Origin of the sequence: Kitasatospora sp. NPDC101157, assembly GCF_044768255.1 — a bacterium.
Classification (GTDB): domain Bacteria; phylum Actinomycetota; class Actinomycetes; order Streptomycetales; family Streptomycetaceae; genus Kitasatospora.
Map to the genome: position 1 here is coordinate 117,265 of NZ_JBIWPL010000017.1, position 57,671 is coordinate 174,935.

Consider the following 57,671-nt stretch of genomic DNA (forward strand, 5'->3'; position numbering starts at 1 on the left):
CCGCCCGGCCGCTCGCGGGGAGCGGCCGGAGCGGGTTCCCGCCGGCGCATCGCCGGCTGACGCACGGCTGACGTCCAGGCCGCCGCGCAGGGCCGAGCAGGGCCTAGCGGTCAGGAGGTCACCGGCTCGCCGGTGACCTCCTCCACCACCGGCCCGGCCTCGAACGCCTTCGGCCGGCCCGGCAGGAGCAGGCCCACCAGGACGATGACGGCCGTCATCGCGAGCTCCCACCAGAAGGTGGTGGAGAACGCGTCCCGGACGGAGTCGCCGTGGGCGACCCCCCGCTGGACCAGCAGCGCCACCAGGGCCACGCCGAAGGAGCCGCCGACCTGGTTGAGCGAGAGCATCGTGCTCGTCGCCCCCGAGGTCTTCTCCAGCGGGACGGTCCGGTAGAGCGAGGCCAGCGTCGGCGCACCGACGCAGCCGAGCCCGAGGCCCGAGACCAGGGCGTAGAGGCCGAGCAGCACCTGGCTGGTGCCCGCCGAGGACAGCGCGTTGCCCAGGGTGCCGAGCACCACCAGCGTGGCGCCGACCGGCACCAGCAGGTTGGCGCCGATCCGGTCGCTCAGCCGCCCGGCCAGCGGCATCCCGAGGAAGGTGCCGACGCCGAAGGGCGCCAGCAGCAGCCCACTGGCCATCAGGCTCTGCCCGTGCACCTGCTGCTGGTAGAGCGGCAGCAGCACGTACAGCGAGAACACCGCCGCGCCGGTGAGCGCCATCGCGACCACCGCGGCCGTGAAGCCCTTGTTGGCCAGCAGGCGCACGTCGATCAGCGGGGTGCGGCGGGTGGTGAGCGCGTGCACCACGAACGCGGCCACCAGCGCCGCCCCGACGGCCAGCGAGACGACCACCGTCGTGGAGCCGAAACCCTCGTGGGCGGTCTGCGACAGCCCGTACACCAGGACGGCGAAGCCGGGGCTCAGCAGCACCGTGCCGAGCACGTCGAAAGTCGCGCGTTCGCCCTCGGCCGGCGCGTCGGCGGGGACGACCTTGAAGGAGAACACCAGCGCCGCCAGCACGATCGGCACGTTCACCAGGAACAGCCAGCTCCAGTGCAGGTTGTCCGCGATGACGCCGCCGAGGATCGGGCCGATCACCGGGCCGAGCGTCATCGGCAGCGCCAGCAGGCCCATCACCCGGCCCAGCCGGGCGGGGCCGGCCGCGCGGGCGGTGAGCGTCATCATGACCGGCTCGATGATGCCGGCCGCCACGCCCTGGAGAATGCGGAAGATCACCAGCGAGGCGATGTTCCAGGACAGGGCCGAGGCGACGGCGGTCAGGGTGTAGAGCACCAGCCCGAAGATCCAGACCTTCTTGCCGCCGAAGTGGTCGACCGCCCAGCCCGTCACGGGGATGGTCGCGGCCACCGCGAGCAGGTAGCCGGTGATGACCCACTCGGCCGTGGTGAGCGTCGTGTCGAAGGTGTCGGCGAGCGGGCTCAGCCCGACGCCGACGATGGTCGCATTGAGCGTCGCGGTGACCGACGCGAGCGCCATGACGACGATCAGCTTGACCAGCGGACCGTCCAGCCGATTCTCGGCCGATTGCGTCATTTCATTCCTTAGCGATAGCAGGGGAGAAGAAGCGGAGGTGGGCGGGCAGAGGGGTGGGCGTGAATTCGCGTGTCCCCGGGGCCGCGGGAAACTCGCCAGGGCCGTACGGGCGGAGCGGTGAACGATCACCGCGGTCCGCGTGCCCGCCGTGCGGGAAAGGCCGGCGTCCGGAACACCGGCGTGCTGAAAGAGCGTATAAACAAGTGAGGGTCGTCGGCCATCGTTCCTTAGACGGCGTTAAGGCCGCCGGCCCGAAATGCGGGCCGACGGCCTTCGACGGGGCGTCACCGCGCCGGCCGGGCATCGGTGACCTGCGGCTTCGCCCCGACGACCGGGGCCGGGAGGGTTCCCGGGGCCTTTAGGTCGTGCCCTTCGGATCACGCCCGGCGGGCTCCACGGTCAGGGCCCGGGCCGGGCAGAGCTGGTGGGCGAGCCGGACGTCCTGCTCCCGCCCGGCCGGCGGCTCCGGCTCCAGCAGGGTCACCAGCCCGTCGTCGTCGTGCTCGAAGACGTCCGGCGCGGTCAGCACGCACAGGCCCGCGCCGATGCAGCGGTCCCGGTTGGTGGAGATCCGCACCCCGGCCCCGCTCACCAGGCCACCGGCAGGCGCTCGACGCTCTGCATGGTGCCGGTCCGGCGCATCACCAACTCCTCGGCCGGCACCGCCAGCCGCAGCCCGGGCAGGCGCCGCACCAGCGTCTCGAAGGCGATCTCCAGCTGCAGCCGGGCCAGGTTCTGCCCCAGGCACTGGTGGATGCCGTAACCGAAGGTCAGGTGCTGGCGGCTCGCGCGGGCCAGATCGACCTCGTACGGCGCGGCGTGCACCCGCTCGTCCCGGTTGGCCATGGTCGAGGAGACCACCAGACCGTCCCCGGCCTTCAGCACCCGGCCGTCGATCTCGATGTCGGCGGTGATCCAGCGCACTCCCGCGAAGTCCGTCACCGCCGTGATCCGCAGCAGTTCCTCGATCGCGGTGGCGGCCGGGACGGTGCCGTCGCGCAGCGCTGCCAGTTGCTCCGGGTGCTCCAGCAGGGCCAGCACGCTGATCGGGATCATCGAGGAGGTGGTCTCCAGACCGGCGATCAGCAGCACCATGGCCAGCTGCACCACCTCGTCGTGGGTCAGCTTGCCCGCTTCCACGTGGGCGACGAGCCGGCCCACCAGGTTCTCGTCGGGCTTGCGTTCCTGGGCCGTCACCAGACGGTCCAGGTAGCGCACCAGCTCGGCGGCGGACGCCTCGGTGTGCGCCGGGTCCCGGCCCTGCATGACGCCGGCGGTGGCGGACTGGAAGAAGGCGTGGTCCTCGTACGGGATGCCCAGCAGCGCCGACATGACGAGGGAAGGGATCGGCGCCGCGAAGTGCTCCACCAGGTCGGCGGGAGCGCCGAGTTCCTCGATCCGGTCGATCAGGGAGCCCACGATCCGCTCGATGTCGGGGCGCAGCGCCCGGGCGTGCTTGAGGCTGAACTCAGGGTTGAGCAGCCGCCGGTGGTGACGGTGGACCGGCGGATCCTCGCCCACCAGTACGAGCTTGCGGGCGGCGGGCGCGCCCAGGTGCGGGGCCATGGTGGGGTAGGCGTCGTAGCTGCGGTCGGAGGACAGCCGCTCGTCGGCGAGCAGCCGGCGGGCCTCCTCGTAGCCGGTGATCAGCCACACCCGGCGCTCGTCCCACAGGGTGACCTGGTTGATCGGGCCCCGTGCACCGATCTCCCGGTAGACGTCCGGCGGCTGGTAGGGGCAGGTGCGGCGCACCGGGAACGAGGGTGCTTCGGAGGAACTGGCGGACAACGCGGCCTCCCGGTCGGATGGCCCGGAATGATTTCCCGGGGGAATTCCAGTTGCTGCGGCGCATGCTAGTTCGGCGGCCCGGCCGCGGGCCACGGGAGTTCCGGCGGGAAAGCGCGGGAATTCAACGGTCGTTTGTCGCGGATTCAGCGGCGAATTCGCCGGGCGGCGGGAGGGGTTCAGCGGACGTGCCGGGCCGGTTTAGCGCCGTTGCCTAGCGTGATCGGAACGCCGTGGACCGGCGTCGCCCCGTCCCCCCGCCGAACGGAGTCGCAGCATGGCATCGATCACCCTCCCCGGCCCGCTGGCCCCCGCCGCGGACGTCCTGCGCGGCTGGCTCCTGGCCAAACTGGCGGTGCCGCCGCTCGGCCCGACCGGCCCGAACCCGCCCGTCGGCGATCCCGCCAACCTGCTGTACCTGACCGACCTCGCCGAGACCCTGATCAGCTACGACTCCTCCAACTCCGACTTCAGCGGTGCCACTCCGACGCTGGAGGACGTCGCCCACGTCCGCTACGAACTGCGCGACCAGCAGGGCGCGCTGGTCGGGACGACCAACGGGTACGGGCGGATGCTGCGCAAGAGCCCGGACGGCAGCTTCCTCGGCTACTTCTCGGAGGAGATCCGGCTGGTCGACGGCAACGTCCTGCGCACCGGCGGCGTCGTCGACGACGCCCGGCTGACCCTCGGCGAACAGCAGACCATCAAGGCCGTCGCGGTGGCCGGCCCACTGCGCGGGGCGATCGGGTTCCGCCAGTTCCGCCCGGTGGAGACGCACAAGGCCTACGCCTCGGCGATCGTCCTCTACCGCCGCTGAGCACCCGCCGGCCGGTGAACGCCTTCTCCTGCTGGACGATCCGACAGCCGAACACCCTTGACGCGCCTGGGAGCACACCGCAGATGGACCCCGCAGAGATCCGCCTCCTGGCGGCCGGCACCGCGTTGCCGGGCCCGCCGATCGACAACGCCGCCCTGGGCCGCCGCTTCGGCATGGACGCGCTCTGGGAGCAGTGGGTGGACGCCTTCATCGGCACCCGCACCCGCCACCTCGCCCTCGACCTCGAAAGCGGCGAGCAGCGAGACACCCTGGCCGACCTCGGCACCACCGCCGGCGAGCGCGCGCTCGCCGCGGCCGGCACCGACCCCGCCGCGGTCGACCTCGTGGTGCTCGGCACCGCCACCCCCGACACCCTGATGCCGGCCACCGTCAATGTGATCGCAGACCGCCTCGGCATCGACGACGTGACCACCTACCAGCTCCAGTCCGGCTGCTCCGGCGCCGTCCAGGCCATCGACGTCGCCCGGCAGCTGCTCTCCACAGGCCGCCACCGCACCGCCCTGGTGCTCGGCGGCGACGTCATCGCCAAGCACTACGACCTGACCGCTGACCTGCGCACCGTCCCGCCTGCCGAACTCGTCAACTACGTGCTGTTCGGCGACGCTGCCGGGGCCGCCGTGCTGAGCGCCGACCCGGCGGCCGGCCCGACCGCCGTGCGCGCCTCCTTCGTCCAGCTCGCCGGCCGGGGAAGGGCTCCGGGTCAGGTGCTGGAGTGGTTCGGGCCGGTCGACCGGCACAGCGGGCGCTCCTCGGCCCAGGAGGACTACAAGGCGATCGAGGAGACCGTCCCGTTGTTCGCCGAGCAGATCCTGCACCGCCTGCTCGCCGAAGCAGGCTGGCGGGAGGGCGAGGTGACGCACCTGCTGCCGCCCCAGCTCTCCACCCGGATGACCGCCCGGATCGTCGAGCGGCTCGGCCTGAGCGGGGCCGAGGAGATCAGCTGCGTCGGCGAGACCGCCAACACCGGCAACGCGCTGGTCTTCTTCCAGCTCGAACAGGTCCTGCCCGAGCTCGCCCCGGGTGACCGCGCCGCGGCGATCGCGGTCGAGTCCAGCAAGTGGATCAAGTCCGGGTTCGCCCTGGAACGGGTCTGACCCCACCCCCGCCGAACCAACACCGAAGGGCAGAGCACGCCATGTCGAACGACGAGAAGCTCCGCGACTACCTCAAGCGGGTCAGCGCCAGCCTCCAGGACACCCGCCTGCGACTGGAGGAGGCCGAGGCCAGGTACACGGAGCCGCTCGCGATCATCGGGATGGCCTGCCGCTACCCGGGCGGGGTGACCTCTCCGGAGGACCTGTGGCGGCTGGTCGCCGAGGGCCGGGACGCGATCTCGGAGTTCCCCGTTGACCGGGGCTGGGACCTGGACGCCCTGTACGACCCGGACCCGGAGCGGACCGGCACCTCCTACACCCGCCACGGCGGCTTCCTGGCCGGCGCTGCCGGATTCGACGGGGACTTCTTCGGCATCAGCCCCCGTGAGAGCAGCACGATAGACCCGCAGCAGCGGCTGCTGCTGGAGACCGCCTGGGAGGCGCTGGAGAGCGCCGGCCTCGACCCGGCCGCCCTGCGCTCCACCCCGGTCGGCGTCTTCACGGGGATCATGTACAACGACTACGGCTCCCGGCTCAACCCGCTGCCGGCCGCCGTCGAAGGCCAGATCGGCATCGGCAGCGCACCCAGCGTCGCCTCCGGCCGGATCGCGTACACGTACGGCTTCGAGGGCCCGGCGGTGACGGTGGACACCGCCTGCTCCTCCTCCCTGGTCGCCCTGCACCTGGCCGGCCAGGCCCTGCGCTCCGGCGAGTGCACCCTCGCCCTCGCGGGCGGGGCCACGGTGATGGCCACCCCCAACACCTTCGTCGAGTTCAGCCGTCAGCGCGGGCTGTCGCCGGACGGCCGCTGCAAGGCGTTCTCGGCGGGCGCGGACGGCACCGGCTGGGGCGAGGGGGCGGCCCTGCTGCTCCTGGAACGCCTCTCGGACGCCCTGGCGAACGGCCACCCGGTGCTCGCGGTGGTGCGCGGCTCCGCCGTCAACCAGGACGGCACCAGCAGCCAGCTCTCCGCCCCGCACGGGCCCTCGCAGGAGCGGGTCATCCGGGCGGCGCTCGCGGCGGCCGGGCTGGGCGCGGCGGACGTGGACGCGGTCGAGGCGCACGGCACGGGTACCCGGCTGGGCGACCCGATCGAGGCGCAGGCGCTGCTGGCCACGTACGGCCAAGGGCGCCCTGCGGGAAGGCCGTTGTGGCTGGGGTCGGTGAAGTCCAACATCGGGCACGCCCAGGCGGCCGCCGGGGTGGCGGGGGTCATCAAGATGGTGCAGGCGCTGCGGCACGGCGTGCTCCCGGCCACCCTGCACGCCGACGAGCCGACCGGTGAGGTGGACTGGACCTCCGGCGGGGTGGAACTGCTGCGCGAGCCCGTCGCGTGGGCGCCGGGGGAGCGGCCGCGCCGCGCGGGCGTCTCCGCCTTCGGGATCAGCGGTACCAACGCGCACGTGATCCTGGAGGAGGCACCCGCGGTTGGGGCGGAGGAGCCGGCGTCGGCCCCGGCGGCGCTCCCCGTGCTCCTCTCGGCGCGCTCCGAGGCGGCGCTGGGCGCTGCGGCGGGACGGCTCGCGCACTGGCTGGAGGAGGGTCCGGGTGCGAGGACGGTGCTGTCGGAGGTGGCGGCGTGGACGCTGACACGTGGCGCCCGGCACGGGTACGGCGCCGCCGTGGCCTTCCAGGACCGGCCCGAACTGCTCTCCGGGCTAAGGGCGTTGGCGGAGCAGAAGCCCCACCCGGTGGTGGTGTCGGGTCGGGCGGCGGGTTCGCCGGGCCGGGTGGTGCTGGTGTTCCCGGGGCAGGGCTCGCAGTGGGTGGGCATGGGGGTGGCGCTGGCGGCGTCCTCTCCGGTGTTCGCCTCTCTCCTGGCGGAGGCGGGCCGGGCTCTGGAACCCTACGTGGACTGGCACGTGGAGGAGGCGCTGAACGATCCCGCTCTGCTGGAGCGGGTGGACGTGGTGCAGCCGGTGCTGTGGGCGGTGATGGGGTCGCTGGCGGGGCTGTGGCGTTCGTACGGGCTGCCGGTGGACGCGGTGGTGGGTCACTCCCAGGGGGAGATCGCGGCGGCGGCGGTGTCCGGGGCGTTGAGCCTGGACGACGCGGCGGCGGTGGTCGCCCTGCGCAGCAAGGCGATCCGCCTGATCGCGGGCGACGGCGGAATGGCCTCCGTTTCCCTGCCCGTCGCCGAGGCGGAGCGGCTCATCGCCCGCTGGGAGGGGGACTTGGAGGTCGCCGCCGTCAACGGCCCCTCCTCGACCGTGGTTTCGGGATCGGCCACGGCCATCACCGAACTGGTCGCCTGGGGCGAGCAGCAGGACGTCCGCGTCCGCCGCGTCCCCGTGGACTACGCCTCCCATTCGGCCAAGGTCGAACCCCTGCGCACCCAACTCCTGGACGTGCTCGCCCACATCCGCCCGCAGGCCTCCGACGTCCCGTTCTACTCCACCGTCACCGGCGGTGTGCTGGACACCACCGCCCTGGACGCCGAGTACTGGTTCCGCAACCTGCGCAGCCGCGTCCGCTTCGAGGACACCGTCCGCACCCTCGCCGAGGACGGCTTCACCACCTTCGTCGAGGCGAGCGCCCACCCCGTCCTGACCCTCGCTCTCCAGGACACCCTGGCCGAGCACCCGGACACGCTCGTCACCGGCACCCTGCGCCGCCACCGCGAGGACGACCAGCCCCTCCTCCAGGCCCTCGCCGCCGTCGAACTCCACGGCCACCGCCTCACCTGGCCCGCCGCCACCCCCACCACCCCACCAGGACTGCCCACCTACCCCTTCCAGCACCACCACTACTGGCTCGACCCCGCTCCCGACATCAGCGACCCCGCCCACCTCGGCCTGCACAGCGCCGAGCACCCGCTGCTGGGTGCGACCACCGACCTGCCTGACGGCACCACGCTCTACACCAGCCGCCTGTCGACCGGCACGCAACCCTGGCTGCTCGACCACGCCGTCACCGGCGTCCCCCTGCTGCCCGCCACCGCCCTGGTCGAGCTCGCGCTGCACGCCGGTCACCGCGCCGCCGTCCCCGCGCTGGCCGAACTGACCCTGGAAGCGCCGCTGTTGCTGGACGGCCAGCCCGTCCACCTGCAGACCACCCTTCAATCGCCCGACGCCGGGGGCGTCCGCGCTCTGGCCGTCCACTCCCGCCCGGCCGGCGCCGGAGCGCAGGAGCCGTGGACCAGGCACGCCACCGCCCTGCTCCTTCCGGCCGGCCCCGAGGTGGTCCCGGAGGAACGGGCCACGGCCTGGCCGCCGCCCGGGGCCGTTCCCGTGGATCCGGCGGCCCTCTACCCCGGCCTCGCCGACCGGGGCTACGACTACGGCCCGGTCTTCCAGGGCGTCCAGGCCCTCTGGCGCGACGGCGACACCGTCTACGCGACCGTCGAACTCCCCGAGTCCGCCGGCCCGGACGCCGCCCGCTACGGCATCCACCCGGCCCTCCTCGACGCCGCCCTCCACCCCCTCGCCGCCACCGAGGTCGGCACCGCCGTCACCGCGACCGCCGCTACCGAGCAGCCGACGGCTCTCCCCTTCGCCTGGACCGGCGTCACCCTCGCCGCCACAGCCGCCACCAGCCTGCGCGTCCGGCTGACCCGCCACGGCGCGGACTCGGTCGCACTGAGCGCCACCGACCCGCTCGGCGGCCCGGTGGTCTCCGCCGAGCGGATCGCCCTGCGCCCGCTCGCCCCCGGCGCCCTCGCCGCCGCCCGCCCGGCCGGGCCCGCCGAGGGCCTGTACCACCTCGACTGGACTCCCGTCCCCCCGGCGCAGGCCGCCCCCACCGTTTGGGCCGAACTGCCCGAGCACCCCCTCGACGCCGAACTGCCGGACCCCGCCGCCATGTTCACCATCGACCCGCCCGCCACCGTCGTCCTGCCCCTCACCCTCCCCGACCACCCGGACCTCGTCGCCGCCACCGCCGCCCTGCTCGGTTTCGTCCAGCGCTGGCTGGCCCAGGAGCACCTGGCCGCCACCCGGCTCGCCGTGCTGACCCGCGACGCCCAGCACACCGGCCCCACCGACCGTCCGGTCGCGCCCGTGGCCGCTGCCCTGTGGGGCCTGATGCGCAGCGCCCAGACCGAGCACCCCGGCCGCTTCCGCCTGCTGGACACCGACGGCCGCCCCGACTCGCGCGCGGCCCTGGCCACCGCCCTCGCCGTGGAGGAGCCCCAACTCGCCCTGCGCCGGGGCGCGGTGCTCGCCCCGGCCGTCGTGCCCCTGCCCGCCCGGCCCGAGCTCACCGCCCCCGGGGACGGGCCCTGGCGGCTCAGCCCCACCGGCGGCACCCTGGACGCGCTGGCCCTGCTGCCCGCCCCCGACGCCGATCGCCCGCTCGCCCCCGGCGAGGTGCGAATCGCCGTGAGGGCCGCCGGGCTGAACTTCCGGGACGTGCTGATCACCCTCGGCGTCTACCCCGACGCCGCCCTGCTCGGCACCGAGGCCGCCGGGGTGGTCACCGAGGTCGGCGCGGCCGTGAGCGGCCTGGCGCCCGGCGACCGGGTCACGGGCCTGATCGCCGGGGGCATCGGCCCGGTGGCCGTCACCGACCACCGGCTGCTGGCCCGCATCCCGGCCGGCTGGAGCTTCGCCCAGGCCGCCGCCGTCCCCGCCGCCTACCTGACGGCCCACTACGCTCTGGTCGACCTGGCGGGCCTGCGCGCGGGCGAACGCCTGCTGGTGCACTCGGCCGCCGGTGGGGTCGGCATCGCCGCCGTCCAGCTCGCCACCCACCTGGGCGCCGAGGTGTACGGCACGGCCGGGCCCGGCAAGTGGGACACCCTGGCCGCGCTCGGCGTCGACCCGGCCCGCACCGCCTCTTCCCGCACTCTCGACTTCGAGGGGCGGTTCCTGGCCGCCACCGGCGGCGGCGGGGTGGACGTCGTGCTGAACTCCTTCACCGGGGACTTCGTCGACGCCTCGCTGCGTTTGCTGCCGCGCGGCGGCCGGTTCGTCGAGATGGGCAAGGCCGACCTGCGCGACCCCGAGCAGGTCGCTGCCCTGCACCCGGGCGTGCGCTACCGCTCCTTCGACCTGCTGGAGGCCGGCCCGCAGCGGATCGGCGAGCTGCTGGCCGAGTTGCTGGAGCTGTTCGAGCGCGGGGTGCTCACCCTGCCGCCGATCACCGCCTGGCCCGTCGCGCGGGCCGGGGAGGCGCTGCGCCACCTCGGCCAGGCCCGGCACACCGGCAAGGTCGTGGTGACCGTCCCCGCGCCGATCGACCCGGCGGGCACCGTCCTGGTCACCGGAGGCATCGGCACCCTGGGTGCGCTGACCGCCCGCCACCTGGTGGCCGAGCACGGCGTCCGGCACCTGCTGCTGGCCGGCCGGCGCGGCCCCACGGCCGAGGGAGCCGCCGAGCTGGCCGCCGAACTCGCCGGGCTGGGCGCCGAGGTGACCCTCGCGGCGGTGGACGTCGCCGACCGGGCCGCTCTGGCCGCGCTGCTCGGGGCCGTCCCCGCCGAGCACCCGCTGACGCTGGTGGTGCACGCCGCGGGGGCCCTCGCCGACGGCGTCCTGGAGACCCTGGACGCGGCCGCCCTGGAAGCGGTGCTCGCCCCCAAGGCCCTGGCCGCCCGTCACCTGCACGAGCTGACCCGGCACGCGGACCTCGCCGACCTGGTGCTGTTCTCCTCCGTCTCCGGCGTGCTCGGCGGCGGCGGGCAGGCCAACTACGCCGCGGCCAACGCCTACCTGGACGCCCTCGCTCAGCGCCGCGCGGCCGAGGGCCTGCCCGCGACCTCCCTCGCCTGGGGCCTGTGGCAGCGGGCCAGCGCCCTGACCGGGCGGCTCAACGACGGTGACCGGGCCCGGCTGGCCCGTGGCGGCCTGGTGCCGCTGACCGACCGGGAGGGCCTCGCCCTGCTGGACGCGGCCCGCGCCGGCGGCCGGGCGGCCGTCGTCACCACCCGCTTCGACCTGCGGGCCGGTCAGGCGGCCGGCGCGGTGCCCCCGCTGCTGCGCTCCCTGCTGCGGGCCCGGCCGGGCGCCCCCGCCCGGCGCAGCGCGGCCGGCGCACCCGCCGGCGCGGGCCCGGCTCCGCTGCTGGAACGCCTGGCCGGTCTCGACCAGGCCGGCAGGGCGGACGCCCTGCTCCAGCTGGTACGGGCCCAGGCCGCCGCCGTCCTCGGCCACGGCACGGCCGACACCGTCGCCGCCGACCAGGCGTTCAAGGAGATCGGCTTCGACTCGCTCACGGCCGTCGAACTGCGCAACCGCCTCGGCACCGCCACGGGTCTGCGGCTGCCCCCGACCACGGTCTTCGACCACCCGACCCCGTCGGCCTTGGCCGCCCACCTCCACCGGGAACTGGCCGCGGGGGACGCGGCCGCACCGGACCCGCTGCTGCGCGAACTCGACCGTCTGGAAGCCCTGTTGCCCGCACTCGGCGCCGCGGAGGGCGTCCGGGGAGAGGTCGGCCGGCGGCTGCGCGAGCTGCTCTGGCGCCTGGACGACGGCCCGGCCGACCTCCCCGGGGAGGCCACGGGAGACCTGGCGGCGGCCAGCGACGAGGAACTGTTCGCCGCGCTCGACGACGAACTCGACCACCCCGGAACGGAGGTCTGAGATGCCCGGGACGACCCAACCGAGCGCCGCCCCCGGCGCCACCGAGGAACGCCTGCGCGACTACCTGCGCCGCGCGACCGCCGACCTGCGCCGCGCCAGGCGCCGGATCGAGGCCCTGGAGGAACGGGCGCACGAGCCGGTCGCCGTCGTCGGCATGGCCTGCCGGCTGCCCGGCGGCGTGCGCAGCCCGGAAGATCTGTGGAGCCTGCTCGCCGAGGGCCGCGACGCGATCGGCGACTTCCCCGCCGACCGCGGCTGGGACCTCGACGCCCTCTTCGACGACGACCCGGCCACCCCCGGCACCTCCTACGCCCGCCAGGGCGGATTCCTGGACGATGCAGGCGGGTTCGACGCCGCCTTCTTCGGCCTCGGCCCCCGCGAGGCGCTCGCCATGGATCCGCAGCAGCGCCTGCTGCTGGAGACCGCCTGGCGCACCTTCGAGTCCGCCGCCCTCGACCCGGCCGCCCTGCGCGGCAGCCGGACCGGCGTGTACGTCGGCATGATCGGCCAGGACTACGCCCCCCGCCCGCACGAGGTGGCCGGGGAGCTGGACGGCCACTTCATGACGGGCAACGCCGGCTCCATCGCCTCCGGCCGGCTCGCCTACCACTTCGGCCTGCTCGGCCCGGCCCTGACCGTCGACACCGCCTGCTCCTCCTCGCTGGTCGCGATGCACCTGGCCGCCCGCTCGCTGCGCTCGCGCGAGAGCGACCTCGCCCTGGCCGGCGGCGCCTGCGTCCTCGCCCACCCGCGGGTGTTCCTGGAGTTCAGCCGCCAGCGCGGACTGGCCCCGGACGGGCGCTGCAAGGCGTTCGCAGCCGCCGCAGACGGCACGGGCCTCGCCGAGGGCGTCGGGCTGCTGCTGCTGGAGCGCCTGAGCGACGCCCGCGCCAACGGCCACCGGGTGCTCGCCGTGCTGCGCGGCTCGGCCGTCAACCAGGACGGCCCCAGCAACGGACTCACCGCCCCCAGCGGGCCCGCGCAGGAGGCCGTCATCCGCGAGGCGCTGGCCGACGCCCGGCTCACCCCCGACCAGGTCGACGCCGTCGAGGCCCACGGCACCGGCACCACCCTGGGGGACCCGATCGAGGCCCGCGCCCTGCTCTCCGTCTACGGCCGGGGCGAGCGCGAACGCCCGCTGAAGCTGGGCTCGTTGAAGTCCAACATCGGCCACACCCAGGCCGCCGCCGGGGTGGCCGGCGTGATCAAGCTGATCCTCTCCCTGCGGCACGGGACCCTGCCGGCCACCCTGCACCTGGACGCGCCGACCCCGCACGTGGACTGGTCCTCGGGCGCGGTCGAGCTGCTCACCGAGGCCGTCCCCTGGCCGCGCGGGGAGCGTCCGCGCCGGGCCGCCGTCTCCTCGTTCGGGATCAGCGGCACCAACGCCCACGTCGTCCTCGAAGAGGCGCCCCGACTGCCGCCCGCCGAACCCTGCACCGCGCCCGCCGACCTGCCCTGGCTGCTCACCGCCCGCACCGCCGGGGCGCTGCGCGAGCACGCGCTGAACCTGGCCGCACACGCCGAGGCCGGAGCCGCCGAACGCGCGCAGGAGAGCGCGCACTGGCTCGGCCACGGCCGGGCGCGCTTCCCCTACCGGGCCGCCGTGCTGATTGACCGTCCACAGGAGATCGCCCCCGCCCTGCGCGCCCTGGCAGCCGGGCGCGCCCACCCCGCCCTGGTGTCCGGCACCGCCGTCGCTTCCGCCAGGGCCGCCTGGACCTTCTCGGGGCAGGGTTCCCAGCACCCCGGCATGGGCCGCGAACTCCACGCCGCCAACCAGGAGTTCGCCAAGGCGCTGGACGAGGTGTGCGACGCCCTCGACGCCCACCTGGACCGCCCCCTGCGGGACGTGATGTTCGCCGAGCCGGGCTCCGCCGAGGCCGAACTGCTGAACCGCACCCGCTACACCCAGCCCGCCCTGTTCGCCCACCAGAGCGCGCTCGCCCGCCTCCTCGGCAGCCGGCTGCCCCCGCCCGTCGCCGTGCTCGGCCACTCGATCGGCGAACTGTCCGCCGCCCACCTGGCCGGGGTGTTCGACCTGGAGTCGGCGGCGGCACTCGTCGCCGCCCGGGCCCGGCTGATGGACGAACTGCCCGCCGGCGCGGGCGCGATGCTCTCCGTCCAGGCGTCCGAGGAGCGGCTCACCGCGCTGCTCGCCCCGTACGGACCGGCGCTGGGCCTGGCCGCCGTCAACGGACCGGCCTCCACGGTGGTCTCCGGCGACGCCGCCGCGATCGCCCTGCTGGACCGCGAGCTCACCGGCCTCGGGCTGCGCACCCGCCGGCTGCGCGTCTCGCACGCGTTCCACTCCGCCCACCTGGACCCGGTGCTGGAGCGCTTCCACGCCGAGGCGCAGCGGATCACCTACCGCGCCCCGAGCCTTCCGGTGATCAGCAACGTCACCGGCGAGGCCGCCGACCCGCGGGCCATTGCCGGGCCCCGGTACTGGACGGAGCAGATCCGCGCCACCGTCCGCTTCGCCGAGGGCGTGCGCACCCTGCGCGAGCGCCACGGCGTCACCGCCTACCTGGAACTCGGCCCGCACAGCACGCTCAGCGCGCTGACCGCCACCCTCCACCCGGAGGCCGTCCACCTGGCCGCGCAACTGCGCGAGCGGCCCCAGCCGAGGGCGCTCGCCGCCGCGCTGGCCGGGGCCGAGGTGCACGGCCTCCCGGTCGCCCGCCCGGCCGGTCCCGCGCCCGCCGCCGACCCCGACACCGTGCCCGGCCACCCCTTCGCCGCGACCGTCCACTGGCTGGCCACCCCCGGCCCCTCCGGCGCCACCCGGGCCGGGGCGCCCGCGCCGGCCTCACCCCCGGTCGAGGCTCCTGCCGAGGACCCGGCAGACCTGCTGCGGCGCTGGACGCAGGCGCCGGCCCCGGATCGTACGGCCCTGCTGCTGGCCTTGGTCCAGGAGCACGCCGCCGCCGCCCTCGGCTACACCGACCCGGCGCAGATCGGCGCGGGGGAGCGCTTCCAGGACCTCGGCTTCTCCTCCTTCAGCGTCCTGGACCTGCGCAACCGGCTCGGCGCCGCGACCGGGCTCACGCTGTCCCCGATGGTCGCCTTCGACCACCCTGTCCCGGCCGAACTCGCTGCCCATCTGGACGAGTTGCTGGCCGAGTCCGTCCTGCCCGCCTCGTGAAGCAAGCCCGAAGGAGCGAATCCCGGTCATGCGCGTCGGAATCACCTACCTCAGCATCTCCCCGTCGGTGGACCGCTCGTCCGCCCGCCGCACGTACCTGGACTTCGCCCGGCAGGTCGAATGGGCCAACGACAAGGGCTTCTCCGGCATCTGGATCACCGAGCACCACTTCTCGGGCTACAGCCTCAGCTCCTCGCCGCTGCTGCTGCTCGGCCAGGCCGCCGCGATCGCCCCCGACCTGCGCCTGGGCACCGGCATCCTGGTGCTTCCGCTGTGGGACCCGGTCCGCCTGGTCGCCGACGTCAACACCCTGGACCAGCTCTCCGGCGGGCGGCTGGACCTCGGCATCGGCCGCGGCTACCAGCCGCACGAGTTCCTGGGCTTCGGCCGGGACCTCGGGGCGAGCCGTGCCGCCTTCGAGGAGTCCGCCGACCTGGTGCTGCGCCTGCTCACCGAGAGCGCCGTCACGCACAAGGGCGAGTTCCACCGGATCGACGCCCCGGTCACCGTCCTGCCGCCCTCCCACCAAACCCCCCACCCGCCGGTCTGGGCCGCCGCGGTCTCGCCGGAGTCCACCCGCTTCGCCGTCCGCCGCGGCTTCCACCTGCTCGGCCTGGCCCTGTCGACCCCGGCCGAACTCGCCGCCCAATGGCGCACGGTGAAGGCCCTCGCCGCCGAGGAGGGCGTGGCGGCCGAGGGCCTGGAGTACGCCGTCAACCGCTTCGTCCACCTCGGCACCGACCCGGCCGGGCGCCGGGCGGCCGCCCGTGAGGTCGCCCGGCAGATCCAGACCTCCCGGGCCCTGGCCGAGGGCGCTCACCCCGCCGGCGGCCTGCCGCCCGTGCCCGCCGCCATCGACCCGGCCGACGAGGAACTCGCCTACGAGCGGCTCCTGGCCGGCTCGCCCGAGCAGATCGTCGACCAGCTGGCCGAACTCGCCGCGGCCGGCGTCACCCGGGTCAACGCCGCCTTCGAGTACGGCCTGCTGCCCGCCGACACGGCCTTCGCTGCGCTGCGCACCTTCGCCGCCGAGGTGCTCCCGGCCCTGCGGGAGCTGCCCGTGCGGCTCTGATCCCTTCCCCGACACTCCTCCGACAGGCTGAAGGGGTGGGGCACCCCCCCGGTGCCCCACCCCTTCGGCGCGTCCGGCGCTCAGGCGCCCAGCCCCACCGCCTCCGCCAGACGGGTGTAGGACTCCCGCCGGTCCACCGGGTCGTAGGTGTTCGCGACCACCATGACCTCGTCCGCCCCTGATTCGGCCGTGAAGGCTTTCAGCTTCGCCGCCACTGTGTCCGGCCCGCCCACGACCTCCGCGCGCAGGTCGTTCAGCGGCGCGCTGCGCTGCGCGGCCTGCTCCGCCGGGCTCGGCCGGTGGGCCAGGGCCTCCTGGACGGGCCGCAGCGGCGCGGAGTTGCCGGCCGCGTGCTGGGCCAGCGCGAGGCGCCACGGGGTGGCCAGCTCCTCGGCGTGCCGGTCGTCCCGGCCCACGACCACGGTCAGCGTCAGGATCGCCCAGGGCCGCGCCCCCTCGTGGGCCGGCCGGAACCGCTCCCGGTAACGGCGCAGCGCGGCGAAGGCGTTGGCCGGGTCCTGGTACGCGGCGAGGTACGCGTAGCCCAGGCCCAGCCGGGCCGCGACCCCCGCCGAGGCGGGGCTGCCGCCGAGCAGGAACACGCCGGGCAGCGGCGCGTCCGTCGGCACGGCGCGGACGGAGGCGAGCTCGTGGCCCTCCGCCAGGGCGGTGTGCCCGCCGAAGGCCAGCAGCTGCGCCAGCTGCCCGTTGAACACCTCGGGGGCGAGCGAGGAACGCTGGAGCAGGGCGGCGGTGGGCCCGTGCCCGGTGCCGGTGGAGCGGCCGATGCCGAGGTCGATCCGGCCGGGGTGCAGCGCCTCCAGCGTCCGGAACTGCTCGGCGACGTGCAGCGGCGCGTGGTTGGGCAGCAGCATCCCGCCGGCGCCGATGCGCAGCCGGGTGGTGCGGGCGGCCAGGTGGGCGATGACGATCTCGGGCGCCGAGATGCCCACCGCCGCCTCGGCGTGGTGCTCGGCGACCCAGTAGCGGCTGTAGCCCAGCTCCTCGACGTGCCGGGCGAGTTGCCCGGCCTCGTCGAGCAGTTCGGAGGTGCCGGTGCCGGCCCGGCGGGGGCCCTGGTCGAGGACGGAGAACGCGGTCATGCCTGTTTCCTCAGGAGTCGGCCCCCGGCGCGCAAGGGGCGGGTGGAACGGGTGCGGGTGGAGCGGGGGCGGGCGTACCGGGTCCGGGCGGCGGCGCTCACACGGCGGCCGGGGCCGGGGCCGGGTAGGGGTGGGGCAGTCCGTAGTGCTCGCGCAGCGTGGAGCCCCGGTACGAGGAGCGGTAGACGCCGCGCTTCTGCAGGATCGGCACCACCAGCTCGACGAAGGCCGCGAGCCCGTCGGCGAAGACGTCCGGCATCAGCGTGAAGCCGTCCGCCGCCCCCGAGACGAACCACTCCTCGGCCACGTCGGCGACCTGCTCGGGCGTGCCGATCGCCTCGATGTGCGCCCCGCGCCAGGGCGCGTGCCCGGCCAGCTCGTCCAGCCGCCGGAGCCGGTTGAGGGCCTCGCGGCGGCTGTCGGCCACCGTGGTCATCAGTCCGGGCAGGATCTTGACCGACCGGGGGTCGCGGCCGTGCCGCTCGGCCCGGGCCCGCACGTCGGCCGCGTAGGCGTGGGCGACGTCCGGCGTCTTGGCCCCGGAGAACACCACGTCGGCCGTGCGCCCTGCCAGCTCGCGCCCGGGCTCCGAGGCGCCGGCCTGCACCACCAGCGGGTGGCCCTGGGCGGAGGGCGGCAGCGGCAGCGGCCCGCGGACGCTGAAGTGCTCCCCCCGGTGGGATATCGGCCGCAGCCGGCCCGGGTCGGTGAACCTCCCGGTGTGCACGTCCGCCACCAGGGCCTCCGGCTCCCAGCTGTGCCACAGCGCCTTGACGATGTCCACGAACTCCTCGGCGCGCGCGTACCGGTCGGTGCGCGGCGCCAGCCCGCTGCCGCCGAAGTTGGCGACGACCTGCGGGATGTACGTGGTGACGGCGTTCCAGCCCGCCCGTCCGCCGCTGAGCACGTCCAGCGACTTGAAGCGGCGGGCGATGTTGTACGGCTCGTTGGAGGTGGTGGAGGCGGTGGCGATCAGGCCGATCCGGGAGGTGGCGCCGGCGATCGCGGTGAGGATCAGCGTCGGCTCGTGGTAGTACGCGCCGTGCGGGCTGGTGTCGATCTCGCCGAAGATCCCGGGGGTGTCGGAGAGGAAGACGGCGTCCATCAGCCCGCGCTCGGCGAGCTGTGCGGCGGCCACCCAGGTCTCCACCCGGGCGAAGCCGTACGGGTCGGAGCCGGGCTCGCGCCAGGCGGCGGGGTGCACGCCCATGGCGCCGCCGACCATGTGGAGGTTGAGATGGAGCTCGCGTCCGGTGCTCGGTTCGGTGCTCGGTTCGGTGGTGGGTCCGGTGCTCGGTTCGGTGCTCACGGTGCCTTCCCGGGGTTCGGGCCGTCCAGCCGGGGGACGGCGTCCAGCAGTTGGCGGGTGTAGGGGTGGCGAGGCGCGCTGAGGACCTCCGCGGCGTCCCCGGACTCGACGACCTCGCCGTCCTTCATCACCAGCACCTCGTCGGCGAGGTGGCGCACCACGCCGAGGTCGTGCGAGACGAACACATAGGCGACGCCGAGTTCGGCCCGCAGTTCGGCCAGCAGGTCGAGGACCTGGGCCTGGACGGAGACGTCCAGCGCCGCCACCGGCTCGTCCAGCACGACGATCGGGGGCCGCGGCGCCAGGGCCCGGGCGATCGCCACCCGCTGGCGCTGCCCGCCGGACAGCTCGTGCGGGCGCCGGTGGAGCAGTTCCGGGCCCAGCCCGACCTGCTCCATCAGCTCGGCGACCCGGCCGGCCCGAGCGCCCCGGGGGACGCCGGTGGCGGCCAGCGGCTCGGCGATGATCCGGTCGACGGGGTAGCGCGGGTCGAAGCTGCTCAGCGGGTCCTGGTGGACGACCTGGACGCGCCGGTGCAGGGCGCGCCGCGCAGCCCCGCGCACGCTCTGCCACGGCTGCCCCTCCACCTCGACGCTGCCGGTGTCCGGCGCCGTCAGGCCCAGCAGCAGGCGCCCGGTGGTGCTCTTGCCGGAGCCGGACTCGCCGACGATGCCGAGGGTGCGGCCCTCCCGCAGGGTCAGCGAGACGTCGCGGACGGCGGCCACGGGCGCGTGTCCGGGCACGGTGAAGGACTTGCCGAGCCCCTCGGCGCGCAGCACCACCCGCTCGCCGGTGCGCGGCGGGGGCAGCCGGGTGCCCGCCCGCGGCCCGGAGAGCCGGGTGCCGCGCGCCGAAGGCCGGGGCACCGCCGCGAGCAGCAGCCGGGTGTACGGGTGCCGCGGCTCGGCCAGCACCTCGGCGGTGGGGCCCTGTTCGACCACCTCGCCGTCCTTCATGACCAGCACCCGGTCGGCCACCCGCGCGACCACCGCCAGGTCGTGACTGATCAGCAGCAGCGCCCGGCCGGCCCTTCGGCGCTCGGCGAGCAGTTCCAGGATCTGCGCCTGGACGGTGACGTCCAGGGCGGTGGTGGGCTCGTCGGCGATCAGCAGCGCGGGGTCGGCGGCGAGCGCGGAGGCGATCAGGGCCCGCTGGCGCAGGCCGCCGGACAGCTGGTGCGGGTACTGGCGGGCGCGCAGCTCCGGCTCGGGCACCCCCGCCTCGGCGAGCAGCCGCAGGACCTGCGCGGGCACCTCGGCGCGCGGCACGCTGCGGTGGGCGTGCAGCGCCTCGGCGATCTCCTCGCCGACCCGGCGCAGCGGGTCGAGCGAGACCAGCGCGTCCTGGAGCACGAAGCCGATCCGGCGCCCGCGCAGCGGCCGCCACTGGCGCTCCGTCAGCGCGCCCGCCTCGCGCCCGTCGATGCGGAAGACCTCGGCGGTGGTGCGCGCCCCGGGCCCGGCCAGCCCGACGAGGCTGCGCGCGGTGACGCTCTTGCCGGAGCCGGACTCGCCGACCAGGGCGACGCTCTCCCCGGCGGCGACGGTCAGCGACAGGCCGCGCACGGCGGTGACCGGGCAGCGCGGGCCGGGGAAGGCGACGGTCAGGCCGCTCACCTCGACCACCGGCGGGGCGGCGTCCGTACGAGGGGCGGCGGGCTCGGAGCGGGTCTCGGTGCTCATCGCGCCACCCGCCCCTCGGCCCGGTCCTGCAGCCACTGGCCGACGGCGGACACGGCCAGCACCGTGAGGGTGATCGCCGCGCCCGGGAAGACGGCCGTCCACCACGCGACCTCGACGTAGTCGCCGCTGCCGGCGAGCATCGCGCCCCACTCGGCGGTCGGCGGCTGCGGTCCAAGCCCGAGGAAGCTGAGCGCGGAGCCGGTGACGATCATGCCGCCGACGCCGACGGTGGCCAGTGCCAGCAGCGGTCCGACGGCGTTCGGCACGATGTGCCGCAGGACCACCTGGGAGCGGGACCAGCCGAGCACGGTGGCCGCCTCGACGTAGTCGCTGCCGCGCACCCGCAGCACCTCGGCCCGCACCAGCCGGGCGTACCCGGGCAGGGTGACCAGGGCGAGCCCGGCCACCAGGTTCCCGGTGCCGGTGCCCAGCACCGCGACCACCAGCAGGACCAGCAGCACGCCGGGGATGGACATCAGGACGTCCAGCAGCCGGCCGGCGACGCGGTCGGCGGTCCGCCCGCCCTGGGCGGCCAGGACGCCGATCACCGTGCCGGCTGCCAGCGCCAGCGCGGAGGCGGACAGGCCGATCAGCAGCGAGGGCCTGGCGCCGTGCACCACCCGGGAGTAGACGTCGCGTCCGTTCTCGTCGGTGCCCATCCAGTGCGCGGCCCCCGGCGGCAGCAGGCTGTCGGCGGGGCTGGCCGCGTCCGGGCCCGTCCCGCTCAGCAGGCCGGGGGCGAGCGCGGCCAGCAGGAGGAGGGCGCAGACCGCGAGCCCCAGGGCGGCTCCGGGCGGGACGCGGGCGACGGAGGGGAAGCGGGTGACGGTCGGGAAACGGGTCGGCCGGAGGCGGGGGATGACCACGGGCTCTCCTCCTTCAGCTCTCTCGGGTGCGCAGCCGCGGGTCGACCAGCCGGTAGGCCAGGTCGACGGCGGTGTTGACGACGGTGTAGACCAGCCCCGCGACCAGCACGATGCCGATGACCAGCGGAAGGTCCTTGTTGCGAACGGCGGTGACGGCCAGCGTGCCCAGCCCCTGCCGGGAGAAGACCGACTCGATCACCACCGCCCCGCCGATCAGCGAGCCGGTCAGCCAGCCGATCAGGGTGGTGACCGGCAGCAGCCCGTGCCGCAGCGCGTGCCGCAGCCGCACGGCCGCCTCGCCGACGCCCCGGGTGCGGGCCGTGGTGACGAAGGGTTCCTCCAGGGTCCGTTCCAGCCCCCGGCGCAGCACCCGGGTGATCACCGCGGCGGGCGCGGCGGCCAGCGCCAGGGCGGGCAGGACGAGCCCGTCCAGCCCCGGCGCCCCGAGCGCGGGGAACCACCGCAGCCGGAAGGAGAACAGCGCGAGCAGCAGGGTGCCGAGCCAGAACGCGGGCACGGCGACCCCGAGGCCCTCCAGCACGGACACCGGGGTGCGCACCCAGCGCGGGCGCCCGGCCGTGAGCAGGGCCGCCGGCAGCGCCAGGGCGACGGTCACCAGCACGGTGGCGGCCAGGAGTTGGAGCGTCGGGCCGAGCTGCTGGCCGATCGCGGTGCTCACCCGAAGGTGCAGGACGTAGGAGTCGCCGAGGTCGCCGCGCAGCACGTGACCGAGGAAGGTCAGGTACTGCAGCGGCAGCGGCTGGTCCAGGCCGTACTCGCGGGTGATCTCGGCGCGCAGCTGGTCGCTGGTGCCGCGCAGGCCCGTGAGCAGGTCGACCGGGTCGCCCGAGGTGAGGTGCAGGGCGAGGAAGGCGAGGGTCACCGCGCCCCACAGGACCAGGACGGCTGCGCCGAGCCGGCGCAGCGCGGCGCCGATCACTTCGCGAGCCAGGCGTCGGCGAAGTTCGGGAAGCTCTGCTGCTCGAAGACGACGCCGTGCACCTGGACGGAGGTGCCCAGCACGTAGGCGTTGGTGAACACCGGCAGGATCGCGGCGTCGTCGGTGACCTTCTGCTGGACGGCGGCGTAGAGGGCCTTCTGCCGCTGCACGTCGGTGGTGGCGAGCGCGTCGGCGAGCTGGGCGTCCACCTGGTCGTCGTGGTAGCGCGCGGCGTTGTTGTCGATCTTGGCGGTGGGGATGTGGGCGCTGCCGAAGACCAGCCGCAGCGCGTCCGGGGAGGCGTTGTTGGCGCTGCTGTTGAGCAGGTCGTAGTCCCCGGCGAGCACGCGCTTGACGTAGGTGCCGGTGTCCAGGTTCTGGTTGCGGATCTCGACGCCGAGGTCCTTGGCGGCGGCCTGGACCTGGGTCGCCAGCGCGGTGTACTGGCTGAAGTACTCCCCGATGTACAGGAAGTCCAGGCTGAGCCGCTTGCCGGCCTTGGTGCGGTAGCCCTCGCCGTCGCGGGCCGTCCAGCCGGCGTCGTCCAGGAGCTTGCCGGCGGCCGCGGCGTCGTACTTGTACTGGTCGGCGACGCCGGCGGCGTACTGCGGGGTGGAGGGGGAGAGCGGTCCGGTCGCGGCCGGGTAGACGCCGAAGTAGAGCTTCTGGACGATCAGGTGCCAGTCGATGCCGTTGCGCAGCGCCTTGCGCAGCCGGACGTCGGCGAGCGGGCCCTTCTCGGTGTTCGGGTTGAAGCTCCACGGGACGCCGGGGGAGACGGCGCTCTGCACGGTGAACTTGGGGTCGGCCTTGAGCTTGGCGACGTTGACCGGGGCGATGGCCGCGGCGGCCTCGGCCTGACCGCTGGTCAGCGCGCCCTGGCGGGAGGAGTTGTCCGGGACGATCCGTACGGCGAGCTTCTCCAGGTGGGCGGGGCCCCGGTTGGCGGCGCCCTCGGGGGCCCACGCGTAGTCGGCGCGGCGCTGGTAGGTGATGCCCTGCTGGGGGGTGAAGCCCTCGGCGCTGGTGAACGGGCCGGTTCCGACGATCTTGGAGCAGAGCGCCTTCGGGTCGCCGGCCAGGGTCGCGGGCGACTCGATGCCGAGGCTCGGGGAGGCCAGGCCGGTCAGGAACGAGGAGGCGGGCGCGGCGAGGGTGACCTCGACCGTCTGCGGGTCGACCACCCGGGCGGAGCGGTAGTTCTCGATCAGCTGGGCGGCGCCGGCGGACTTGGTGGCGGGGGCGACGACGTGGTCCAGGTTGGCCTTCACGGCGGCCGCGTCGAAGCGCGTGCCGTCGCTGAAGGTGACGCCGCTGCGCAGGGTGAAGGTGTAGGTCTTCTGGTCCTCGGAGACCTTCCAGGACTTTGCCAGCCAGGGCTGGATGGCGCCGTCGTCGTCCTGCCAGACCAGCGAGTCCAGCGCGGCCCGGCTGAACAGGGCGTCGGCCTGGCCCTGGTGGGGGTCGAGGCAGGTCGGGCCGTAGGGGACGGCGAGGGTGAGGGTGCCGCCGTCCACCGGCGTGCCGCCGGCCGCCGCGTCGGCGCTCCTCGGGGTGGTCGCCGATCCCGCGCAGGCGGCGGTGAGCGGGAGCACGGTGAGGGCGGCGACGAGGCCGAGTCTGGAGCGGAAACCCCGGCTGCGGGCGGGAGTTCGGCGCCGGGCGGTGTCGGGGGTGTTCCGGGTGGACGTGTCGGGCGTGACGGTGGCGGGGTGCGGTCGCATGGCGGGGCTTCTCTCCGAGGCGCGCGGACGGCGGCAGGGCCGCCGGGGACGGGTCGGGGTCGCCGCGAGGTCCGCCGCGCGGGGCAGTCAGAGGCCACCCGGCCGCGCGGAGGCGCAACGCGGCCGGGGACAGAGGGCGCTGTCGGTACGGGAGAGGTCGATCGCCCGGCGCGTGGCGGCGAGCAGCGGGTGCAGACCCGGCAGGCCACGCGTGGCGGACACTCCGTACTCCTAGGGCAGACCGCTCCGGAGTCGGAGCGCAGTGATCGGTCGGTTCCCGCCGTGAGGCCGGCGGAAAACGATCCATGGTGACCTGTGTAGTTAATCAGACTGAACTGAGCTGTTCAACCGTTTCGCGGCTCACGGGACGCAGCGCCCGGCGCAGCGCGTCCACCTGGGTGGCCAGCGAGTGCCGGCTGACGCCGGCCTGCGGGTCCTTGATGTCGAAGCCGTGGTACGCGCCGGGGAAGACGTGGAGCTCCAGCGGTACCCCGGCCTGGGACAGCCGCAGGCCGAAACCGATCACCTCGTCCCGGCCCAGCTCCAGGTCCCCGACGCCGAGGTAGACCGGCGGCAGGCCCGCCAGCTGCTCGGCCCGGGCCGGCGCGGCGTACGGCGGCACGTCCGGATGGCCGGGCCGCAGCGGGTGCAGGTAGGCGCCCCAGCCGGCCAGCGAGGCCGCCCGGCTCCACGTCCGGCCGTCCAGGATCAGCAGGCTGGACGGCGTCGTGTGCCGGTCGTCCAGCACCGGGGCGTGCAGCAGCAGGAGGCCGGGCAGCGCCTCGCCCGCGTCGCGCAGCGCCAGGGTGAGCCCGGCCGCCACGGCGGCGCCCGAACTGCTGCCCGCCAGGGCGATGTTGGCGCCGTCCGCGCCCAGCTCGGCTCCGTGCCGGCGCAGCCACCGCAGCACGGTGCGGCAGTCCTGCTGGGCGGCGGGGTACGGGTGCTGCGGCGCCAGCCGGTAGCCGACCGAGACGACGAGGGCGCCCGCGCCCTCGGCGTACAGGTCGCACAGCGGGTCGAACCATTCGAGCCGCTCGCCGGCGGTGAAGCCGCCGCCGTGCACGAACACCACCACCGGCCGGCCCGGTCGGGGCGCCGGCACGCACGGCCCGCCCGGCAGGTACGCACGCACCCGCACCGGCGGGGCCTGCGGGTCCTGCGGGTCGTGGGCCACCAGGTCCCGGCGCTCGGGGCCCGCGCCGTCCGGGCGCAGCGGGGACATGCCCGGCACGGGCGTGACGTAGCCGGCCAGCAACTCCCGGTCGAGCCGGGGGGAGAGGTCCTCCATGGGCGCGCAGCCTCCTCCAGAAACCGTCCTGAAACTGAACTGATTAGTTCAGATCAGTTCTACCAGTCGGCTGGGCGCGACTGTGCGCTACTGTGAGGATGTGAACGAACGTGAACTCCCCGTGACGGGCCGTGGGCGCATCGACAAGCGCGCCGCCATCCTGGACGCCGCCGTGAGGCTGTTCACGCGCGAGGGCTACGCGCAGGCGGGCATCGACGCGATCGCCGCGGCGGCCGGCGTGGCCAAGCCGACGCTCTACAACCACTTCGGGGACAAGGAGAACCTCTTCCGGGTGGTCATGCGCGACGGCGCCGAACGCACCGCCAACCGCATCGTCGCCGCCCTCGCCAGCCTCCCCGACGACGGGGAGGACCTCGCCGGCGAACTCCAGCGCGTCGCCCACCGCGTGGTCGAGTGCCAGCTCAGCGCCGAGGGCTGGGCACTCCAGCGCCTGCTCTACGCGGAGGCCTCCCGCCTGCCCGACCTCTACGACCAGGTCGTCTCCCGCGGCTCGCAGCCCGTCCTCGACGTCCTCGCCGGGCGCCTGTCCAGCCTGGCCAACCGCGGGCACCTCGACCTCGACGACCCCGCCGTCGCGGCCTCCCAGTTCATCGCCCTGGTCTCCGGCAACCTCCCCGGGCTCTCCGCCCTCGGCACCCGCCCGGTCTCCCCCTCCGACCTCGACACCGCCGTCCGCACCGGTGTCGACACCTTCCTGCGCGCCTTCGGCACCTCCCGCCGCCGCCCCGCCCGCCGCTCCTGACGTCCCCTTCGACGGAGCCGGTCAGGGGCGCGTGGGTTCCACACGGTTGACCTGGCCGCGCAGGAGGGCGAGCGTGGTGACGGCGCCGAGCAGCAGGACACTGCTGGAAAGGCCTTCGGGGCCGCCGAAGAAGACGCTCCCGGCGATCACCGCCGTCAGGCCCGTGGCCACGCCGAGCAGGACGGACGCCCACCGCACCCGGCGAACCGTCACCGGCCGGAGCAGGGCGAGGACCACCCCCGCCGCGGTCACGGTGGCCGCCGCGTACAGCGCCGCCTCCGCCCACCAGGACGGGGCCCACGACGCGCCGCGCCAGATCAGGAGGGGGCAGGCGAGCAGCGGAACCTCGGCCGCGAGTCCGAGCAGGGCGGCCATCGTCCGGTCCGCACTCCTCGGCCGGTACCCGGTGCTCACCCGACGCCCCCGTTTCGGGGCATCACCGTGCGGAGCCGGAGCAGCCCGCAGCGGTGCGCCCGTACGGCGTCTGGCATCGGTCAGGCGCCCGCGGGCGGGATCTCGGCGAGGGCGAAGCCCTCCTGGTCGGGGCCCGCGTCGGCGATGCGCAGGCCGTCCGGGCCCCAGGCGCCGCTGCGGCCGACGCACGGGCCCGCCTCGCTCGGGCCGACGAGGTCGGCCAGGACGACGCACAGCCCGAAGTCCCGGGCCCGCACCGGGTACACCTTCTCGAACGAGTCGTTGTCGGCATCCAGTGCCGAGCTCGCCAGATAGACGGTGCAGCCGTCCGCGACGGCCCGTTCGGCGATGTCGGGGAAGCGGTTGTCGTAGCAGGTGGCGAGCGCGAACCGGACGCCGTCGAGGGTGAACCGCCCGTCGGCGGTGCCCGGTTCGAAGACCGTGGCCTCGACGCCGTACAGGTGCGTCTTGTCGTAGCGGGCGAGCAGCCCGCCGTCCGGGCCGACGACCAGCGAGGTGACGCGCGGGCGGCCCCCCGCCCCGAGCACCGGCCCGTTGACGACGGCCGCCGCCCCCGTGGCCCGGCACGCCTCCCGCACGGGCTCCAACCGGGCATCCGCCTCGGTGAGCCAGGTGTCCGGCGTCGCGCCGACGAGGGTCGGCTCGTACCCGGTGAGGGCCAGCTCGGGGAACACGACGACCCGCGCCCCCAGGGCCCCGGTCTGCCGGATCAGCCCGGATATCTGACGGGCGTTGGCCTCGACGTCCCCGGCCACCGGGGCGAACTGTGCAGCTGCGATGATCACACCCGCCATCATCGCGCCCATCCGCCGCCGACGGAACCCCCGGCGCCCGACGGCCGGGGTCTGCGGGAGACAACGTCGGAGGACCGAGCCCCGCTCAGGACGGAACGAGGTCAGCCGTTCTCGGCCGGGACCGCCGACTTCCGGTAGGTGTCCGGAGTGTGGCCCGTCCAGCGCTGGAAGGCGCGGCGCAGGGCACGCGGGTCGGCGTAGCCGAGGCGGGCGGCGATGGACTGGGCGGGCAGGCGGGTGTCGCGCAGCAGGCGGGCGGCCTGTTCGTGGCGGACGGCGTCGATCTCCTAGCGCCAGGTGGTGCCTTGGTCGCTCAGCCGGCGCCGGAGGGTGCGGGGGCTCACCGCGAGGCGGCAGGCGACGCGTTCCAGGGAGAGCAGGTCGTCGGCGAGCGCCTCGGCCAGGACGGTGCGGAAGGTGTCGCGCCAGCCGGGGGCGGGCCGGGCCGCCGCGAGGCCCATCTCCACGTAGCGGCGCATGATGCGGGCGAACTCCGGTTCGGCGGAGGGAATTTCGCGTGCGGCGTCGAGCAGGACGATCGAGTTGGTGGGCTGGTCGAAGACGATGCCGGCGCGCCGAAGGCGTCGACCCGGGGGGCGGTGGTGCCACGGCGCCGGGTGGGCGAAGGCCACCCGGACCGGGCCGCCTGACGCGGTGCCGGCGGCCCGCATCCGCTGCAGGAGCGTGGCCAGGGCGCACGCTGATCTCCCGGTCGACGCCCTCCTGGAAGGACAGCCCGTTGTAGTCCGGCGCTTTCGCGCTCTGCACCGGTCGGGCGCGATGACCGTTTCGGAGAGCGCCTGCGAGACCGGGCTGAACCGGTCCCAACGGGTCCGGTCCGGCCGGCGCGTGAACGTGGCTGACGGACTCAACACCCGAACATTCAAGGTTGGTGCTGAAGCCGTGCGGACGCGCGCGGCGCTCGCCGTCGTGGAGGTCTTCCGAGACCGGTCGTCAACGCTCACCAGCCGTCGAGATGCCGTCAAAGCCGGGGACGGACTCGCTGTGTCGCGCCGTCGAACCCCTGGACGAGACCGAGAGCCGGGGGTTATAAACGTGACACTTGCCGGAAGTCGGACCTGCCGCACTCCGAGCCCGGCGACCCTTCGGCACCATCGTCATCATGCGCCATCCTCACCCCTGTAGGTCGGCGGCTGCCCGAAATCGCAATTGTTAGCGCTAACAATGCCGGCGCTGATCCCCTCCCCCCACCCGGAAGGAACAGATCCCGCGATGTCGTCACCTGCCCTGAACCGCCGCAGCCTGCTCAAGGCGACCGGTGTGCTGGCCCTCGCGCCCGCCATCGGCCTCGGCCTCGCCCCGACGGCGGCGGAGGCTGCGGAGGTCGTCGGCTCGTCGACCCGGCCGTTCGGCCTCGGCCAGGTCCTGCTGACCGCCGGCCGGTTCCACGACAACCAGGACCGGACCCTGGCGTACCTGCGTTTCGTGGACGTCGACCGGTTGCTGTACAACTTCCGCGCGAACCACGGCCTGTCCACCAACGCCGCGACCGCGCCCGGAGGTTGGGACGCGCCGTCGTTCCCCTTCCGCACCCACGTGCAAGGGCACTTCCTCAGCGCGTGGGCGCAGGCGTACGCGGGAACGGGGGACACCGTCTGCCGTGACAAGGCCGCCTACATGGTGGCGGAGCTGGCCAAGTGCCAAGCCAACAACGCCGCGGCCGGGTTCTCCGCCGGCTACCTGTCGGGCTTCCCCGAGGGCGACTTCGCCAAGCTGGAGTCCGGCTCGCTCACGGCCGGTGTCCCCTACTACTGTGTCCACAAGACCATGGCCGGCCTGCTCGACGTGTGGCGCCTGCTGGGCAACACCCAGGCCCGGGACGTCCTGCTGGCCATGGCCGGCTGGGTCGACCAGCGCACCGGCCGGCTCACCCGGAGCCAGATGCAGGCGCTCATGGGCACCGAGTTCGGCGGCATGAACGCGGTCCTCGCCGACCTCAGCCTGGAGACCGGGGACAGCCGCTGGCTGACGGTCGCCCAACGCTTCGACCACGCGGCCGTGTTCGACCCGCTGGCGGCCGGCCAGGACCAGCTGAACGGCCTGCACGCCAATACCCAGGTGCCGAAGTGGATCGGTGCCGTCCGCGAGTACCGGGCCACCGGGACGACGCGCTACCACGACATCGCCACGAACGCCTGGACCTTCTGCACCACCGCACACAGCTACGCCATCGGCGGCAACAGTCAGGCCGAGCACTTCCGCGCCCCCAACGCGATCGCCTCCCAGCTGACCAACGACAACTGCGAGCTCTGCAACTCGTACAACATGCTCAAACTCACCCGCGAACTATGGCAGTTGGATCCCACCAATGCCGCGTACTTCGACTTCTACGAGCGAGCCCAGCTCAACCACGTCGTCGGCGCGCAGAACCCGGCCGACCCGCACGGGCACGTCACCTACTTCACCCCGCTGAAGGCCGGCGGCCGCCGGGGCGTGGGACCGGCCTGGGGCGGAGGAACCTGGAGCACCGACTACGACTCCTTCTGGTGCTGCCAGGGCACCGGCATGGAGTCCAACACCAAGCTGGCGGACTCCGTCTACTTCCACGACGGCACCACGCTGATCGTGAACCTCTTCGTGCCCACCGTCCTCACCTGGGCCGAGCGCGGCCTCACGATCACCCAGACCACCACGTACCCCGCGGAGGACACCACCACGCTCAAGGTGACCGGCAGCACCGGCGACACCTGGTCGATGCGCATCCGCATCCCGGGCTGGACGTCCGGCGCCACCGTGAGTGTCAACGGCACGGTGCAGAACATCGCCACCACGCCCGGCAGTTACGCCACCCTGACGCGTGCCTGGGCCTCCGGCGACACGGTGACCGTCAAGCTGCCGATGCAGGTCACCCTCCGGGCCGCCAACGACAACCCGGACGTCGCCGCGGTCACCTACGGCCCGGTCGTGCTGGCCGGCGACTTCGGCAGCACCGCGCTGTCCGCGCTTCCGGTCATCGACCCGAAGTCGATCACCCGCAGCGGCACCACGGGCCTCGCTTTCACCGCGACCGCCAACGGCTCGACCGTGAACCTCGGACCGTTCCACGACGCGCAGGGCTTCAACTACTCCGTCTACTGGAACACCAAGAGCGCCACCGGATTCCGTCTGCTCAACGAGGGCAGCGGGCTGGTCCTCGGCGTGCAGAACATGTCCACCGCGGACGGCGGGCTCGCCCTCCAGTGGGGCGACACCGGCACCACCGACCACGACTGGAGCCTGGTGGCCGACGGCAGCGCGCTGCGCCTGCGCAACGTCAACAGCGGCAAGGTGCTGGGCGTGACGAGCATGTCGACCGCCGACGGCGCCTCGGTGCTCCAGTGGTCGGACAACGGCACCGCCGACCACCGGTGGACCGTCGTGGCGACGGCCGGCGGCTCGCACGGCCTGCAGAACGTCAACAGCGGCAAGCTGCTCGGCATCGCCGGTGCCTCCACGTCCCAGGGCGCCTTCGCCGTTCAGGTCGCGGACACCAGCTCGGCCACCAGCCGCTGGTGGTTCGTCCCGACCGGCACCCGGCGCATCCGGAACGTGGGCAGCGGGCTGCTGCTCGGCGTGCAGACCATGTCGACCGCCGACGGCGGCCTGGTGATCCAGTGGGGCGACAACGGCACCGCGGACCACCTGTGGACCGCGGTGGTCGACTCCGGGGGCTACCTGCGGTTCAGGAACTCCAACAGCGGCAAGGTGCTCGCCGTGGACAACGGCGGCACGGCCAACGGCGCCCGGATCGTCCAGTGGACCGACAACGGTGCCGCGGACCACCGCTGGCGCCTGCGCCACGGCGGCGGCGACACCTTCCGCATCGAGTCCGCCGGCGGCCGTGTCCTCGGCGTCGACGGGGCCTCCACCTCGCAGGGCGCCCAGATCGTGCTGTGGGACGACAACGGCAGCTCCGACCACCTGTGGCAGTTCATCTGACGATCGGCCGACCGGGTCGCGTTGCCATCGGCGTGCGATCTCAGGTCGCGCGGCGGCGGGTACTGGTCCTCGCTCACACTTCCCCGAGAGGAACGCCCGGGTAGGCCAGGCGATCGGTGTCCACTGCCCGCTCGGAGATGATGAGTTCGCGGATCGGGTCTCATAGCGGCCCTGGAGGAGGCCGCGCGCGAGCAGGAGACCGCCGGGCGGGGGTGAGCCGCGGGAACAGAACGGACAGGACGAGCGCGGACGCATCCGACGGCGGCGCCGGCGACTGCGGGCCCCTTCGGCGATTCCTTGTCCGTCCGACCTTGCACGCCCGCCTCGCGCGCGCGGAGGGGGAACCGGTCGGCGGTCATGGCGATTTTCGGTGGAGGCAGCCGCAATCACCATCACCTCGGAAGGGGACAACGGCTCCGATCTGGCGGTCCATCAGACGCAGCGATATCGGGCCCTGCTGTTGTCTTTGGACAGGTCCCACGCCGGACCGCACGCCCGTTCAGAGGCTGACTACGGACCAGCCGTCGCGCGTCCGCGCTTTGAGGTGGGGGTTCGCGCGACCCTCGTGGACGGCGAGCGCGAGCGGGTGCTCGGCGCGCGCGGCTGCGACGAAGGCGGTCATCGCGGCGTGCCGGCCGGTGGCAAGGAAGGCGGCCGGCGACAGGCCATATCGGCGGCCGGGGTGATCTCGTACATCCCGTGGCCGTCCAGGTAGCGCACCGTGTTGAGGTCGCGCTGCAGGACGGCGTCCCCCGGGTGGCCGAGCGTCAGGGTGGCCGGGTATTCGCGGTCGTAGGTCGTCGCGGTGATCGCGTCGCCGGGCCTCACCAGCACGGTGAGGGAGCGGAAGCTCGCCAACTGCTTGAGCCGGTCCAGCGCGCGGTAGCCGCGCAGCCGTCCCGAAGCCGGAGCGACCAGCGCCGCCCAGGCGAACGCGTGCCGCCGCTGGTAGGGCCGGCCCGCCCGGGCGCGGAACCGCTCGGGCCGGACGTAGGCGTCGACGGTCCACTCCAGCTGGCCCTCGCCCAGGACGTCGGCCGTGTAGTAGGGCAGCCCCGAAACGCGGGCGCCCGCCTCGACCAGCCGCGGGCCGTCCGGGGTCAGCTTGATCTCCAGGTGCGCCGCGCCGTACCGGATGCCGAGGGCGTCCAGCACCCGGCGGCCGTAGTCGAAGAGCTCGCCGACCGGCTGTTCGCCGGAGCGCAGCAGCACCTGCGCGGTCACCAAGTCCCGAACCCCGTTGGCCTCGATCCGCTCGGTGCGCCAGGCGTCGGTCAGCTGGTGCACACCCGCGCAACTGACCGTGTTCACGATGTACTCGGCGCCCACCAGGTACTCCTGGGCGACGACCTCGGTGATCGGCTCGCCCAGCACCGTACGGCGGCCGCGCAGCCTGCGCAGCGCGGCGACCGAGTCCTGCGGCAGATCGCAGAACGACACGCCGTCACCCCAGTAGCCCCGCAGGGGCTTGACGACCACGGTCCCACCCGCTTTCTCGTGCCAGGCCAGCAGTTCGGCTTCGTCACCGGTTCGCAGCTGCCGCATGCCGGGGACCCCCTGAGCCTTGACCGTTTCGATCTGCACGTACTTGTCGCGCCGCGCGCTGCTCAGGGCCGTGCCGTTGGAGGCCAGTCCCAGCCGCTCGGAGAGGGCGTCGGCGAGCTCCACCCCGGTCTCTCGACCGGCCAGGACCGCGACCGGCCCCAGGGCGGCGAGCTGTGCGGTCAGGGCGTCCAAGTCGTCGTCGTGGAGCAGCACATGAGCGAAGGCCCGGTCGTCCACCGGATCGACTCCAACTGGAGGGGCGGGCGTGCTCCGGACCTGGATCACCTCGCCGCCCACCGCGCCGAACGCGCCGGTGAACCCGAAGGACGTGCCGAACGCGTCGACGACCGCGACACGGAATGCTGACATCGGTTGCCTGCCTACTGGTTGGCCGGAGCGGAGTCGGGGTGGGTGAGATCGGCGCGGAGCGCGAGGAGCCGGTACACCGCATTGGTGAGGACGTGCCGGACGCTGAACCCCGACGTGCCGGGGTCCAGGCCGTCCAGGATGTCGCGTTCGCCGCCCTGCTCGCGGATGTCGCGACGGGTCAGCCCGGCCCGCTCCGGGAACGCCTCGGGGAGCGCGTGCCGGGTGACGCCCAGGTGCGCCATCCGGAAGTCCACGAACTTGTCGATCACCCTGACCAACCGGTCGCGGCCCGTAGGGTCGAGCACCAGCCGTCCGTCCCGCAGCCGCTGGGTCACGTTCGCCCCGCGGATGGAGTCGCCGCGCCACCGCGCGATGACGGGCCGGGACCACGAGGGGAAGTACGACATCGACTGGTCCAGGAAGATGCCGTACCCCTTCGACGGCGGCAGCAGGGCCAGTTCGAGGAGGTGGACACTGGGCATGAACGCGCCGCTCGCGCCGCGCGGGCCGCCGGGATGGCCCATGTGGTAGGGGCGGAACCGGTTGAACGCCTGCTGTGACAGCCTGCGGTACCTGGCCATGTACCGCGTGAACTCCGCAAGGGACTCGACGACGTCGTCCAGGACCGCGGCCGGTCGTGCTGTGGCCGCCGGGTGGACCAGCGAGCGCAGGCCGTAGGCGGCCGATTTGGCCCATGGTTCGGAGAGGTGGTGGCCGAGGTAGAAGTCCCGTTCGAGAGCGGCGTCCCGGCCTGCGGAGAACACCCGGATGTCCCCGCTGCGCTGGTACTCCTCGCAGTTGACGTCGATCAGGAGTTCATAGCTCAGATGGGGATCCAGTGCGGGGAACCTGCTGCACTGGGCGGATATCAGCTCGGCCAGGGCGGAGGGTGCGGCCTGTGGCCCCGCGGGCGCGTAACCGCTGAGCAGGATGAGCAGATCGAGCTGGAGGAGGCGCGCGGTCCGCTCGTCGTCCTCGGAGAGGCACTGCGGAATGACGTTTCGGAGCATCTGCTCCTGTGAGTCAGCGAGTTGATGGTACGTCATGCACCGTGCGGCGAGGTCGCCGAGGGCAGCGGGAAGGCTGTGCAGGACGTAGTCGCGCAGCGGTGAGCCGGAGCGACCGGGGGCGGGAGAGGTGTGCTGGCGGGGGTGTGCGACACCCTCGAAGAGTTGGCTGCTGTTCACGTCTGCTCCTTGTCGGCCGCCGCGACGGGCCACGACGTCACTGGGGGTTTGTTCGGAGGCCCGGCTGCCGGCCGGGGCCCGTACCGGCGGCGTCGAGGCTGCTGGGGCATTGGTGGCTCACTGCCCCGCCGGGAAGTCGGCGGCGGCGCTCGCCCCGGCCCATTTCCGCGTCTCCTCTGCGCGCGCCTCACCGGCGGCCAGGGCTGCGGTCACGGCCTGGGCGCCGAGCAGAAGCCGGCGTGGCGGGTCGTCGTGGCTGATGGCGTCGATGATCACTTGGGCGGCGCGGGCCGGGTCGCCGGGCTGCGTGCCGTTGTTCTCCCGCCGGTACCGGTTCATGACGCCGACGGTCTCCTCGTAGTCGGGCCCCACCGGGTGCAGCTCCATGGACGAGCCCTGCCAGTCCGTCCGGAAGGCTCCGGGCTCGACGATGACCACCTTCACTCCGAACGGTCCTGCCTCACCGGCCAGTACCTCGGAGAAGCCCTCGACGGCGAACTTCGCGCTCTGGTAGGCACCCATGCCCGGGGTGCCGCCGACCCGGCCGCCCAGGGACGAGAACTGCACGAACACTCCCGACCGCTGCTCGCGCAGCACCGGCAGCGCGGCCCGGGTGACGTTGACGACGCCGAAGAAGTTCGCCTCGAACTGCTCGCGGAAGTCCTTCTCCGTCATCTCCTCGATCGGGCCGCTGTTGGCGTATCCCGCGTTGTTCACCACCACGTCCAGTCGCCCGAAGGCCGTGACCGCGCTGTCCACCGCGGCACGGGCCGCAGCCGCGTCGGTCACGTCCAAGGCCGTGGTGCGGACCCGCGCCCCGTGGCGGGAGACCAGGTTCGCCAGTTGTTCCGGCCGCCGAGCCGTCGCCAGGACCTGTTCTCCGCGCTCCAGGACCGCTTCGGTCAGGTGCCGCCCGAAGCCCCGGGACGCGCCGGTGATCAACCACGTGCGAGTCATGTCAAGCCCCCTGTGCTCTGTCGTGAGACCTATCGGTCATCACTGTCACGTGCGGTGCATCCGTCGCACATCAGTCATATGACGCTCGGTCCGCGATGGCTGCCAGGTCAGGGGTGACCGAACCCGTGCAGCTCGGCCAGCCCCGCTGTTCGCGGGAACGGGTCCGGGTCGCCGTAGGGCCTCTACTGGGCCTTGTAGCCGCCGTCGACGTTGAGGATCTCGATCGAGGCACACGTCGGCGGCTCACACCGCGGGGGCCGCAGCCTCCTTCAGCGTGCCGTCGGCCAGCCGGAGCCAGCGGTTCACCTCGATCTCGGCGAGGAAGCGCTCGTCGTGACTGACGACCAGGAGGGCGCCCTGGTAGGAGTTCAGGGCGCTCTCCAGCTGCCCCGCACTGACCAGGTCGAGGTTGTTGGTCGGCTCGTCGAGCAGCAGCAGGTGCGGGGCCGGCTCCGCGCACAGCACGCAGGCCAGGGTGGCGCGCAGCCGCTCGCCGCCGGAGAGCACCCCGACCGGCAGGTGGGCTCGGGCGCCGCGGAACAGGAAGCGGGCAAGCAGGTTCATCCGCTCCGTCTCGGGCCGTTCGGGGGCGAACGCAGCGAAGTTCTCCGCCACGGTGCGGTCGAGGTCCAGCAGGTCCAGGCGCTGCGAGAGGTAGGCGATCCGCCCGTCGTTGCGCTTGATCTCCCCGCCGTCCGGGCTGAGTTCGCCGGCGACCAGGCGCAGCAGGGTGCTCTTCCCGGCGCCGTTGGGACCGCTCAGGGCGATCCGCTCGGGGCCGCGGATGCTCAGGTCCACGCCGCCGTCGGCGAACACCGGCCGGCCGGCGTGGCGCACCTGGAGGCCCTCGCCGAGGAAGAGGTTGCGCCCGGCGGGCACCTGGGTGTCGGGCAGCTCCAGGGAGAGGCGCTGCTCCTCGCGCAGGGCGCGACCGGCTTCGTCGAGCCGGGCCTTGGCCTCGCTGATCCGGGCGGCGTGCATCTGCCCGGCTCGGCCCGCGGACTCCTGGGCGCCGCGCTTCATGTTGCCGGCGAAGATGCGGGGCAGCCCTGCGTTCTTGAGGTTGCGGGCGGCGTTGCTCTGGCGGCGCTCGGCGCGTTCGCGGGCCTGTTGCATCTCCCGCTTCTCCCGCTTCAGCTCCTGTTCGGCGTTGCGGACGTTCTTCTCGGCGACCTCCTGCTCGGCCCGGACGGCCTCCTCGTAGGCGGTGAAGTTTCCGCCGTAGAAGCGCAGTTCGCCATTGCCGAGTTCGGCGATGGACTGCATCCGGTCCAGCAGCGCGCGGTCGTGGCTGACCAGCAGGAGGCAGCCGTTGAAGTCCGCCAGCACGTCGTAGAGCTTGTGCCGGGCCTGGGCGTCGAGGTTGTTGGTCGGTTCGTCGAGCAGCAGTACGTCGGGGCGCTTGAGCAGTTGGGCGGCGAGGCCGAGGGAGACGATCTGGCCGCCGCTGAGCGTGCTGAGGCTGCGGTCCAGGGTGAGGTCGGTCAGGCCGAGACGGTCGAGCTGGGCGCGGGTGCGCTCCTCGATGTCCCAGTCGTCGCCGATGGTGATGAAGTGGCGCTCGTCGACGTCCCCGGACTCCACGGCGTCGATGGCGCGGATGATTCCGGCGATGTCGAGCACCTCGGCGACGGTGAGGTCGGAGCTCAGGGGCAGGCTCTGGCGAAGGTGTCCGAGCCTTCCGACGACCTTCACCGATCCGGTGGCGGGCTTGAGTTCACCGGCGATCAGCTTGAGCAGGGTGCTCTTTCCGGAGCCGTTGGGGGCGACCAGGCCGGTACGGCCGGTGGGGATGGTGAAGGACAGGTCGTGGAAGACCGGGGTGTCATCGGACCAGGCGAAGGAGACGTTGGAGCAGACGACGGCAGCGTCGGACACGGAGATGACCTCGAAGAAGAGTGAGGGCATGAGGGTAGACCTCTGCCCTGGGAAGGCGCGGGAAAAGGGGCACGACGAAACGGGCCACCTCGGCGGCGCTGCTGACGCACCGGCCGGTGGCCGTCAGATCCGGATCTCACCCGGAGATGTCGTCGTCACCCGCCACGTCTGCCACTCCTCGATCACACGACTACAGGTCACATCGACTGTAGCAGCGATCGCGTGTCGCCGCGGGTCGGGCAGGTGTGCCTCGGTGGCTTTCGATCGAGAACTGTCGTTCGCTGCAACCGGTTTCGCCGTGCGACAGCTGTGGCCCTGATCCTTCGTCCTGTGGCGGATTCCCGCATCGGTCATCTGACGGCCGAAGTCTTCGGGGAAGGTACGGGGGCGACGAGGGGAAGGTGAGAACCGCGCGGCGAGCAAGTCGGCGCCGAGCGGGTGGCCTTGCCAGGGACCGTCGGGTGGCGGTCCCGGGCGGAGGCTGCTGGTGGCCGACGGGGTCGAGGTTGTGAGCGGGGCCAGGCCTGGCCTGGGCGTTGACTGAAACCTGGCTGTTCAGCCATAGCGTCAGCAGCCCGCTGTCCGACAGCGCCCGCGCGGTCGCCGGCAGCGCCCTCCGGAGCTGGGCGTCGCTGCCCAGGGCGACCCAGTGCCGGGGCACGGGCGACGTCACGGTGGTGTAGATGGCTTCGGAGGCCTTCTGCGGGCCGCCGAGGAACACCTCCGGCGTGAGGCGGTCCAGTTGCTCCGGCCGCCGAGCCGTCGCCAGGACCTGGTCTTCGCTCTCCAGAACCGCTTCGGTCGGGCGCCCCCGAAGCCCCGGGACCCGCCGGTGATCAACCATGTGCGAGTCATGCCGAGCCCGCTCGCTCTGTTCTGAGACCCATCGGTCATCACTGTCACTTGCGATCCGTCCAGCGTGCACCAGTCATCCGGAGCTAAGTCAGCGACGGTGGCCAGGGGAGAGGGAACCTCTGCTGTTCGTAGGATGGGTGAAGCTCCTCCGGGAGGAACTCGTCCCGGAGGTGACATGCCACAACACGCGAAACACCAGTTGCTCGGGCGGAAGCGGGAGTTGGAGGCGCTGGACCGCCTGCTGCGCGAGGTGCGCGAAGGGCACAGTCGGGTGCTGGTTCTGCGCGGTGAGGCCGGCGTGGGCAAGTCGGCGCTGCTCGACCATCTGGCCGGGCAGGCGGCGCAGATGCAGGTCGTACGCGCGGTCGGTGTCGAAGCCGAGTCGGAGTTCGCGTATTCGGCCTTGCAACGGCTGTGCGCTCCGCTTATGGCGCAGCTGGATCGACTCCCGTCGGTGCAGCAGGACGCGCTGCGTGTCGCGTTCGGCCTGAGCGCGGGGAACCCGCCCGAGATGCTGCTGGTCGGGATGGCGGTCCTCGGTCTCTTCGCCGAGGCGGCGGCCCGGACCCCGCTGGTATGCCTGGTCGACGACGTGCAGTGGCTGGACCTGATGTCCCGGCGGATCCTGGCGTTCGTCGGGCGTCGGCTGGACGCCGAGTCGGTGGCGTTGGTGTTCGCCGAGCGGATCACCGACGGGAAGAAGGAGGATGAGGGCTTTTCCGGCCTGCCGGAACTTCCCGTGCGCGGGCTGGCCGACGTCGACGCCCGGGTGCTGCTCGACAGCGTGCTGCCGGGGCCGGTCGACGCTCGCGTGCGGGACCGGATCGTCGCCGAGACCGGTGGGAATCCGCTCGCCCTGCTGGAGTTGCCCCGGGGCCTGTCACCGGTGGAGTTGGCGTTCGGGTTCGGAGGGCCCGGCGCCGGGGCGGTGGCGACCCGGGTCGAGGACGGATTCCGTCGGCGCGTCGATGCGTTGCCGGCCGACGCCCGGGCCCTGTTGCTGGTCGCGGCGGTTGAACCGGTCGGTGACGGGCCGCTGTTGTGGGATGCTCTGCGTCTGCTGGGCATCGGGCTGGAGGCCGCCGCAGTGGCTGAGGCCGCAGGCCTGATCACCCTGGGAGCCTCGGTGCGGTTCCGGCACCCGCTGGTGCGTTCGGCCGCCTGGCGTGGCGCGGATGCCGCCACGCTGCGCGCGGCTCACCGCGTCCTGGCCGAGGCCATTGACGCCCGGCGCGACCCCGACCGGCGGGCCTGGCACCAGGCTCACGCCGCGGTCGGGCCGGACGAGGAGGTCGCCGCCGCGCTGGAGCGCTCCGCCGACCGGGCTCTGGCACGCGGCGGCCGGGCGGCCGCCGCCTCCTTCCTGGAACGTGCCGCCGCGCTCACTCCCGACCCGAAGGGGCGGGCGCGGCGTGCGCTGGCGGCCGCGGACGCCCACCTCGCCGCGGGCGTGCCGGCTCGGGTCCCCGACCTGCTCGCCGCCGCCGAGCTGGGGCCGCTGGACCGGCTGCAGCAGGCCAACGCCAGCCGGCTGCGGGCCAAGGTGTCGTCCATGACCGACTCGGGGCCGGGCGCGGTGCAGCCGCTGCTCGATGCGGCGGGCCGGCTCAGGGACCTCGACCCGGCCCTCGCACGGAAGACCTACCTCGACGCGTTCGGCGCGGCCATTCGGGCCGGCCGGCGCGACGAAGGCGGACTGCGGCGAGTCGCCGACGCCGCTCGCGACCTGACACCCGGCGACGAGCCGGCGGGAGTCTTCCTTCGTGCCCTGGTCGTGTGGACCACGGACGGGCCGGTCGCTGCCTTCCCGCTGCTGGCGCGGGCGCTGCGCTCCCTCACCGACGAGGAGGACCCGTCCGTCCTGTGGGCGGCCGCGAACGCCGCCGCGGAGTTGGGCGATCTCCAGGCCTGGCTGGACGTCACCGATCGGGCGGCCCGCTTCGCCCGGACGACGGGAACGCTGTCGATTCTCTCGATGGTGCTGCCCTACCGGGCGGCCGCGCTGGGCTTTGCGGGGCGTTTCTCGGAAGCCGGGGACCTGCTGGCCGAGGCCGCGGCCGTTGAGAAGGCCACCGGTGTGGTTCCGCGTATGACGGCCCTGATCGGCGCGTATCGGGGACGGGAGCGGCCGGCCCTGGAACTGATCGAGGCGATGGAGCGGGACGGTGAGCAGCCCGCCCTGGGACGGCTCACCGGCATGGCGGCGTGTGTGCGGGCCGTGCTCCACAACGGCCTGGGCAACTATCCGCTCGCCATGGAGGCGGCACTGCGAAGCACGGAGTACCAGGACCTCAACGTGCATTTCTGGGCGAGCAGCGAGCTGGTCGAGGCCGCGACCCGGGCCGGCCACCCGGCGGTGGCGGCCCGAGCGCGCGAGCGGCTGGCCGACTGGGCTCTTGCCGGCACGCCCTGGGCCCTGGGTGCGCGAGCGATCGCCGACGCTCTGACCGGAGCATCCGAGCAGGCAGAAGACCGCTATCGCGAGGCCGTCGACCACTTCGGCCGGGGCGGGCTCGGCGTGTTCGAGGTCCGGGCCCGGCTGCTGTTCGGGGAGTGGCTGCGCCGCCAGAACCGGCGCGCGCAGGCCCGTACCGAGCTGCGGGCGGCGTACGAGGCGGCCGCGGAAACGGGTATGGAGGCGTTCGCGGAGCGGGCTCGGCGAGAGCTGGGCGCCACCGGTGAGACTGTCCGCAAGCGGACCGTCGGCGCGCCGGTCCTGACCCCGCAGGAGGCGCAGATCGCCCGCCTCGCGGCCGCCGGGCACGCTAACGCGGAGATCGGCGCGCAGTTGTTCCTCAGCCCTCGCACGGTCGAGTGGCACCTGCGCAAGGTCTTCGCCAAGCTGGGGATCTCCTCCCGTCGCGAGATCGACGGTGCTCTGTCCGAGCGGTGATCGCCGTTGTCCGGCGGATCGGTGGGACGACTACGGCAGCACGGTGCGCAACTCCTGCCGTGAGCTGATGCGAGTTCGGGGAACACCTTGCGCAGGTGCCACTCGACGGGAGGGGCGCTGAGGAAGAGCTCGGCTCCGATCTCCGCGTTCGACCGGCCGTCCCGTGTGCGCCTGGCGATCCGGCTCTCCCGTTCCGTCCGCTCGACCGTCCGGTGCAGGGCAGCCGGCGACATCGCTGCCCCGAATTCGGCGAGTTCAAGGCGCGTACGTTCGGCGAACGCTTCGGCGTCGATCTCCACGAGCATGCCGTGCGCCGCGCTCAGCTGCGCCATCGTCGCCGACGACGGTGAAGTGGTGCTCGGCGTCGGGTCGCCTGAGGGACTGTCAGGTTCGCAAGTGGTGGGTCACGTTTCCCACGAGATCGACGTGCACGCGTCGTTCGGTGAAGTGCCACCGCTGTCCGCGGTATTCGAACCGGTCCTGGTACCGGCCTGCGGCGATCGGTTGCAGAGGCAGATCGGGCAGCGCCTGCAGCACGGTGAAGTACGACCGGGCGGTCGCGTGCGTGGAACCAGCCGCGATGTCGATGACGGTGCTGGTCGTGAGGTGCTTGGTCCGCGGCGTTCCGTCATCGTAGGTGATGAGTGTGTCCTGGAGCATCGCCTCGACGGCCTCTCGGCCGCGGACCGGTGCCCCGCTGCCCACGAACAGGGCATCTGCCAGCAGCGCGCCGACCGCGCCGAAGTCTCCGCTGTCGACGTGCACGACGTAGGCGGCGATCAGGTTCTCGATGGCGCGGTGACTTGATGAGACATCCATGATGGATCGGCGACCTGTCCTTTCCTGTTGTTCGAAGTCAGCCGTCAGCAGGCGCAGAGGATGCGCCGGGGGGACTGGGGGCGCCCTCCCGGCGTGGAGAGGGCGCCGTGCATGGACTGGAGTCTGAGTCTGATGGGCCGGTCAGTGGGTGGCGCGGGCCGCCTTCTTGATGACGTCGGCCACCAGGTCGGGGTGGGACATCGCGACGGAGTGTGATGCGGCGACCTCGGTGGTGTGGGCGTGAGCGCGTTCGGCCATGAACCGTTGTGCGGCGGCTGGGATGTTGAGGTCTCCGGTGGTGACGATGTCCCAGCTGGGGACGGTCTGCCAGGCGGCGGCAGTGGCCTTCTCCTCCAGTGCGGCCTGGGCGATGGGCCGCTGCGTCACGGCTGCAAGCGCGGCCCGGTCGGTCGGGACGTCGGCGGCGAACTGGGCCCGGAACTTGTCCTGCTGGATGTACAGGTCGGTGCCGGTGCTGCCGTCGGCGAACGAGTAAGGCACCGGGTCCAGCGTGCCGGACAGGGTCGAACCGGGGAACCGGTTGGTCAGCTGCAGCGCGGACTCGCCCGGTGCGGGCAGGAACGCGGCGACGTAGACGAGGGCCTTGACCCGCGGCTCACCGACGGCGGCCTCACTGATGACCGAGCCGCCGTAGGAGTGGCCGGCCAGGACGACGGGGCCCTTGATGTGGCCGACGAGGCTGCGCAGCGCGGCGGCGTCGGAGGCCGGGCCGCGCAGCGGGTTGGCGGCGGCCACCACCGGGTAACCGTCGCGGCGCAGCTTGGCGATGACGCCGTCCCAGCTGGAGCCGTCGGCGAACGCGCCGTGCTCCAGGACGATGGTCGGCTTCGCGGCCCGGTCGGCCGAGTCCTGGGTCGCGGCGTTCGCGGTGCCGACGGCGGCGAACGCGCCGATGACGGCGGCGGCACCGGCGACGAATCGGCGCAGGCGGCTGTTCTCAATGCTGAACATGGTGACGCTCCAAGGGCTTTGAACAGTGCGACGGATCCAGCGGTGCTCACTGTTGCCCTCGGCCCGTTCCCGGCGCATCGGTCATGTGACGTCACGCTTCCGGCCCTTCCGGACCTCCGATCCGCCGCGCCGACTGGGCGTCAGGTGACTGATGTGCCGTCACCGGAGCGGCGGCCACAGTAATGGCGCCATCCCCGATTCCGAGGAGAGATCATGAAAAGACGGTTCCTGACCATCGTTGCGGCGAGTGTCCCCCTGGTCACCGCCGCGGCCGTCTCCACACCGGTGAGCGCGTCGGCGGACCTCGCCGCCACCGGCCCCTTGTCCTTCACCTGCGCCCCGTCCGCGCTGCCGGCCCCGGCGGGTACCGCGGTGGAGTCCGTTACCGCGGCCGATGTGCCGGCCGGCACCTTCCAGGTGCCCGGAGCCCCGCCGCTCGGCGGCTTCCCGGTGCCCGACGTCCCGGCGCACTGCGAGGTGACGGTCACGCTGACCCACCCCGGCTCGAACGACCACGCCAAGGTGAACGTCTGGCTGCCGCAGACCGGCTGGAACGGCCGCTTCCAGGCGGTCGGCGGTGTCGCCTACGCCGCCGGGGACAACGGCGCCGGGCTCGCCGCGGCCGTCAAGCAGGGCTACGCCGCCGCCACGACCGACGCCGGCGTCGGCGGAGCCCTGGACACCAGCTGGGCGCTGGACGCCTCCGGACACGTCAACACCGCGCTCCTGGACAACTTCGCCTCCCGCTCCGCGCACGAGATGGCGCTGGTCGGCAAGCAGGTCGTGGCCGACGTCTACGGCAAGGCGGCGTCCTACTCCTACTGGAACGGCTGCTCCACCGGCGGCCGCCAGGGCTACATGGAGGCCCAGCGGTACCCGAAGGACTTCAACGGCATCAACGCCGCGGCGCCGGGCATCAACTGGAACCAGTTCGAGGTCGCCACCCTGTGGCCGCAGGTCGTGATGAACGAGGCGCACGCCTACCCGACCGGGTGCGAGTTCGACGCTTTCAACCAGGCCGCCCTCAAGGCCTGCGACAAGCTCGACGGCGTCGTCGACGGCCTGATCAGCGATCCGCAACGGTGTGACTTCGACCCGCGCCGCCTGGTCGGCACGCGGATCGAGTGCGACGGCAAGCAGGTCACCATCACCGAGGCGGACGCCGACGTGGTCCGCAAGATCTGGGACGGCCCGCGCGATGTGAACGGCAAGCGGCTCTGGTACGGCCTGCCGGTCGGCGCCGACTTCCGCTACCTGGCGGACAGCAAGACCGACGCGAACGGCGTCACCACGGGCTCGCCGTTCCTCGTGCCGGCCGTGTGGGTCGCCACCTTCGTGGAGAAGCAGCCCGCGTTCAACACCGCGAACCTCACCTACGCGCAGTTCGACGAGATCTTCCGCAAGGCCCGCGCCGAGTACGACCCGGTCATCGGCACGCGCGACGCCGACCTCTCCGCGTTCCGCAACGCCGGAGGCAAGCTGATCACCTGGCACGGCGACGCCGACCAGCTGATCCCCACCGCGGGTACGGTCGACTACCGCGAGCGCGTGGACGAGAAGATGGGCGGCACGAGGAAGGTCGACGACTTCTACCGGCTCTTCCTGGCTCCGGGTGTCTCGCACTGCGGCCTGGACGGCGGCAAGGTCGACGACCTGGCGTCGCTGACCGCCTGGGTCGAGCAGGGCAAGGCACCGGCGGTGCTGCACGCCACCCTGACCACCGCCACCGGCCGGACCGTCGCGCGCGACGTGTGCCGCTATCCGATGGTCTCCCGCTACGCCGGCCACGGCGACCCGAGCGTCGCGAGCAGCTTCCGCTGCGTCCAGGCCTCGCGGGACTGACCTCCCCTAGGCCCGAACACGGACTGCTGAAGAGAAGAGGAGAGAGTCGTGACCACATTGACGGTGGTGTCGAACTCGGCGTCGTGAACGCACAGGTCAACGGACGCCCGACTACCTGTCAGTGCCGGACGGACCGGAGCAGCGCGTCACGGTGTTCAACGGGGCCGTGAGCACACTGGTCGACCTCGGCCTCGGCGTGGCGGGTTCCACTCACAGGGTGAGCGCTGTTGGCCGGTGGGCTGTCCACTGTCGCGGGCGTCTTCTGCGACATCCAGGCGGCGGGCCGCAAGCCCTTGATGGATGTGCTGTCCGTCTACGCCACCGGCGGCGGGATCTTCTTCATCGTCCATGCCGGCTTGCCGGCTTGGAAGGCGCGCCGGGGTGTGGCCTCAGCCGGCCTGAGGCCCTGGGCCGGCAAGTTCGGGCCCGTCCCCCGGTGCGGGGGCGGACCCGAATGCCTTGTTGCCAGTGCCGCGTCATGCCTGACCTGCTGGGCTCAGAGGCCCGGATCCGCCGCCAGGCAGGAGAACCTGACCGCTAGCGCGTCGGGGTCATAGGCGTCCACGGCCTGATATGCCGGCAGCACCGCCTTCCCCTCGACCATGTCCTCGAAGGGGACACGCTCCGGGAGCGCGCCGAATCGGGCCTTGCGGATTTCCGCCGCCTGTTCGTGCGCGCTGGGACCGGCATCACTCACGTCCGTACCTCCGTGTGGTCGACACGCTTGTGGGTCACAGATGGTCGGCGTCCACCACGGCCTGGGCGAACGCCGTCGGCGCCTCCTGCGGCGCATTGTGGCCGATACCGGTGAGCACGCGGTGCTCGTATCGGCCGGTGAAGAACTTCCGGTACCCGGTGCCGTCGGTCGTGGCCAGGAACGGGTCGAGGGCGGGGTCCAGGGCGATGGTCGGCACGGTGATGGCCGGCCGGGCCGCGAGCAGCTGCTCGTAGCGGTCGTAGCGGCGCTCGCCGTCGGCCAGCCCCAGACGCCAGCGGTAGTTGTGGATCACGATGGCCGCGTAGTCGGGGTTCTCGAACGCCGCCGCGGTGCGCTCGAAGGTGGCGTCGTCGAACTTCCAGGTCGGGGAGACCTCCTCCCACACAAGCCGGCACAGGTCGTACCGGTTCTGCTTGGTCTCCATGGCGAGGCGGCCGCGGTCGGTGGCGAAGTAGTACTGGTACCACCAGGTGTGCTCGATCTTCGGTGGCAGCGGGTTCTTCTGCGAAGGGACGTTGACGATGAGGTAACCGCTCACCGCCACCAGGGCCTTGACCCGCTCCGGCCACAGCGCCGCGATGGTGCCGGCGGCCCGCGAGCCCCAGTCGAAGCCGGCCAGCACCGCCTTGTGGATCTCAAGGGCGTCCATCAGGGCGATGATGTCGAGGGCGATCGCGGACTGCTGCCCGGTGCGGACGGTCGTCGGAGACAGGAAGCTCGTGGTGCCGTGGCCTCGCAGGTACGGCACGATCACCCGGTAGCCGGCGTCCGCCAGCAGCGGCGCCACGTCGACGAAGCTGTGAATGTCGTAGGGCCAGCCGTGCAGGCAGATGACCACGGGTCCGTGCTTGGGTCCGGCCTCGGCGTAGCCGATGTCGAGCACGCCGGCCTGGACTCGCTTCAGGTCGGTGAACGTGGTGTGCGTGCCCGGGGCGATGGCCGGGACGCCCGGGGTCGTGTGGCCGGGCCGGTCGGAACCGGCCGCGAAGGCGGCGGGCGAGTTCGATGCCGCGCCGAGCGACACGGCCGTGGCGCTCACGCCGAGACCGACCGCCCTGGTGAAGGTACGCCTGTTGATCATGTCTGATCCTTCCTGGAGACTCGCTGGTGCCTCCACTCTTCTTCGGCCACCGGCACGACACATCAGTCACATGACGTCGAGACGCACGAAGACGCTCGCAGGCGCACGAAGGACCTGCCGGGCCGCCACATTCAGTCATCCGACTGTTTCCGCCGTGCTTCCGCTTGGTGATCCTCGAAGGAGCGCCGCGGTGCCGGCGGATCGTCGTGTGTGCAATCGGAAGGTCTGGCCGTGAAGCAAACCCCCGTCGTCCTCATCCACGGTGCTTGGTTCCACATGTCCTCCTGGGCGGGCTGGGCCGAACGGTTCTCCTCACACGGTTACGCGGTGTGCGTCCCGGGCTGGCCCGGCGAAGCTCCCACCGCCGACCGGGCCCGCCGCGATCCCGGTCCGCTGCTCGACCTCGGGCTCGCCACGCTCACGGCCCACTACGAGAAGATCGTGCGTGCCTTCGACAACCCGCCGGTCCTCATCGGGCATTCAGTCGGTGGCCTCATCGCCCAGCAGCTCCTTGGCGCCGACCTCGGCCGCGCCGCCGTCGCCCTCGCGCCGCTGCCGGCCGGCGGTGTACCGCTGGACCACGGCCGGCCCCGGCCGTGGTCGCTGCTGTCGGCCGGCTCGAACCCGCACCCGTGCTTCGAGCCGCTGCCGAGGACCCGGTTCCGACACGTCGTCGCCAACGCGGTCGGTGAGGAGGAGGCCGCGAAGCTCTTCGACCGGTACGTCGTCCCGGCCCCGCTCCGGCTGCTCTCAGACCTCGGACTCGATCGCACCGCCGCCGGGCCGGCCGACATCGTCGTGGACACGGCCATTTCGGCGCGCGGACCACTCCTGCTCGTGTCCGGCCAGGAGGACCGGATGGTCCCGGACGCCGTGACACGCTCGGTCTACAAGCTCTACGGCGACTCCTCCGCCGTGACCGATCTGAAGCAGTTCGCCGATCGGGGGCACTCCCTGGTGTTCGACAGCGGCTGGCGCTCGGTCGCCGACCACGTCCTCGCCTGGCTGGCCGCCAACGGCGTCGAGGCCGTGGCCGCGCGGAACTGAGCGCGGGCATCAGACCTGCGAAACCTCCTCGGTCCGGCTCAGCGCGTCGCGCAGCGCCGCCCGGGCCGTGATGCCCAGCTTGGGGAAGATGCGGTACAGGTGCGAGCTGACGGTACGCGGCGACAGGTGCATCCGCTCGCCGATCTCCTTGTTCGTCAGGCCGCCGGCGGCCAGGTCGGCGATCCGGCGTTCCTGCCAGGTCAGCGAGGCCAGGTTCAGCGTCGAGGCGCGGGCCGGGGTCCCGGTGGCGCGCAGTTCGGCCCGGGCTCGGTCGGTCCAGCCGGCCGCGCCCAGCCGCTCGAACGCCTCAGCCGCCGGGACCAGGTACTGCCGCGCTGTCGCCCGGCCCTGGACGTGGCGCACCCGGATGCCGTGCGCCAGCCGGATCCGGGCCAGCTCGAACGGGAAGCGGGCGGCGTCCGGGTGGGATTCGGCCTGTGTGAACATCTCGGCGGCCTCCCGCTCGCTTTCGGCGGTCATCGCCAGGGCGCCGTAGGTGATCAGCTCCAGGCGGGGTGACAGGAGCGGCAGACCGGCGTCGCGGGCGGCGACGGCGTGCGCCCGGGCCTGCTCGACGCGGCCGGTGTGCTGGGCGGCCTCGACGAGATCGAGCAGGGTACGCGAGGCCTGATACGCGTAGGGCCGGAACGTGCCCGGCTGCGTGATGCCGATGGCGTAGAGGTACGCGGCCTCGTAGTCGCCGGAGCTCAGCGCAGCGGTCGCGCCGGCGGAATCGGCGACCTGGGTCAGGAACCCCAGTCCGCGCGGGCGGGCCCAGGCGTCCACCTCGGCCTGCAGGTCCCGCGCCCGCCCGACCTGTCCGCGCAGCGCCGCCAGCTGGGCGAGGTACGCGCGGCTCTGGACGGCGAACAGATTGTGGCCGTGCTCGGCCGCCAGGTCCAGGCCGCGCTGTCCGGTGTCCTCCGCCTCGGCCCATTCGCCGATCGCCATCTGGTCGAGCATGATCAGGTGAAGCATGACCATGCCAGTGGCCACCGCCCCGGTCTCCAGCTCGCGGTCCACGATGCGTTGAAGGTGCGGACGGTATTGGCTCAGGATGTCGAGGTGGTACGCGGACGCGCCCAACCGCGTGACGTCCCAGGGTTCCAGATCCGGCAGGTTCGCGGCGGCCTGTCGCACCGGCCCGGCCCAGCCGGCCCCGTGCCTGGTCACATCGCTCCACGTGCCGCTGTAGAGCCGCGAGCGTTCGGTGACCAGGCATCCCATGGAGGCGAGGAGTTCGTGCGTGCTCTCCCAGGCCGTGCGGTCCCCGCTGTACTGACTGATCGCCAGGAGAAGGATCACCAGCCGGGTGAGGACCTCCTCAGGTTCGGCTCCGCCGACAGTCGACACAGTGGCTCCGCCGACAGTCGACGCAGTGGCTCCGCCGACAGTCGACGCAGTGGCTCCGCGGACAGTCGACACAGCGGCCGGCCCGCCGTCCCGCAGCTTCTCGATCGCGGCCGAGACCTGTCGGTGGGTGGAGCGGACGTCCCCGTCCTGGTAGAGCGCCTGGTAAGCGGACGCCAGCACCGAGGCCGGCGACTGCGTCGATCCGGATGCGAGGTCCGCCTGGACCAGCCGGTGTGCCTGGCCGAGGCGGGCGGCGTGACCGGCGACGAAGGCCGCGTCGGCCAGTCGCCGGGACCGGTCGGTGTGGTTCTCGCTGAGCTCGGCGGCCCGGGTCAGCCAGGCCATGGCCGCCAGCGCGCCGCCGCGCCGGGTCGCCGACTCGGCCGCCGCCTCCAGGATGTCGGCCACGTCCTCGTCCGGATCGACCGTTGCCGCTGCCAGGTGCGTCGCCCGGCGTTCGAGGTTCTCACGATGAACCTGTGCCAGCGCCAGATGCGCGGCGCGGCGCTGGTTGGGAGTAGCCATCCGCACGACGGCGGAACGCACGAGCGGGTGGCGGAAGACGAAATCGCCGGTGGCCACCTCGACGTCCAGCAGCCCGGCGGCCACTGCCGCGTCGGCGTCGCGCATGCCGTAGCGAGTGCCGGGGAGGGCGTCGGCGCCGCTCGGGGTCCCGGCGCCGTCGAGCGCGCCCATCAGCAGCTCGGCCCGCACCCGCTCTTCGAGGGCTGCGATGCGGGTGCCGAACACCCGTTGCAGCCGCCGGGGCAACGGCACGCCGTGCTGACCGATGAGGTCCTCGGCCGGGAGGTCGCTTGACCGGCCGGCGAAGTGGGCGGGCAGCTCCAGCAAGGCCAGCGGGTTGCCCTGGGCCTGCTCCAGAACGATTCGTCGGACCTGTCGGTTCAGATCCGGGTACCGGTGGTCCAGCAGGCGGGCCGCGTCCTCGTCGGCGAGGGCGGCGATCGGCAGTTCGGGCAGTGCGGCGGTGTCGAAGCGCGACGTGAGGTCGGTGCGGACCGCGACCAGCAGCTTCACCGGGCTGCCGGCCAGGCGTCGGCCCACGAAGCCGCTGACGTCGGCGCTGGAGTCGTCCAGCCACTGCCCGTCGTCGAGGACCAGCAGCAGCGGCCGTTGTGCGGCGGAGTGCGCCAGCAGGCTGAGAACGGCGATGCCGAGCGTCATGACCGAGGGCGGATCGCCCTGCACTCCGCCGAACACGGCGTCGAACGCCGCCCGGGTCCCGTCGTCCAACCGCGCGACGTCGGCGAGCAGCGGATGAAGGAACTGATGCAGCCCGGCATAGGGCAGCGCGGACTCCGCCTCGACGCCGGCGGCCCGGATGACGACGTGGCCCTCCTGCTCCGCCAGTGCGGCGGCGTGGCTCAGCAGCGAACTCTTGCCGACCCCCGCCTCCCCCCGCAGGACGAGAGCCTGGCCCGTGGCGGACTTCACGAAGGCCACGAGCTCCGCCTGCTCGTCCTCGCGGCCCACCATCATCGTGGTGACGGACTTCATGCGCCCTATCCCTTCCTGATATCGCTCTCACCGCGCGGCAGCTCCAACAGCGCCAGCGGATTGCCACGTGCTTCGGCGACGATCACGTCCCGCACGTGGGGGTGCACCGGCCCGGGCAGCACCGAGTCCAGCAACGGCCGGGCGTCGTCGTCGCACAGCCCGTCCACCTGCAGTTCCGGCAGGCCGGCGAGGAGTCCGGCGCTGGTCGGTGCGAGGGCCGACACCGAGGTGGACACGGCGAGGACCAGCGCCACGGACGCGGCGTCCAGCCGTCGGGCGACGAACGCGAGGACGGCCGCGGAAATCCCGTCGATCCACTGCGCGTCGTCCACGACACAGACCAGCGGCCCGACAACGACGGCTTCGGCGAAAGCGACGCGGCCGAACCGGGTGGGGTCAGATGCACGACCCGGAAGCCACCGGGGCCGGAGAAGTCGACGTCCTCGCGGAACCCGATCCGCGTGGAGAAGTCCTCGGCCCGGTCCACGTCCGAAACCGGGACGGCCACGACCTCGATCTCGAAGTCCACCCTCGTCAGCTCCTTCGCCGAATCGGAAGCCGGTCGGCGTCCACCGATCACGATCCCGGGACTGCGGGCCCGTCGAGCCAGTGTCGAACCCTGGCCAGTACCCGGGCGGGGGCGACCAGTGTCCGGCACGGGCTCGACGGGGCACCGCGGCCAGGGAGTCTGAGGACAGCCGTTCCGAACACCGACGAAAGGAAGACCCGCCATGCCCGTCAACTACACCGCCACGGTCGAAGTCACCGGCGAGGGCCGCAACGGCGGCACCGCCCGCTCCACCGACGGTCTGCTCGAACACCGCCTGTCCATCCCCAAGGAACTGGGCGGAGCCGGCGACGCCACCAACCCGGAACAGCTCTTCGCCGCGGGCTGGGCCGCCTGCTTCCTCGGCGCCCTCCGCCACGCCGCTGCCCAGCGCAAGATCAGGCTGACCAGCACCGGGATCACCGCCGAGGTCACCCTCCACCACGGCGACGACGGCGAGTTCTCGCTCCTGGCCACGCTGGCCCCGCGTCTCGGCGGCGTCGACCAGCGCACCGCCGAGGAACTCGCCGAGGCCGCCCACCAGATCTGCCCATACTCCAAGGCGACCCGGGGCAACATCCCCGTCACCATCAACGCCGCCGCTGTCTGAGCGCCCGCGACATCAGAGTGCGCCTCCGCAGGCCCGCGCACACGTGGGCAGACGGAGGCGCACTCGTAAGAAGGAACCTCGGAGGAAGGGACGGAGATGCCGGAAACGTAACCCGAGAATGACGTCGACGGCTGGCTCGACGACGCAGGCGTGGAGCAGCTGTTTCCCAAGGACAGTCAACAGGTCGGCGCCACATGGAAGTACGTCAACGTCAAGGGCGGACCGGACAAGCGGTTCAAGAACAACCCGCAACTGCCGGTCATGCTCTACGGCAGGCTCGGCTTCGCCAGCGCCAGCGGCCTGAACATCCTCGGGGACTGCTCCATACCGACAGCAGCCGCGCAACTGGCCCGCTCGGCTTCGTCCTACGCCGCTCCGCCCCAACTTCAGAAGTGGGCAGGTAGTGGGCAGGACACAGAGCGAAACCTGCACTGCCTACGGCTCCCAGTGAGCTGCTCTCAGCTGCTGCCCTAGGGAGTGCCGCAGGATCGGTCGGCTGCTCGTCGGCCAGGGCTCCGGTGGGGTCTCAGACGTCGCCGAGGGGGACGTTCGGGTTCGTCAGGCGGTCGGCGTCCACCACGCGCGCGGAGATGATGAGTTCGCGGATCGGGTCGGTGACGTCCCAGACGTTGACGTTCATCCCCGCGAGGACCCGGCCGCCGGCGAGCCAGAAGGCGATGAACTCGCGGCTGGCCGGGTCGCCGCGGAAGACCACCTGGTCGTAGCCGCCCGGCTCGACGTAGCCGACGTACTCCATCCCGAGGTCGTACTGGTCCGTGAAGAAGTACGGGACCCGGTCGTACGCCGCGTCCGGCTGCCCGAGCATCGCGCGCGCGGCGGTCTGCGGCTGGTTGAGGGCGTTTGCCCAGTGCTCGACCCGGATGTGCCGGCCGAACAGCGGGTGGTAGGCGTTGGCGACGTCACCGGCCGCGTACACGTCCGGGGCCGAGGTGCGCAGGTGCTGGTCGGTCTTGATGCCGTTGTCGACCTCCAGTCCGGCGGCCTCGGCCAGGCCGGTGGCGGGGGAGACGCCGATGCCGACCACCACCGCGTCGGCCGCCACCTCGCTGCCGTCGCCGAGCCGCACGCCGCTCACCGTGCCGTCGGCGCCGCTGAGTTCGGTCACCTGCACGCCGAAGCGCAGGTCCACGCCGTGGTCGCGGTGCAGGTCGGCGAAGACCTGGGCGACCTCCCGGCCGAGCACCCGCAGCAGCGGCAGCTCCAGCGACTCCAGCACGGTGACCTCGGCACCCGCCGTACGGGCCGCGGCGGCCACCTCCAGGCCGATCCAGCCGGCGCCGATCACCGCGATCCGGGCGCCCGGGCGCAGCGCGGCCTTGATCCGGTCGCTGTCCTCCGCCCGGCGCAGGTAGAGCACGCCCTCCTGGTCCGCGCCGGGCACCGGCAGCCGGCGCGGCACCGAGCCGGTGGTCAGCAGCAGCTTGTCGTACGCCAGCCGGCCGTTGTCGGCGAGGGTCACGGTGCGGGAGGCCGGGTCGATCGCGGCCACCGCGGTGCCCAGGCGCAGGGTGACGTCGTGGTCGGCGTACCACTGCGGCGGGTGGACGTAGATCTTCTCCCGGCTGTCCTTGCCCAGGAGGTAGCCCTTGGACAGCGGCGGCCGCTCGTACGGGCGTTCGTGCTCCTCGCCGAGCAGGACGATGCCGCCCCGGTGTCCGGCCTCCCGCAGTGCCTCGGCCGCCTTGGCGCCGCCCAGGGACGCCCCGACGATCACGATCGGCCGCTCGCCGTCCGCCATTCCCCACTCCTTGCGCTCCGTTGCAGATCCGGGGCCAGCCTGCCGCCGTCCGGGTGGTCTGTCGAGACCGCGCCGGGCGCGCCGCGCCGCGCTGACCCGTTCGAGTGAACGGCGCGGTCGCGGGCCCCGGCTCAGCCGGTCATCGCGTCCCTGACCAGTGCGGTGTCGGTGAACTGCTCGAACCGGACGATCCGGCCGCCGCGCACCGTGAAGTGGTGGGCCGTCCGGACCGAGAGCGGCTTTCCGGTGGCCTTGTGCACGGCCGTGTAGCGGGCCAGCACCACCACGTTCTCGCCGTCCACCACGTAGGTGTCGTCGTGCGCCGTCCAGTGGTCCCACTCGGCGGCCAGGCGCTCCATGACGTTGGCGGTGACGCCCTTCGGGGTGCGGTAGGTGCCGGCCAGCGGGAAGCCCGCCATCTCGGTCCACTCGACGTCCTCGGCGAGGGTGCCGCGCAGTGCGGCCAGGTCGCCGCGGGCCGAGGCCAGGTACTGGCGGCGCACCACGTCGGCGGGGGCGGGGGACTCGGCGAAGCCGGCCACGTCCCTGGGGATCTCGATCACCGGGCGCTCACCCCCACGCCATCTCGCCCTTGGCGACCTTGGTGCCGATGTCGACCGCGATCCGCAGCCCCAGCCCGGGGAAGCGCCGCTCCAGCGCCTCCTTGGCGGCGGCCGCGTCGGCGTTGCGGCCCAGTTCGGTCTCGAAGGCGCGCAGGTAGGCGCGGGTGTGGTCGATGGCGTTCAGGTCGGTGGGGGCGTCGGCGACCCGGTGGCCGGCCGCCACCCAGGTCGGACGGAGCGCCTCCATGCCGTCCAACAGGTCGATCCAGGCGGCCCGTTGGGCGGCGGTCGGGGTGTCCGCCGTCCACACGTGCAGGCCCTCGAAGAGCAGTACCCCGCCGAGCACCGCGCGGTGGTGGTGCTGCCACAGGTAGTGCCGGTCGGGCAGGTGGAAGTCGGCGCCGCGCAGCTCGAACCGGTGCCCTTCGAAGACGACCTCGTCCCCCGGCAGCACCTCGGGCCGGACCAGCCGGGTCGGTAGCTCGGGACCCAGGTGCGCCCAGGCGCGCAGCTTCTCCTCGAAGGTCTCCTGGATGTGCTCCACGGTCGAGGCGGTGGCCAGGAAGCGGGCCCGGGGGAAGGCGTCCTGGACCTCCTGGGCGCCGAAGTAGAAGTCCGGGTCGCCGTGGCTGACGAACACGGTGGTCAGCCGTTTGCCCGTGGCCCGCACCCGCTCGACCAGCCGGCGCCCGTCGGAACGGGTGAACCCGGCGTCCACCAGCATGGCGTCGTTCGGGCCGGTGACCAGGACGGCGGTCTTGTTGAGCGAGCTGTCGGGCGCGTCGATGATCTCGAAGTCGAGAGCGCTCATTCCTGGTACGTCCTTCCTCGGGCCGGGCACGACTCGACGCCAGCATCGGCGCCGGGGGCCCGGTCCGCATCCGGAGCCGCTGCCCGCGGGCCTTCCCGGCCCGGCGCGCCGAGGCCGGGGCGTGCAGCCGATCGGGTGCACTCCGCCGCTGGGCACCTACTACTGGCAGGAGGTCCCGGCGCCCTCGGCTACGACCTGCCGAAGGACCCGGTGAGCACGGTCGAACCGACCGAGGACTGCCCGTGCGTGGAGATCACGGTCAAGGACGACGAGTGCCCGCCGGAGCCCTGCCCGCCGGAGCCCTGCGACCCGTCGCCCCACGGGTGGGACAGCCGGACCGGCCGGACCCCGGCCGCCGTTCCCCACGGGGGCGCGCCTGACGAACCGTGCGCGCGTGAGCGCCTGAGCCGACGAAGTGGCCGGAGGAGCCGACAACGGCGCCTCCGGCCACCGGTGTCGAGCGGCGTCAGGGCCGGGTCCAGAGGGTGAGGTCGCTGCTGGTGGCGACGGCGAGGGTGCGGCCGGTGGGGGAGAAGCCGGCGGCGCGGAGCTCGGACCAGGAGGAGTGGAAGACGTGGTGCCAGGCCTTGCCGTGCTCGCCGGTCCAGGGGCCGGAGGTGAGCAGGACGCGGTGCATCGGCCACTCCGGGGAGATCACCTCGATGCCCCAGCCGCCGTCGGCGCCGGTGTGGAGGCCGCCGCCCCACAGTCCGGCCACCGGGATCCGGACGTCGGCGACCGGCCCGATGCCGGGGCAGCAGAGGTCCGGGCCGTCCGGGTCCTCCTCCGGGTCGTAGTCGCGCTCCAGCTTCTCGCCCGTCACCGCGTCGAACAGGCCGTGCCCGGTGCTGGAGACGGTGAGCACCAGGTCGTGCCCGGTCTCCGGGTGGACGGCGAAGCCGATGCCCAGCAGCCCGCCGACCGCGATCACACCGCTGCCGACGGGCCGCCAGGGCGCCGGCGGGGCGACCACCTCGGTGGCGGAGACGACTCGGTCGTGGAGCTGTTGCTGGTACGGGGTCAGGGCCATGCGGATGATCATCCCATCCGGTGAGCACTACCCGGTCGGCCCCAGCCGCAGCACCGCAAGCGCCCCGACCGCGGTGGTCACCGCGAGCGCCCCCCACAGCAGCCCGGGGCCGGCGGCCAGCAGCCCGGTCAGCACCGCCGGCGCCGCCGCGCGGCCGAGTCCGGAGGACAGCTCCCAGCGGGCCAGCGCCCGCCCGAGCAGGTGCGGCGGGGCGGAGGCCGTGACCAGGGCCGTGCCCGAACCGGTGTAGAGGATCTCGCCCAGCGTGTACAGCACGGCCACCGCGGCGACGCCCGCCGCCCCCGAGCCGCCTCCCAGCGAACCGGCCGCCCAGAAGCCCAGGTACGAGACGCTCAGCACCGCCCCGGCGGCCGCCAGTACGGCCCGCCGCGAGTGCTTCGCCAGCCGGAGCACGATGGCCAGCTGCAGCGCGATCACCAGCAGGGTGTTGCCCACGAACACGCCCGAGGACCAGGCCGCCGAGGTGTGCAGGTGGAGCACCAGCAGCGCGGGCAGCGCCACCTCCAGCACGTCGAAGCAGAACGCGTACGGCAGGTTGGCCAGGCTCAGCAGGGTGATCCGGCGCAGCGGCTCGCCCGTCGCCCCGGCGGCCGCGGCCTGTTCGGCGACCTTCTGCGGCGCCCGCACCCGCAGCGACCCGACCAGCGCGGCGGCGACCAGGCAGGCCACGCCCGTCACCCCGGCCAGCAGCCGGATCGAGTCCGTCCCGCCGGCCACCGCGACGGTGGCCAGCAGTGCGCCCGCGCCCAGGCCCGCGTTGCGCACCGACTTGCCCGCCGCGAGCGCGGCGTCCCGCAGCCGGCCCTCGGTCAGGGTGCTCACCACGGCGGCGTGGGTGGTCGGCCAGGACTGGCTGCCGATGCCGAAGAGCACCGCCGCCGCGGTGAACAGCGGCAGCCCGTCGGCCGTCAGGAGGGTGAGCGCGCCGGCCGACCGGAGCACCAGGGTGACGGCGGCGGGCAGGGTGCGGGCTCCGCTGTCGATCCAACGGCCGGTCAGCGGCACCACCAGCAGGCCCGCGACCATCCCGGCGGACAGCGCCAGGCCGACCGCCCCGGCGTGCAGGTGCAGCACCCCGACGCCGTACAGCAGCAGGAACGGGCGCAGCATGCCGCCGCCGACCGCGTCCACGGCGAGCGCCGCCGCGTAGCGGGGGCCGCCGGCGGCGGTCAGCAGGCTCAGCAGCGCGGACGGGCCGTTGCGGCCGGTGCCGATCGGCGGGGCGGGCGGCTCGCCGGTCCGGACGGCGGCGTGGTCATGGACGGACTTCTCCTGGGTCACACTCATGGCCGGTACGGTCCGCCCGGGCGGGGGCCGGTGTCCCGTCGATTGACGATCGGCGTCAATCGACGGGAGGGCAGGCGCGAGAGGGTGGCAGGATCGCCTCTCGTGAGTGAGCGGAGCGAACGAGCCGTCAAGAGCGGCGTGGGGGCGAATGCCCCTGCCGAGCGCAGCGAGGTGGGCGCATGAGCGTGACCATGGACATCACCGGCCTGCCCGAGGAGCGGCTGCTCTTCAGTCCGTCCCCGCTCGCCGAGCTGAACGCCATGCTGCACGTGCTCTCCGAGCCCGCGCACCATCCGGCGCTGCACGGGTGGGCGGCCGCTACCACCGCCGCGATCCCGCCGGAGCTCGCCGAGCGGCTGCTGGAGGCCGACTTCCTGTGGCGCTCCTCGCGCGCCGACTTCCTCGTCCCCGGCCTGCCCGGCACCACCCTCGCCGAGGAACTCGACGCCGTCGACCGGCTCGACGACGAGGTGTACGTCGCCTCCGCCCTGATCACCACCTGCGGTGCCTCCCGATTCCCCCACCGGCTGGACTCCCCGCTCACCGACCCGGTCGCCAACGCGATCGCCCGCGACCTGGCCCTCGCCCGGGGCCCGCGGCAGGCCGCCTTCGCCGAGCGGCTGCTCGCCGATCCGCCCGCGGTGCGGGTCCTGGTGCGGAAGATGCTGGAGGACTGCCGGTCCGCGTTCTTCGCCGACGCCTGGCAGCGGGTCCTGCCGGACCTCGCCGCCGACGCCCGGCAGAAGACCGACCTGCTCGCGCGCCGCGGTCTCGCCGAGGCCGTCGGCGCGATGTCCCCCTCGGTGTCCCTGGACGAGCGCGACGGGCGGCGGCGGATCGTCATCGACAAGCTCCAGGACAGCACCGCCAACGCCGCCGACCGGGGCGGCGTCACGTTCATCCCCACCGTCTTCGGCCGCCCCCACCTGCTGGCGGTGTACGCCCAGGGCTGGCGGCCGGTGCTCCAGTACCCCGTCGCCGAGGCGGGCCTGCCCGAGCCGGTCTCGCTCGCCCTGGTCCAGCAGCGGCTGGAGGCGCTCGCCCACCCGATCCGGCTGCGGCTGGCCCGCACCATCGCCCGTGGCCCGCACACCACCGGCGAACTCGCCACCGCCTGGCGGCTCAGCGCGCCCGAGGTGTCGCGCCACC

At 73.3% G+C, this 57,671-nt stretch carries 43 protein-coding genes and 2 pseudogenes (2 of these 45 only partly in view); 14 read left to right on the forward strand and 31 right to left on the reverse strand.

Going from position 1 to position 57,671, the window contains the following annotated elements:
• Window positions 1–136, forward strand: the 3' portion of a protein-coding gene (locus ACIRVF_RS28615) for an acyltransferase family protein (RefSeq protein ID WP_402823798.1). It extends 1,094 nt beyond the left edge of the window; 136 of the gene's 1,230 nt are visible here — the last part of the coding sequence; its start codon lies off the left edge, out of view; the stop codon is at window positions 134–136.
• Here the strand turns inward: ACIRVF_RS28615 and ACIRVF_RS28620 are convergent.
• The 3 genes from ACIRVF_RS28620 to ACIRVF_RS28630 form a co-directional block, all read right to left on the reverse strand.
• Entirely contained in the window at window positions 111–1,553 is a 1,443-nt protein-coding gene (locus tag ACIRVF_RS28620; RefSeq protein ID WP_402823801.1) for a DHA2 family efflux MFS transporter permease subunit, read from the reverse strand. The genes ACIRVF_RS28615 and ACIRVF_RS28620 overlap by 26 nt on opposite strands.
• Window positions 1,554–1,911: 358 nt before the next feature.
• Window positions 1,912–2,145 carry a ferredoxin gene (locus tag ACIRVF_RS28625; protein ID WP_402823804.1) on the reverse strand — a complete coding sequence of 78 codons (234 nt, stop codon included), beginning with the start codon at window positions 2,143–2,145 and terminating at the stop codon, window positions 1,912–1,914.
• On the reverse strand, window positions 2,142–3,341 hold the full coding sequence (locus ACIRVF_RS28630) for a cytochrome P450 (protein ID WP_402823807.1): 1,200 nt from the start codon (window positions 3,339–3,341) through the stop codon (window positions 2,142–2,144). Before ACIRVF_RS28630 ends, ACIRVF_RS28625 begins: the two co-directional genes overlap by 4 nt.
• Window positions 3,342–3,615: 274 nt before the next feature.
• On the opposite strand from ACIRVF_RS28630, the gene ACIRVF_RS28635 reads away from it, so the two are divergent.
• From ACIRVF_RS28635 to ACIRVF_RS28655, 5 genes and pseudogenes are all read left to right on the forward strand, one after another.
• Window positions 3,616–4,155: a hypothetical protein gene (locus ACIRVF_RS28635; RefSeq protein WP_402823810.1), complete on the forward strand. Its 540-nt coding sequence runs from the start codon at window positions 3,616–3,618 to the stop codon at window positions 4,153–4,155.
• Between the two features lie 83 nt (window positions 4,156–4,238).
• The gene (locus ACIRVF_RS28640; RefSeq protein ID WP_402823813.1) at window positions 4,239–5,270 is read left to right on the forward strand and encodes a 3-oxoacyl-ACP synthase III family protein; all 1,032 of its coding nucleotides are present in this window, start codon (window positions 4,239–4,241) and stop codon (window positions 5,268–5,270) included.
• Window positions 5,271–5,311: 41 nt separating this feature from the next.
• Window positions 5,312–11,794, forward strand: a complete 6,483-nt coding sequence (locus tag ACIRVF_RS28645) for an SDR family NAD(P)-dependent oxidoreductase (protein WP_402823816.1) — start codon at window positions 5,312–5,314, stop codon at window positions 11,792–11,794.
• A 10-nt stretch (window positions 11,795–11,804) separates the two neighbouring features.
• A pseudogene (locus tag ACIRVF_RS28650) lies at window positions 11,805–14,942 on the forward strand (type I polyketide synthase); the annotation flags it as partial.
• Window positions 14,943–14,970: 28 nt separating this feature from the next.
• Window positions 14,971–16,014, forward strand: a complete 1,044-nt coding sequence (locus ACIRVF_RS28655) for an LLM class flavin-dependent oxidoreductase (RefSeq protein ID WP_402823819.1) — start codon at window positions 14,971–14,973, stop codon at window positions 16,012–16,014.
• An 80-nt stretch (window positions 16,015–16,094) separates the two neighbouring features.
• Here the strand turns inward: ACIRVF_RS28655 and ACIRVF_RS28660 are convergent, their stop codons facing one another.
• The 8 genes from ACIRVF_RS28660 to ACIRVF_RS28695 form a co-directional block, all read right to left on the reverse strand.
• Window positions 16,095–17,117 carry an LLM class flavin-dependent oxidoreductase gene (locus ACIRVF_RS28660; protein ID WP_402823822.1) on the reverse strand — a complete coding sequence of 341 codons (1,023 nt, stop codon included), beginning with the start codon at window positions 17,115–17,117 and terminating at the stop codon, window positions 16,095–16,097.
• A gap of 97 nt (window positions 17,118–17,214) precedes the next feature.
• Window positions 17,215–18,426, reverse strand: a complete 1,212-nt coding sequence (locus ACIRVF_RS28665) for an NtaA/DmoA family FMN-dependent monooxygenase (protein WP_402823825.1) — start codon at window positions 18,424–18,426, stop codon at window positions 17,215–17,217.
• Window positions 18,423–20,108, reverse strand: a complete 1,686-nt coding sequence (locus tag ACIRVF_RS28670; protein ID WP_402823828.1) for a dipeptide ABC transporter ATP-binding protein — start codon at window positions 20,106–20,108, stop codon at window positions 18,423–18,425. Before ACIRVF_RS28670 ends, ACIRVF_RS28665 begins: the two co-directional genes overlap by 4 nt.
• Complete coding sequence (locus ACIRVF_RS28675) at window positions 20,105–20,974, reverse strand: ABC transporter permease (protein ID WP_402823831.1); 870 nt, start codon at window positions 20,972–20,974, stop codon at window positions 20,105–20,107. Before ACIRVF_RS28675 ends, ACIRVF_RS28670 begins: the two co-directional genes overlap by 4 nt.
• A gap of 13 nt (window positions 20,975–20,987) precedes the next feature.
• Window positions 20,988–21,914, reverse strand: coding sequence for an ABC transporter permease (locus ACIRVF_RS28680; RefSeq protein ID WP_402823834.1), 927 nt, complete (start codon window positions 21,912–21,914; stop codon window positions 20,988–20,990).
• Window positions 21,911–23,638, reverse strand: a complete 1,728-nt coding sequence (locus ACIRVF_RS28685; protein ID WP_402823836.1) for an ABC transporter substrate-binding protein — start codon at window positions 23,636–23,638, stop codon at window positions 21,911–21,913. Before ACIRVF_RS28685 ends, ACIRVF_RS28680 begins: the two co-directional genes overlap by 4 nt.
• 87 nt (window positions 23,639–23,725) lie before the next feature.
• Entirely contained in the window at window positions 23,726–23,860 is a 135-nt protein-coding gene (locus ACIRVF_RS28690) for a hypothetical protein (protein ID WP_402823839.1), read from the reverse strand.
• Between the two features lie 103 nt (window positions 23,861–23,963).
• Window positions 23,964–24,929, reverse strand: coding sequence for an alpha/beta hydrolase (locus ACIRVF_RS28695; protein WP_402823841.1), 966 nt, complete (start codon window positions 24,927–24,929; stop codon window positions 23,964–23,966).
• A gap of 100 nt (window positions 24,930–25,029) precedes the next feature.
• On the opposite strand from ACIRVF_RS28695, the gene ACIRVF_RS28700 reads away from it, so the two are divergent.
• Complete coding sequence (locus ACIRVF_RS28700) at window positions 25,030–25,692, forward strand: TetR/AcrR family transcriptional regulator (protein ID WP_402823844.1); 663 nt, start codon at window positions 25,030–25,032, stop codon at window positions 25,690–25,692.
• 21 nt (window positions 25,693–25,713) lie between these two features.
• Here the strand turns inward: ACIRVF_RS28700 and ACIRVF_RS28705 are convergent, their stop codons facing one another.
• The 4 genes from ACIRVF_RS28705 to ACIRVF_RS28720 all read right to left on the reverse strand — a co-directional run bounded on the left by ACIRVF_RS28705 (window position 25,714) and on the right by ACIRVF_RS28720 (window position 27,592).
• On the reverse strand, window positions 25,714–26,067 hold the full coding sequence (locus tag ACIRVF_RS28705) for a hypothetical protein (RefSeq protein WP_402823847.1): 354 nt from the start codon (window positions 26,065–26,067) through the stop codon (window positions 25,714–25,716).
• A 119-nt stretch (window positions 26,068–26,186) separates the two neighbouring features.
• Window positions 26,187–26,921, reverse strand: coding sequence for a carbon-nitrogen hydrolase family protein (locus tag ACIRVF_RS28710; RefSeq protein ID WP_402823952.1), 735 nt, complete (start codon window positions 26,919–26,921; stop codon window positions 26,187–26,189).
• 101 nt (window positions 26,922–27,022) lie between these two features.
• The gene (locus tag ACIRVF_RS28715; protein WP_402823955.1) at window positions 27,023–27,205 is read right to left on the reverse strand and encodes a helix-turn-helix domain-containing protein; all 183 of its coding nucleotides are present in this window, start codon (window positions 27,203–27,205) and stop codon (window positions 27,023–27,025) included.
• A gap of 3 nt (window positions 27,206–27,208) precedes the next feature.
• Complete coding sequence (locus tag ACIRVF_RS28720) at window positions 27,209–27,592, reverse strand: hypothetical protein (RefSeq protein WP_402823850.1); 384 nt, start codon at window positions 27,590–27,592, stop codon at window positions 27,209–27,211.
• Window positions 27,593–28,154: 562 nt separating this feature from the next.
• Here ACIRVF_RS28720 and ACIRVF_RS28725 point away from each other — a divergent pair.
• Window positions 28,155–30,860 (forward strand): beta-L-arabinofuranosidase domain-containing protein, encoded by a 2,706-nt coding sequence (locus ACIRVF_RS28725; RefSeq protein ID WP_402823853.1) that lies wholly within the window; start codon window positions 28,155–28,157, stop codon window positions 30,858–30,860.
• A gap of 618 nt (window positions 30,861–31,478) precedes the next feature.
• On the opposite strand, the gene ACIRVF_RS28730 is transcribed toward ACIRVF_RS28725, so the two are convergent.
• From ACIRVF_RS28730 to abc-f, 4 genes are all read right to left on the reverse strand, one after another.
• Window positions 31,479–32,774, reverse strand: coding sequence for an ATP-grasp domain-containing protein (locus ACIRVF_RS28730; RefSeq protein WP_402823856.1), 1,296 nt, complete (start codon window positions 32,772–32,774; stop codon window positions 31,479–31,481).
• A gap of 11 nt (window positions 32,775–32,785) precedes the next feature.
• Window positions 32,786–33,961, reverse strand: a complete 1,176-nt coding sequence (locus ACIRVF_RS28735) for a hypothetical protein (RefSeq protein WP_402823859.1) — start codon at window positions 33,959–33,961, stop codon at window positions 32,786–32,788.
• Window positions 33,962–34,078: 117 nt separating this feature from the next.
• Window positions 34,079–34,918, reverse strand: a complete 840-nt coding sequence (locus ACIRVF_RS28740) for an oxidoreductase (RefSeq protein ID WP_402823862.1) — start codon at window positions 34,916–34,918, stop codon at window positions 34,079–34,081.
• Window positions 34,919–35,161: 243 nt separating this feature from the next.
• Window positions 35,162–36,796 carry a ribosomal protection-like ABC-F family protein gene (gene abc-f, locus ACIRVF_RS28745; RefSeq protein ID WP_402823958.1) on the reverse strand — a complete coding sequence of 545 codons (1,635 nt, stop codon included), beginning with the start codon at window positions 36,794–36,796 and terminating at the stop codon, window positions 35,162–35,164.
• Between the two features lie 1,030 nt (window positions 36,797–37,826).
• Here abc-f and ACIRVF_RS28750 point away from each other — a divergent pair.
• Window positions 37,827–40,544 (forward strand): AAA family ATPase, encoded by a 2,718-nt coding sequence (locus ACIRVF_RS28750; RefSeq protein ID WP_402823865.1) that lies wholly within the window; start codon window positions 37,827–37,829, stop codon window positions 40,542–40,544.
• Window positions 40,545–40,636: 92 nt separating this feature from the next.
• Here the strand turns inward: ACIRVF_RS28750 and ACIRVF_RS28755 are convergent.
• The 3 genes and pseudogenes from ACIRVF_RS28755 to ACIRVF_RS28765 all read right to left on the reverse strand — a co-directional run.
• A pseudogene (locus ACIRVF_RS28755) lies at window positions 40,637–40,876 on the reverse strand (LuxR C-terminal-related transcriptional regulator); the annotation flags it as partial.
• Window positions 40,877–40,928: 52 nt separating this feature from the next.
• Window positions 40,929–41,363, reverse strand: coding sequence for a nuclear transport factor 2 family protein (locus ACIRVF_RS28760; protein WP_402823868.1), 435 nt, complete (start codon window positions 41,361–41,363; stop codon window positions 40,929–40,931).
• A 141-nt stretch (window positions 41,364–41,504) separates the two neighbouring features.
• On the reverse strand, window positions 41,505–42,335 hold the full coding sequence (locus ACIRVF_RS28765; RefSeq protein WP_402823871.1) for an alpha/beta fold hydrolase: 831 nt from the start codon (window positions 42,333–42,335) through the stop codon (window positions 41,505–41,507).
• Between the two features lie 213 nt (window positions 42,336–42,548).
• Here ACIRVF_RS28765 and ACIRVF_RS28770 point away from each other — a divergent pair, with 213 nt between their 5' ends.
• A complete protein-coding gene (locus ACIRVF_RS28770) occupies window positions 42,549–44,177 on the forward strand; it encodes a tannase/feruloyl esterase family alpha/beta hydrolase (protein WP_402823874.1) in 1,629 nt (542 codons plus the stop codon).
• Between the two features lie 496 nt (window positions 44,178–44,673).
• Here ACIRVF_RS28770 and ACIRVF_RS28775 read toward each other — a convergent pair whose 3' ends face one another.
• A complete protein-coding gene (locus tag ACIRVF_RS28775; RefSeq protein ID WP_402823877.1) occupies window positions 44,674–44,874 on the reverse strand; it encodes a hypothetical protein in 201 nt (66 codons plus the stop codon).
• 34 nt (window positions 44,875–44,908) lie between these two features.
• Window positions 44,909–45,976: an alpha/beta fold hydrolase gene (locus ACIRVF_RS28780; RefSeq protein ID WP_402823880.1), complete on the reverse strand. Its 1,068-nt coding sequence runs from the start codon at window positions 45,974–45,976 to the stop codon at window positions 44,909–44,911.
• A 231-nt stretch (window positions 45,977–46,207) separates the two neighbouring features.
• On the opposite strand from ACIRVF_RS28780, the gene ACIRVF_RS28785 reads away from it, so the two are divergent.
• A complete protein-coding gene (locus ACIRVF_RS28785; RefSeq protein ID WP_402823882.1) occupies window positions 46,208–47,023 on the forward strand; it encodes an alpha/beta hydrolase in 816 nt (271 codons plus the stop codon).
• 9 nt (window positions 47,024–47,032) lie between these two features.
• Here the strand turns inward: ACIRVF_RS28785 and ACIRVF_RS28790 are convergent, their stop codons facing one another.
• On the reverse strand, window positions 47,033–49,894 hold the full coding sequence (locus ACIRVF_RS28790; protein ID WP_402823885.1) for an AAA family ATPase: 2,862 nt from the start codon (window positions 49,892–49,894) through the stop codon (window positions 47,033–47,035).
• 5 nt (window positions 49,895–49,899) lie between these two features.
• Window positions 49,900–50,226: a hypothetical protein gene (locus ACIRVF_RS28795; protein WP_402823888.1), complete on the reverse strand. Its 327-nt coding sequence runs from the start codon at window positions 50,224–50,226 to the stop codon at window positions 49,900–49,902.
• Between the two features lie 399 nt (window positions 50,227–50,625).
• Here ACIRVF_RS28795 and ACIRVF_RS28800 point away from each other — a divergent pair, with 399 nt between their 5' ends.
• Both ACIRVF_RS28800 and ACIRVF_RS28805 read left to right on the forward strand, forming a co-directional pair.
• Window positions 50,626–51,051, forward strand: a complete 426-nt coding sequence (locus tag ACIRVF_RS28800; RefSeq protein ID WP_402823891.1) for an organic hydroperoxide resistance protein — start codon at window positions 50,626–50,628, stop codon at window positions 51,049–51,051.
• A gap of 150 nt (window positions 51,052–51,201) precedes the next feature.
• A complete protein-coding gene (locus ACIRVF_RS28805) occupies window positions 51,202–51,525 on the forward strand; it encodes a hypothetical protein (protein ID WP_402823894.1) in 324 nt (107 codons plus the stop codon).
• A gap of 52 nt (window positions 51,526–51,577) precedes the next feature.
• Here ACIRVF_RS28805 and ACIRVF_RS28810 read toward each other — a convergent pair whose 3' ends face one another.
• The 5 genes from ACIRVF_RS28810 to ACIRVF_RS28830 all read right to left on the reverse strand — a co-directional run bounded on the left by ACIRVF_RS28810 (window position 51,578) and on the right by ACIRVF_RS28830 (window position 56,522).
• Complete coding sequence (locus tag ACIRVF_RS28810; RefSeq protein WP_402823897.1) at window positions 51,578–52,810, reverse strand: NAD(P)/FAD-dependent oxidoreductase; 1,233 nt, start codon at window positions 52,808–52,810, stop codon at window positions 51,578–51,580.
• A gap of 131 nt (window positions 52,811–52,941) precedes the next feature.
• Window positions 52,942–53,352: a nuclear transport factor 2 family protein gene (locus tag ACIRVF_RS28815; RefSeq protein ID WP_402823961.1), complete on the reverse strand. Its 411-nt coding sequence runs from the start codon at window positions 53,350–53,352 to the stop codon at window positions 52,942–52,944.
• Between the two features lie 28 nt (window positions 53,353–53,380).
• Entirely contained in the window at window positions 53,381–54,184 is an 804-nt protein-coding gene (locus tag ACIRVF_RS28820) for an MBL fold metallo-hydrolase (protein WP_402823900.1), read from the reverse strand.
• A gap of 466 nt (window positions 54,185–54,650) precedes the next feature.
• Complete coding sequence (locus ACIRVF_RS28825; RefSeq protein ID WP_402823903.1) at window positions 54,651–55,214, reverse strand: hypothetical protein; 564 nt, start codon at window positions 55,212–55,214, stop codon at window positions 54,651–54,653.
• 27 nt (window positions 55,215–55,241) lie between these two features.
• Complete coding sequence (locus tag ACIRVF_RS28830) at window positions 55,242–56,522, reverse strand: MFS transporter (protein ID WP_402823906.1); 1,281 nt, start codon at window positions 56,520–56,522, stop codon at window positions 55,242–55,244.
• Between the two features lie 179 nt (window positions 56,523–56,701).
• On the opposite strand from ACIRVF_RS28830, the gene ACIRVF_RS28835 reads away from it, so the two are divergent.
• On the forward strand, window positions 56,702–57,671 hold the 5' portion of the coding sequence (locus ACIRVF_RS28835; protein WP_402823909.1) for a DUF5937 family protein. 125 nt of this gene lie beyond the right edge of the window; only the first 970 of its 1,095 coding nucleotides appear in the window; the start codon lies at window positions 56,702–56,704; the stop codon falls past the right edge of the window.

What these genes read in the sequence shown, in the direction of transcription:
- ACIRVF_RS28820 (WP_402823900.1), bottom strand. Translation starts at nt 54,184, where the DNA reads ATGAGCGCTCTCGACTTCGAGATCATCGACGCGCCCGACAGCTCGCTC.
- ACIRVF_RS28655 (WP_402823819.1), top strand. Translation starts at nt 14,971, where the DNA reads ATGCGCGTCGGAATCACCTACCTCAGCATCTCCCCGTCGGTGGACCGC.
- ACIRVF_RS28830 (WP_402823906.1), bottom strand. Translation starts at nt 56,522, where the DNA reads ATGAGTGTGACCCAGGAGAAGTCCGTCCATGACCACGCCGCCGTCCGG.
- ACIRVF_RS28670 (WP_402823828.1), bottom strand. Translation starts at nt 20,108, where the DNA reads ATGAGCACCGAGACCCGCTCCGAGCCCGCCGCCCCTCGTACGGACGCC.
- ACIRVF_RS28660 (WP_402823822.1), bottom strand. Translation starts at nt 17,117, where the DNA reads ATGACCGCGTTCTCCGTCCTCGACCAGGGCCCCCGCCGGGCCGGCACC.
- ACIRVF_RS28810 (WP_402823897.1), bottom strand. Translation starts at nt 52,810, where the DNA reads ATGGCGGACGGCGAGCGGCCGATCGTGATCGTCGGGGCGTCCCTGGGC.
- ACIRVF_RS28780 (WP_402823880.1), bottom strand. Translation starts at nt 45,976, where the DNA reads ATGATCAACAGGCGTACCTTCACCAGGGCGGTCGGTCTCGGCGTGAGC.
- ACIRVF_RS28620 (WP_402823801.1), bottom strand. Translation starts at nt 1,553, where the DNA reads ATGACGCAATCGGCCGAGAATCGGCTGGACGGTCCGCTGGTCAAGCTG.
- ACIRVF_RS28635 (WP_402823810.1), top strand. Translation starts at nt 3,616, where the DNA reads ATGGCATCGATCACCCTCCCCGGCCCGCTGGCCCCCGCCGCGGACGTC.
- ACIRVF_RS28710 (WP_402823952.1), bottom strand. Translation starts at nt 26,921, where the DNA reads ATGGCGGGTGTGATCATCGCAGCTGCACAGTTCGCCCCGGTGGCCGGG.
- ACIRVF_RS28770 (WP_402823874.1), top strand. Translation starts at nt 42,549, where the DNA reads ATGAAAAGACGGTTCCTGACCATCGTTGCGGCGAGTGTCCCCCTGGTC.
- ACIRVF_RS28760 (WP_402823868.1), bottom strand. Translation starts at nt 41,363, where the DNA reads ATGGATGTCTCATCAAGTCACCGCGCCATCGAGAACCTGATCGCCGCC.
- ACIRVF_RS28750 (WP_402823865.1), top strand. Translation starts at nt 37,827, where the DNA reads ATGCCACAACACGCGAAACACCAGTTGCTCGGGCGGAAGCGGGAGTTG.
- ACIRVF_RS28825 (WP_402823903.1), bottom strand. Translation starts at nt 55,214, where the DNA reads ATGGCCCTGACCCCGTACCAGCAACAGCTCCACGACCGAGTCGTCTCC.
- ACIRVF_RS28730 (WP_402823856.1), bottom strand. Translation starts at nt 32,774, where the DNA reads ATGTCAGCATTCCGTGTCGCGGTCGTCGACGCGTTCGGCACGTCCTTC.
- ACIRVF_RS28740 (WP_402823862.1), bottom strand. Translation starts at nt 34,918, where the DNA reads ATGACTCGCACGTGGTTGATCACCGGCGCGTCCCGGGGCTTCGGGCGG.
- ACIRVF_RS28645 (WP_402823816.1), top strand. Translation starts at nt 5,312, where the DNA reads ATGTCGAACGACGAGAAGCTCCGCGACTACCTCAAGCGGGTCAGCGCC.
- ACIRVF_RS28720 (WP_402823850.1), bottom strand. Translation starts at nt 27,592, where the DNA reads ATGCGGGCCGCCGGCACCGCGTCAGGCGGCCCGGTCCGGGTGGCCTTC.
- ACIRVF_RS28640 (WP_402823813.1), top strand. Translation starts at nt 4,239, where the DNA reads ATGGACCCCGCAGAGATCCGCCTCCTGGCGGCCGGCACCGCGTTGCCG.
- ACIRVF_RS28705 (WP_402823847.1), bottom strand. Translation starts at nt 26,067, where the DNA reads ATGGCCGCCCTGCTCGGACTCGCGGCCGAGGTTCCGCTGCTCGCCTGC.
- ACIRVF_RS28725 (WP_402823853.1), top strand. Translation starts at nt 28,155, where the DNA reads ATGTCGTCACCTGCCCTGAACCGCCGCAGCCTGCTCAAGGCGACCGGT.
- ACIRVF_RS28695 (WP_402823841.1), bottom strand. Translation starts at nt 24,929, where the DNA reads ATGGAGGACCTCTCCCCCCGGCTCGACCGGGAGTTGCTGGCCGGCTAC.
- ACIRVF_RS28790 (WP_402823885.1), bottom strand. Translation starts at nt 49,894, where the DNA reads ATGAAGTCCGTCACCACGATGATGGTGGGCCGCGAGGACGAGCAGGCG.
- ACIRVF_RS28800 (WP_402823891.1), top strand. Translation starts at nt 50,626, where the DNA reads ATGCCCGTCAACTACACCGCCACGGTCGAAGTCACCGGCGAGGGCCGC.
- ACIRVF_RS28685 (WP_402823836.1), bottom strand. Translation starts at nt 23,638, where the DNA reads ATGCGACCGCACCCCGCCACCGTCACGCCCGACACGTCCACCCGGAAC.
- ACIRVF_RS28765 (WP_402823871.1), bottom strand. Translation starts at nt 42,335, where the DNA reads ATGTTCAGCATTGAGAACAGCCGCCTGCGCCGATTCGTCGCCGGTGCC.